This window comes from Serratia sp. CY83965, from assembly GCF_052166375.1.
In the GTDB taxonomy this organism is placed as follows: domain Bacteria; phylum Pseudomonadota; class Gammaproteobacteria; order Enterobacterales; family Enterobacteriaceae; genus Serratia; species Serratia marcescens.
Genome location: NZ_JBJNOV010000005.1, coordinates 1 through 56562, shown reverse-complemented (window position 1 = coordinate 56562; position 56562 = coordinate 1). Strand labels below are relative to the sequence as shown.

Here is a 56562-nt window from a genome sequence, read left to right as displayed (position 1 = left end):
TCGCCTGCTGCTTCATAAACACCACTTCCTGCGGGCTGGACAGGCTCACTTCCTGCGCGCGCAGCAGCTTGAGGATATTGAACAGCAGTTCGCTCTTGGTGGCGCCAACCATGCGCGGGCTCGGCACGTAGCCGGTCACGCTCAGGATAATGCCGTCCGGCCCCAGTTGACTGAAGCGCACGTAAGGCGCCGGCGTATCCAGAATGGTTTCGTACTCGTTATAGGCGCTGAGCAAGATATTGCGCACCTGCTCCGGATCGATGGAGGTCGGGAACGTCAACGCGATGGTCACCACGCCTTGCGCGTTGCCCATGGTGGCGTTGCGCACGTTCTGCGAGATCAGCTGCGAGTTCGGTACGATCATGGTGGAACGGTCGCTGAGCTGGATTTCGGTGGCGCGCACGTTGATGCGCCGCACGTCGCCTTCCACGCCGCCGATGCCGATCATATCCCCGACCTTCACCGGGCGCTCGGTCAGCAGGATCAGGCCGGAAATAAAGTTCTTCACGATCTCCTGTAAACCGAAACCGATGCCGACCGACAGAGCGCTGACGATCCACGCCAGGTTGCTCCACTGGATGCCCAGCGCCGCCAGGGTGATCAGAATCACCAGCACATAGCCGATATTGCTGAACAGCGTCACCAGCGAGGCGCGGATGCCGACGTCCGTGATGGTTTTCGGCAACAGCTCAGAGCCCAGCCAGCGCCGTACCGCGCGCAGAATGTAGATGCCGATCGCCAGGCAGATCACGGCGTTGAGCAGGTTGCCTGGCACGATGTTGAAACGCTGCAACCCTTCGCCGGTCAGGATGGAGACGATTTTCTCCATCAGCGAGCCCGGCGTGGTGCTGCCAAACGAACCGTTGAACAACGCGACAATCATCAATAGCAACAGCGAACATTTGGCCAGCGCGGTGGTGATGATCGACATCTGTTCCAGGTGGCGGTCCTTGAAGCTGAGCGTTTTCTTCAGCATCTTGCCGCTGACGGTCTGCGGCGAAAACAGCGCGGCGCACAGGTCAGTGGCGAACAGCACCATGAAGTAGAACGCCATCAGCACCAGCACCACCCAGATCAGCTGGTAGGTCAGGAAACGGGCGAAGGCAATGTAGCCGATGAGCAGGGAAAGCAGGATCACCACCGAACAGACCAGGGTGACGATGTGCACCAGCCCGCCGACCAGCGTGCGTTTTTCCAGGTGCGCGCCCTGCTGCTCCAGACGGCGACGAATGCGCTGGCCGCGCAGCGGCGCCGCCAGCAGCACCATGCCGATCAGCCCCGCCACCAGGCCATTGCCGAAGATGGTGGTGGCCAATGAGGCGCTGACGACGTTGTTGATCAGCTCCACGGTGCCGAACGCCAGCGCCAGACCGGCCAGCAGCGGCGAGAAGTAACGCAGCCCGGCGGCCACTTCATTGTCCAGCGAAGCCAGACGCCACGACGGACGATTCAGCGACAGCGCCGCACGCCCCAACCCGGCGATCAGCGCGCAGAAAATCCCCAGACGGTTAAAGCCTTCGGCGAAGTCTTCCAGCATCACCGGCAGCGGCTGCACGCGGATAAAGACGTAATACAGCAGGTTCAGCGCGATCGAGGTAGTGAATACCGTCACCGCCACGGTGATGATCGCCATAAAGCTGCGGCGCAGGCGCCCGTCCGGCAGGAAGCGAATGCTGACCCAGGCAAGAAAACGCTCGGACAAATAGCGCCCCCAGGACCAGACGATCACCGCCAGCGCCAGCAGCGCCAGCGTGCCGTAACGCCATTCATCCTGCCAACTGGCGTCCCAGGCCGCTTTCATCTCGGCATTGAACTGGTCCAGCCGCTGCACATCATCCGCTGACGGCTGCACCACCGGCGTCCAGAATTTGACGCCCAAAATGCTGCCGGTGTTCAGCGCCAGCTGGGTTTTGAACGCCACCCGGCGCAGATCGCTGATCTGCTGGCCCAGGTCGAAGGCGCTGGTCTTGATGGCCTGCGCGCGTTTTACCGCATCGTCCAACTGCTTCTTGCTGTTGTTCAGCGCATTGCGCTGCTGGGCGACGGCCGGGGTTTCCGGCAGCGCGCCCGCCGCCGGGGCCGGACCCAGCACGTCCAGCTGCGCCTGCAGTTTTTCCTGCAGCGGCTGCAGATCGGTAGCGAGTTTGTCCATGCTGGCGACCAGATCGTCCGTCGCCAACCGCAGCTTGCTGAGCTGGGTGTCGGTCGTCGCTTTGGAAACCAGCTGCTTCATGCTGTCCAACTGCTTTTGCGCGGCTTTCAGCTGCGTAGCGGGATCGGGCGCGCTTTCAGCGGCGGGATCGTCCTGAGTGGCGGCGACGGCGCCGAACGGCGTCAGCTGCAAACCCAACAGCAATAATAACAACAGGAGGAACGGGCGAGGCTTTAACATAAATTCAGTGCTCAGCATCATTATCTGATAGACAGACGAACAGGCGGCGGATGAACCGTCGCTTAACCATAAACGCTAATTATAATAGCTGCTTAATGTCGGCCGAAATACCGTAATTATTCCCATTGTGTGCCACGCGCCCGCGCTCTCCTTAGCTTGCTGATTATTCAGGCGCTTTTACTGGCGGCGCGGCGTAAAGCGCTCTATACTCCTGCCACCGATTAACCTGCAACCAATAAAAGGAGACTTACTATGCTGACGTGTGAATTGGTTTTTCACTCACACTTCTTTGGTAATCGTCGCCGCTCAAGCATTACCGGTATCGTGCTGCGATAACCCAGCTTGAGCGAAGCTTACTAAAATCCAGGATCTTCCCTCCGGCTTACTGGGTTGTCGTCAGCGATGTTTGACGATAGGCATTGCCATGCCTGTAACTCTTGAGTAAGCAATGAGCACATTACTGTCTGCACAATCTGTCGGTTACGACAACGCGTTCGGCGTCCTGCTGAGCGAGATATCCTTCAGCCTGAAAAAAGGCGACCGCATCGGTTTGATCGGCGATAACGGCTGCGGCAAAAGCACCCTGCTGCAAATCCTCAGCGGCGCCCTGCCTGCGCACACCGGAACAGTGACATTGTCACATCAATGTCTGATGGCGCGCATCGAACAGCACCTGCCGCCTGAACTGCACGCCTGCTCCCTGCTGGATGCCGTGCTGGCGCAGTTGCCTGCGGGCCAACACCTCAGCGAGCGCTGGCGCTGCGAAGCCTTACTGGCGGAGCTGGGATTTGAATCAGAGAGCTGGACATTGACCGCCGGCACCCTCAGCGGCGGCCAACATACGCGGCTGTTGTTGGCGCGTGCGCTGATCCGCCAGCCCGACCTGCTGCTGCTCGACGAACCCAGCAACCACCTGGACCTGCCCACACTGCTGTGGCTGGAACAGTTCTTGCGAAGCTGGAACGGCAGTTTCGTGCTGGTGTCACACGACCGCTATCTGCTCGATCAGGTGACCAACTGCACCTGGATCCTGCGCGACAAAACGCTGCAGTTCTTCCGGTTGCCCTGCTCTGCGGCGCGCACCGCGCTGGCGGAACAGGACGCCGCGGACGAACAGCGGCGCCACGCCGAGCAAAAAGAGATCGACCGGGTGGAAAAAAGCGCTAAACGGCTGGCGGTCTGGGGCAAGGTCTACGACAACGAAGATCTGGCGCGCAAGGCCAAGCAAATGGAAAAGCGCGTCGATCGGTTGAAGGAAGAACAGACCACCCTGACCGCCGGCAGCCCGTGGCGGCTGCGGCTGCAGGGAGAAGCGCTGGACGCCGATCGCCTGCTGGCGCTGCCGCACTGGGCGGTGCGCCCGGCGCCGGATGCGCCGGTGCTGTTCAACCTCGAACATCTGCGCGTGAAAAGCGGCGATCGCATCGCCATCGTTGGGCGCAACGGCTGCGGCAAATCGTCGCTGCTGCGTCTGCTGTGGCGCGAGTATCAGCAACAAACGCAGCGTCCGGCGCTGTTCCATCCGCGGGTGCGCATCGGCTATTACGATCAGAGCCTGCAGCAGCTGCGCGATGAAGACACGTTGAGCGAAGCGCTGGCGCAGTTCGCGCCGCTGACCGAGGAACAGCGGAAAATGGCGCTGATCGGCGCCGGGTTCCCTTACCTGCGCCACCATCAGCAGATCCGTTCGCTGAGCGGCGGCGAGCGTTCACGGTTGCTGTTTGTCGGCCTGACGCTGGCCAACCATTCGTTGCTGCTGCTGGACGAGCCCACCAACCACCTGGACATGGCCGGCAAAGAGGAGCTGGCGGAAACGTTGCGTCAGTTCCCCGGCGCCGTCATGCTGGTCACCCACGATCGGATGCTGATCGAACAGAGCTGCAACCGCTTTTGGCTGATCGACCAGCAAAAATTGGAGGAGTGGCACGATCTGGCGCCGGTGTATCAGCGCCTGGCGGGCGAAACGCCGACTCTGCCGACGGCGGGCAAGGCCGATGCAGATACCCCAACGCCGGACGAGCGATTGAAAGGCGAAGAAGCGCTGTTGACCGCCCTGTTTGCCCTCGAAAGCAAACTGGAGGCCGATCTGGCGCGCAAGCCGAAGCACCAGAAACCGGAGCTTCAGGCGCGCTGGCGCCGCGAGATTGCCGACATCACCGCCCGGTTGAATCTGGGCTAACCTTGACAGGCCGCCATCCGGCGGCCTGTTTTTTGACGGAGTGCGACATGGCATTTTCCCTTGAGCAAGCCTCGCTCGCGCAGCGGCCGCTGCTGGCGGCCATGCTGTCCGATTGCCTTCGCGAGCTGGGCGTCGATGGGGATTACCCCTATTTGCCGCTCTACTGGCGCGAGGCCGGCCGCTACCCCTATTTGATGTTGAGCGATCGGCAAACGGCCGGGTTCGCGTTGGTCAGGCGTCTCGATAGCGCCACCGTCGAAATGGCGGAGTTCTACATCAAGCCCGAATGGCGACGCAACGGGATGGGGCAACGGGCTGCCCGCGCCTTGTTCGCTCGGCATCCCGGCGGTTGGTCGCTGTCAGTCAGCCAGGATAATCCGCGCGGGCTGGCGTTTTGGTGGGCGGCGATACCAGCCGAGGCTCTACATATGCAACAAAGCACCAGGCTCACGTTCTCTTTCGTTATTCGGTAATGGCAGACGGCGAATATTGCCAGGCCAAAAGAAACGCGGTGATAGCCGCTTCGGTCATGTGTTGCAATTGTTCCGGCGTCGGCCACTGGTCGGATAGCAAAACCGCGGGCAACGGATACCCCATAACCGCGCCCAGAAATGCCATCGCCTGCGGCTGCGCATGGACAAATTGGATTTGCCCATGCTGCCGCGCCTGTTCCAATATCCTCACTAACGCCTGAAGCACCCGCCCGGCATTGCGTTCGCGCAACGTGGCGTACAACTCAGGTTTCTGCAACAGTAGTTGCACCAGCAACCGCTGAAAATGCACGTTCTCAACGCTGAAAAAATGCGCCTGAACCACCGAGGCGAAACGTGCCAACACCTGCGGTAAATCCACACTCTCCTGTGCCAGAATGCTGGCAATTGGCGGCTGCATCTTTTCGATAAGATGGTTGAACGTCTCCAACACCAAGGCATCCTTGCTCGGGAAATGGTTATATAAGGTTTGACGGGTGGTTCCCGCCTCGTTGGCTATCTCGTCCAAAGAGATGTCCAAGCCCTGCTGCAAAAACAGAACGCTGGCGGTTTCCAGTATCCGTGGCCTGGCCTTCATCGGCCTTCCCGGTTGACGGTTGATCATATTATCTCCCCTGCCCAGAGGCTCATTTTCGCGCTTTAAGTCGTGCCAACCCTTGTTTAGTCAGAACAAAAAACAGCGGTACGAACAATAATGTCAGCAGTGTGCCAGAAATCATGCCTCCTATCACAGCAATACCGATTTCGCGCCGGCTGGCGGCCCCGGCACCGACAGAAAGCGCCAGCGGGATTACACCAGCGACAAACGCCAATGAAGTCATCACGATGGGCCGCAGACGCAATCGCGCCCCTTCCAATGTCGCCTGCAACAAAGCGGATCCCGTTTTTAGCTGTGTTTCAACAAACTCGACGATCAGGATCGCGTTTTTCGCCGCCAGACCAATCGTCGTCAACATTCCCACCTGGAAGTAAATATCGTTTTCATACCCCGCAAGGCGTGCGGCAACAACGGCTCCGATAATCCCGAGGGGAATGATCAGCATCACAGACAACGGAATAGACCAACTCTCATACAGCGCGGCAAGACAGAGGAAAATGAACAACACCGAAGCTAGATACACCATCAGTGTTTGCCCGGCGGCCAATTGCTCCTGATATGAGAGCCCACTCCACTCAAGGCGGTAGCCGTCTATATCGCCGATGATACTCTGCATACGCGCCATCGCGGTGCCGGAGCTTTCTCCCTCGGCTGCCGTCCCCTGTAACTGCGTGGCCGACAGCCCGTTAAAGCGCTGAAGCATTTGTGGGCCTGAGAGCCAACGCGTAGTCGCGAAGCTGGCAAAGGACGCCATGCTGCCGCTTTCACCACGTACAAACCAACTATCGATATCATCCGGCGCCGAGCGCCAGGCCGCATCCCCCTGCATGTAGACCCGCTTCACGCGGCCGCGATCGATAAAATCGTTAATATAAGCACCTCCCCATGCGGCAGAAAGCGTGTTAGTGATGTCAGCCTGCTGCAGCCCTTGTGCGCTAGCTTTTTGCTGATCGATATCGACCTGCAATTGCGCTTTATCTTCGAGGCCGTTTATGCGCACCGCCGTTAACAACGGATCTTCGGTGGCGGCGGCGATCACCTGCCTCTGAGCAGCTTGCAGCGCGTCATGCCCGACGCCGTTTTGATCTTGTAACCACAATTCAAATCCACTGGACTGCCCCAACCCGCGCACCGCCGGCGGCGACAACACATTGATCTGCGCGTCACGATAGCTTTTGAAATGGCGATTGGCGCGGCTAATAATCGCCTGCGCGTTATTTTCATCACCGCTGCGTAGCGACCAATGTTTCAGTTCGGCAAACGCCATACCGACATTCTGACCACTGCCGGCGTTATTGCGCCCGACAACCATGAAGATTTCATTCAGGTTGTCCCGCTCGGCGGTCATGAAATAGTCGGCGATAGCGTCAGCAGTCTGTTGCGTTCTGGCCATCGGGGCACCTGGCGGCAGAGAAAACTGGACCATTACCGAGCCCTGATCCTCAACCGGAAGAAAACCGGTAGGCATACGCAGATATTGCCAGATCATGAAACTAACCAGCAGCAGCGCCAACAGGCAAAAACGCCCCTTGCGCGCCATCACATGGTTCAATCCCAGTCCATAACGCCGCTGCCCGTATTCCACCAGGCGGTTAAAGCCGCGAAAAAAACGGCTGCGCGGCCGGTGCACCGGCGGTTTCAGCAAACCGGCACACAGTGCCGGCGTCAAGGTCAACGCAACTAAAACCGACAGCACCATAGCCGCGACCAGCGTGATGGAAAACTGTCGGTAGATCATCCCGGTTGAACCGCCGAAAAATGCCATTGGAATAAATACCGCCGAAAGTACCAGCGCGATGCCGATCAGAGCGCCATTGATCTCCCGCATCGAAAGCAACGTCGCCTCGCGCGGTGGCAATTGCGCCTCCTCCATCACGCGCTCAACGTTTTCAACCACCACAATCGCGTCATCTACCAACAGGCCGATCGCGAGCACCATGGCGAACAGTGTCAAGGTGTTTACGCTGTAATCCAACAGCGCCAAAACACCGAAGGTGCCGAGCAACACTACGGGTACCGTAATGGCGGGGATCAACGTGGCGCGCCAATTTTGCAAAAACAGATACATCACCACAATCACTAGCGCGATCGCTTCCAACAGCGTTTGTACGACGCCTTCAATGGAAACCAGTACGAACGGCGTGCTGTCTCGTGGATAAGCCACCTGCAACCCCGGTGGAAACTGCGGGGCCCTGCGATTCACTTCGGCCCGTACCCGCTCTGCCACCTCCAGCGCATTGGCGCCGGAAGCCAACTGAATCGAAATACCCGCCGCCGGGTGACCATTGAGGCGCGTTTGGTTTTGATAGTTTTCCGCCCCGATTTCAACACGAGCAACATCGCGCAAATACACCGCCGAACCGTCGGTATTGGTACGCAGAATAATATCCTCAAACTGTTCCGGCGTTTCCAGCCGCGATTGTGCGGTCACGGTCGCGTTCAACGACTGGCCTTCCATCGTAGGCAAGGCTCCGATCTCACCGCTGGTGACCTGGGCATTTTGCGCTTCGATGGCGACCTGCACGTCAGACGGCATCAAACCATAGCCGCTCAGTTTGATCGGATTGAGCCAAATGCGCATAGCATATTGGGCACCAAACACCGTCGTCTCCCCGACGCCATCCACCCGGCTCAGCGGATCTTGCAGCGAACTGACCAGAAAATCATTGATATCAACGCTGTCCATACGGCCTTGCGTGTCGTACAGGGCAACCACCATTAGGCTATCACCCTGCGATTTAGTCACAGTGATGCCTTGCTGCTGCACTTCTTGCGGCAATCGCGACGTTGCTTGATTGACCGCATTTTGCACTTGAACCTGAGCAATGTCCGGATCGGTTTGTTGTTCGAAGCTAAGGCTGATGCGAGCCTGGCCCGCCGAACTGCTGGTTGATGAGAAATACAACAGGCCATCGATGCCTTTAATTTGTTGTTCGATAATCTGAGTCACGCTGTCCTCTACCGTTTTGGCCGAAGCACCGGGGTAATTGGCTGTCACCGTGACACCAGGTGGCGCGATGTCGGGATATTGCTCAATCGGCAATGTCCAGAGCGCCAGAGCACCCGCAGCCATAATGCAGATGGCCAGCACGGCCGCAAACACCGGTCGAAAGATGAAAAAATGCGCTAGCATGCCTGACCCCTCTGATTATCTTGCTGACGGATGCTTTGATGGTACGTTTAACAATTAAATTTACTTTACAGTAAAGTAAATAAATCAAATCAAGCCTGAAATCAAGCAGGAATAGACACCGTATTGTCATCTGACTATGGCACCCTGCACACTAAACTTTGTTTGGAATACTGCCTGCCATGACTTCACTTTCCCCACGGGACATCGAGGCGCGCTACCGCTTTGCACGCGAGATCGCCCGCGCCGCCGCCGATCTCGCCTTCAGCTTTTATCAACGGCGGCAAAGTCTGGCCGTCGAGTTTAAACAGGGCCTGCAGGACGTGGTCAGCGAAGCCGACCGCCGCGTCGAAGCGCTGATCCGCCGCATGATCAATCGCCGGTTTCCCCAGGACGGTTTTCTCGGCGAGGAAAGCGGCGGCACCGACGATAACGCCTCCTGCGTATGGGTCGTCGATCCGATCGACGGCACCGCCTGCTTCCTGAACGGGCTGCATACCTGGTGTATCGCGATAAGCGTGGTGATCGACGGTGAGCCGACGATCGGCGTGGTCTACGATCCCAACCACCGCGAGATGTTCCGCGCCTGTCGCGGCCAAGGCGCTTTCCTGAACGGGGAACCGATCGCCGTGCATGCCGGGCGCAGCGTCGCGGATGGCGTGATGGGCGTCGGGATTTCACCGCGCGCTTCGGCGGCGGAATTCAGCGGCTTTCTCTGTCGCCTGCTGCAGACGGGAGGGATGTTTGTGCGCAGCGGCTCCGGCGCGTTGATGACCGCCCAGGTGGCCGCCGGACGGCTGCTGGGCTATTACGAACCGCACATGAACGCCTGGGACAGCCTGCCTGGGCTGGTGCTGACGCGCGAAGCCGGCGGCGTGACGAATGACTTTATGCACCACAACGGGCTGCGACGCGGCAACCCGCTGCTGCTGGCCAACGCGGCGCTCTATCCGCAGTTGGCCGAGCTGATTCAAACGCCGGGCTTGATCGGCTCGACGTGCCCTATCGCGCGCGTAATGGCCGGATAAAGCGCGCGCAGCCGCCGTTCAATCAGATCGACCGCATCGTGCGCGGCGGCGATGGTCACCGCCGGCGAGACCCGGCAGTGGAAGTTAACGATGATGCCGCCGTCGGTCTTGCGCGCGCGGATGTTATGGACGTCTTGCACCATCTCTCCCTGCTCCAGCGCCGACTGCAGTATCCGCCGAATATCGGCCAACTCCGCCGCGTCGACATCCTCGCTGGCCAGCCAATGCGGCGTCTGCGGCTCCAGATGCGTCTCTATTTCAGTGTTTTCGCCGATCGCCTGGCGCAGGATCCCTTCTATTTCCGTGGCGATGTCATGCGCCTGCGCCACGCTGGCATGGGCCGGCACCGCCAAATCCATGCCGATCGCCATACGCGTCGGCAACTGCTGCAGGGTCACATTCTGCACCTGCGCGCCGTGGTTGGCGGCGATCGCCCGAATGCGCGTCGCCATGTCTTCGTCGCTGCGGGTCTGCGGCACCGCGATGACGGTGAATTCCGCCCTGGCGTACTGCTCCCGCAGCCGTTCGACGATCTCTCGCTTCAGCGCATCGATGCGCTCCAGCGGCAAGGTGCGGCACACCGCCACCGTGATCTCGACAAACAGCACCGCGCCGGCGTTGCGAATGCGCACGCTGTCGCAAGCCAGCACCGCCGGGAAGCTGTCCAGCGTGGCGCGAATGTCTTCGGTCGTTCCGGCCGGCGCAGCGTCCATCAGCGAGTCGAAAGAGCGCTTACCCAATTTAATCGCCGCGATGAAGATAAAACCGGCGACGATCAGCGCCGCAATGGCGTCCGCACGGCCAAAACCCAGCAGCACAAACACCATGCCCAGCAGCACCACGCCGGACGAAAGCATGTCGGAGAAGAAATGCAGCGCATCCGCTTCCAGCGCCGCGCTGTCGGTCGCTTTAGCGACGCGGTTGAGCGCCCGCACGCGGAAGAAATCGACGCAGATGGAGATCAGCAGCACCGCGATCACCACCGGCGCCGCGACGATCTTATGCGGTTGCCCGAGCAGGCTGCCGCCCGCCTCATAGACAATCCAACCGGCGGCAGCCAACAACAGCAACACCTCGAACAGCGCCGCCAGGTTTTCCACCTTGCCGTGGCCGAAGTGGTGATCGTCATCGGCGGGCTTATCGCTGATGCGCACCGCCAGCCAGGTAATGCTGGTGGCGATAAAATCGGTAAAAGAGTGGATCCCTTCGGATATCAGGCCAATACTGCCGGTGAAAATGCCGGCGACGAATTTGCCCGTAGCCAGCAACCCGCTGGCGATCATCGAGTTTCTGGCCACGGCCTGCTTTTCATTTTGCATGATGCTGCTCACATTCGGACGGTGATTTATTTTTTTACTTTAGAGGATAATTGCCAGACAAAGGCGATCAGCAGCATACTGCCAGAGAATGTCAGCATGAGGCTAGTAAGAAAATTGGATTTTCCGGTGGAATAAAAATAAATCTCATTAACGCCCACCGAGATCATTAAAATGGCGTAGAGCAATCCCAGAATAAGAATCGTCATTATTATCAACTCCCGTTTTAGGCTGCGCGTTCAGCGCGCCGCTAAATCCTCCCCATAATAAATAGCGATCGCGGGGAGGATGCATCTAGGCGGATCTTTAGCGTTCATCAATCATCCCATTTGGTGCTCATATAGGCCGCCAACAGGCCCAGCGAGCTGATCATTGCCAGGAATCCCATAAAAATAGTCATGTTTCCCATTATTTTGTCCTCAGGTTAAATGTTATCGATAAAAGCCCCTTGCGTTAAATATCGGGGTTGGTCGGCGTCCATGGTTTTTAACGTCCTCCTCAGGTTTGTCACATTCCCGCCCTTTACGGGCGGAGCGGTTTAAATACCCAAAACGTGCTGGGCGATTTTGAAATAAATAATCAGGCCGGTGCCATCGATAAAGGTGGCGATAAACGGCGCCGACACCACGGCAGGATCGATGCCGAGCCGTTTCAGCAGCATCGGAATGATCGATGAAACAATGGCGCTCCACACGGTGATCGCCACCAGCGACAGGCTGACGACCAGCGTCACCTCCATGCCGACGCCCATGATCCAGGCGCGCACCCAGGCCGCCAGGCCAATGGTGACGGCGATCAGCAGCGAGGTCGTGACCTCCTTGCGGATCACCGCGCCCAGATTGCGCAGGCTGACCTCGCCCAGCGCCATGGCGCGCACCAGCGTCGAGGTGATCTGGGTGCCGCTGTTGCCGCCGGTGCCGATCAGCAGCGGGATGAAGAACGCCAGCGCAATCGCCGCTTCGAGCTGATCTTCAAACGCTTTCAGCACGTTGCCGGTGTAAGCTTCGGCGACGAACAGCATCAGCAGCCACACCGAACGTTTGCGCCACAGCGCCCACGGGCTGGTCTCCAGATAAGGCTTGTCCAGCGGCAGGCTCGCGCCCTGGCGTTGTGCATCCTCGGTGTTTTCATCTTCGACCAGCCGGGCGATCTCACGCTCGCCCAGTACGCCGACCAGCGTGTTGTTGGCCACCACCGGCACCACGTCCAGCCCCCCTTTGCCCAGCAGATGCGCCACGTCGTTGCGGTCATCGTCGGGTGAAACCTGGAAATAGCTGTAATCCATCATCACGCCGACGGCTTTATCCTGTTCTTCGCACTGCAACAGTTTTTTCACCGACAGTGTGCCGCGCAGATGATAATCGTCCGCGGTAATAAAGACCCGGGTAGGAATTTCGTCCGTTTTGAGCTGTGAAAGTAAATATTCCCGGGCATGATTGACCGTCATCGTCGCGGGAACGGTAATAAAATCGGCGTTCATATAACCGGCGACCGAAGTTTCATCGAGAGTTTCAGTCGCGCTCAGCGCCGGAGAAGAAGAGTATTGATGTGACTTGATCATTTTGTCAGTCCCTATTTCTGTTGTGAACTTCAACAGCGAATCGCATAGGGGCGTAACCACAGAGGGAGTGCAGACTGCCTATCTCCGCGTCCAGGTTTTAGCACTATACAACGTATCCGAGCTGTTGCTCGGAAGTTACTTTGGGCTGAACCTTAATCCGATAAAGCCTGTCTTAACCTTGGGCATCTCTCGATGTCGTCAGATCAGTAACCTGTGTTTGTATAGGAGCCTCGCCAAACGAGATACTGCATATAAACTACCGGCGCAGTATAGGCGTTGATTTATCCGGCGGGAAGAAAAGATTGCCCGTCGTTTATGGAGTATTTAGGATAATGTTATTAAACGGACATTTATAAAGACGGCTGATATAAATCAGCCGTCTTTTATTTTTCAGTGTTCGAGAATGTAGACGTTTTTATCGTATAAGGCGCCCTGACGAGTAAAGTCGATCCCCTTCACGTAAGGTTTGATGAGCGTGGCGTTGGCTTCGTAGTATACCGGCGCTACCGGCGTATCGACGGCCAGCACCGCCTCGGCCTGCTGGAAATATTGCTGCACCTGCTGCGGTGTCGGCGCCGCCGTCGCCTGGTGCAAAATGCGATCGTACGCCGGGTTGCGGTATTTGGGGCTGTTCTCGCTGCTGTCGGAACGGAACACGTTCAGGAAGGTAGAAGGATCGTCGTAATCCGCCAGCCAGCGGGTAAAGGCCACGCCGTACTGCCCGCGGTTGATATTGTCCAGCGTGACTTTGCGCTCCTGGCTTTGCAAGGTGGCCTCTGCGCCAAGGTTCTTTTTCCACATGGCGGCGGCGGCGATGACGATCTTCTTGATGGTGGCGTCATTGCTGTACAACACGGTAAAGCGCAGCGGATGCTCGGCGTTGAAACCGGCCTCCGCCAGCAGTTGCTTCGCCTGGGCGTGGCGTTGTTCCGGCGTCAAACCGGACGCGGCGCCGGGCTGCAGGCGATAGCCGCCCGCGCCGGTCGGGGTAAAGGTCCAGGCCGGCTGCTGGCCGTATCCCAACACTTTGCCGGCGACGATCTCTTTATCCAGCGCCAGGTTCAGCGCCTGGCGCACCCGCACATCGTTAAACGGCGCCTGCTGATTATTGAAAGCGAAATAACTGGTGGAGAGCAGCGGATAAGTCACCAGCTGTTGCTCGCCGAGCGTTTTTTTCAGTTGCTGATACAGCTCCGGCGGCGTGGTATACCCCAGCTCAACCTCACCGGCGCGAAAACGCGCCACTTCCGGGAAGCCCTGGATCGGCAAGAAGGTTACCTTGTTGAGCACGGTATTGGCGTTATCCCAATACTGCGGGTTACGTTCCACCACCACCTTTTCGTTCACCACCCACTGGCTGAGGCGAAACGCCCCGTTGCCGACAAAGTGCGCCGGCTGCGTCCAGTTTTTGCCGTACTGCTCCACCACCTTGCGGTTAACCGGCAAAACCGGGAAATGCACCAGTTGCTTGAGCAGATAGGAATTGGGCTCCGACAGCGTCACCTGCAGAGTGTGCGCATCCAGCGCCTTGACGCCCAGCTCGCTCGGCGGTTTGCTGCCGGCGTTGATCGCCGCCGCATTCAGCAAGTAGGCCGAAGCCAGATAGCTGCCGTACGGCGAGGCGGTTTTCGGATCGGTGAGGCGCCGCCAGCTGTAAACGAAATCGTCGGCGGTCACCGGATCGCCGTTCGACCATTTGGCCTGCGGCCGCAGGTGGAAAGTCCAGACGTTGCCCTGATGCTCCCATTTCTGCGCCAGCGCCGGGATGGCTGCGCCGTCTTTTCCGACGCGCAGCAGACCTTCGAACAGATCGTTGAAGATATAGAACTCCACATTGCTCTCGGCCAGGTTCGGATCCAGCGTCGCCGGTTCATACCCGTTGGCCCGCACCAGCTCTTGCACCGCCGCCAGTTTAACGCCTGCCGGCACCTCGGCGGCATGGGTAGCCGTAGCGTTAAAAGCCAGGAGGATTAAACCAGCCAGTTTCTTGCCATTAAATGAATATTTCACGTCGATATCCCTGATTAGTGTTTTATCGCGTTTAATATGCAATGAGGCAGTGGAATAAATTAAATTATTAATCGCTATGAGTCATAACCAAAAGCGGTGTTGAATTTCTTTCATTATCAAAGAAGTACTGGCGACGGAACGATGAAGAACACGAGGATAAACGCGGAGACCGGCATTGCCGCCGGGAACGCCGTGAATCGGCGGTGACATAAATTCAGGCAATCAATATAGATTATTCCAGCCGAAGCTTAACATATCCTTAGGGCAATTCATTTTGTGAGCGATCGTCAAAAATAATTTAATACGAATCGTTTTCACTATCATTATTGATGTTCTTGGCTAAAATCGGCCTGCTTGCGCTTGCCAGGCGATATTCGTTTTCTTCATTCGAACGCTATAAAGGATAACTGCATGAAGCTGCGTATTTCATCTCTCGGCCCCGTCGCCCTGCTCGCCTCCTCGATGATGCTGGCCTTTGGCGCTCAGGCGGCCTCCGCCGACCAGGGCATCGTTATTTACAACGCCCAGCATGAAAATCTGGTGAAATCCTGGGTCGACGGGTTTACCAAAGACACCGGCATCAAAGTCACGCTGCGCAACGGCGGCGACAGCGAGCTGGGCAATCAGCTGGTGCAGGAAGGCAGCGCCTCGCCTGCCGACGTGTTCCTGACGGAAAACTCCCCGGCGATGGTGTTGGTGGATAACGCCAAGCTGTTCGCCCCGCTGGACGCCGCCACGCTGGCCCAGGTGGAACCACAATATCGCCCAAGCCACGGCCGCTGGATCGGCATCGCCGCCCGTTCTACCGTGTTTGTTTATAACCCGGCCAAACTGAGCGACGCGCAGTTGCCGAAGTCACTGCTGGATCTGGCCAAACCGGAATGGAAAGGCCGTTGGGCCGCTTCGCCATCGGGCGCCGATTTCCAGGCGATCGTCAGCGCGCTGCTGGAGCTGAAAGGCGAGAAAGCCACGCTGGCGTGGCTGAAAGCGATGAAAACCAACTTCACCGCCTATAAGGGCAACAGCACGGTAATGAAAGCGGTCAATGCCGGCCAGGTCGACAGCGGTGTGATCTATCACTACTACCCGTTCGTGGATGGCGCGAAAACCGGCGAAAACAGCAATAACATCAAGCTGTATTACTTCAAACATCAGGATCCTGGCGCGTTCGTCAGCATCTCCGGCGGCGGCGTGCTGGCTTCCAGCAAGCATCAGCAGCAGGCGCAGGCGTTCATCAAGTGGATCACCGGCAAACAGGGCCAGGAAATCCTGCGCACCAACAACGCCTTCGAATACGCCGTCGGCGTCGGCGCGGCCTCCAACCCGAAACTGGTGCCGCTGAAAGATCTGGACGCACCGAAAGTAGACGCTGCACAGCTGAACAGTAAAAAAGTTGTCGAACTGATGACCGAGGCCGGCCTGCTGTAAGGCCCGCCGGCAAACCGAGAGTTTTTGATCGTTATGTCAAACCTGAGTACCCACGCCGTGCAGACCGCGCGGCGTTATTCTGTTGTCCCCCGTCACCCGCGGCCAGGGGCGATCGTGGTGGTCAGCGCCGTGTTGCTGTCGCTGCTGGCGCTGTTGCCGCTGGGATTCGTTATCGGCGTGGCGTTTGAAACCGGCTGGCAAACGGTCAAAGCACTGGTTTTCCGCCCACGCGTGGCGGAACTGCTGTTGAATACTCTGTTGTTGGTGGTGTTGACGCTGCCGATCTGCGCCGTGCTGGGCGTGGCCCTGGCCTGGTTGACCGAACGCACCACGCTGCCGGGCCGCCGTCTCTGGGCGGTATTGGCGACCGCGCCGCTGGCGGTGCCGGCCTTCGTGCAAAGCTATGCCTGGATCAGCCTGGTGCCGTCGATGCACGGCCTGGGCGCCGGCGTTTTCATCTCGGTGCTCGCTTATTTCCCGTTTATCTACCTGCCGGCCGCCGCCGTGCTGCGCCGCCTGGATCCCGGTATCGAGGACGTCGCCACCTCACTCGGCTCGCGGCCGCCGGCGGTGTTTTTCCGCGTGGTATTGCCTCAATTGAAACTGGCGGTCTGGGGCGGCTCGCTGCTGATCGCGCTGCACCTGCTGGCGGAGTATGGCCTGTACGCCATGATCCGTTTTGATACCTTCACCACCGCGATCTTCGATCAGTTCCAGTCGACCTTCAACGGCCCGGCGGCCAACATGCTGGCCGGCGTGTTGGTGCTGTGCTGCCTGGGGCTGCTGTTGCTTGAGGCGATAAGCCGCGGCCGCGCGCGCTACGCCCGCGTCGGTTCCGGCAGCGCCCGCAGCCAAACGCCGCGCCGCCTTTCGCCGCCGCTCGCCGCGCTGGCGCTGCTGCTGCCGATCGCGCTGACCGCGCTGGCGTTGGGCGTGCCTTTCATCACCCTGGCCCGCTGGCTGTGGCTGGGTGGATTCGAGGTGTGGCGCAACGCCGAGCTGTGGCCCGCGCTGTGGCAAACGCTGTCGCTGTCCGCCGCTGGCGCGCTGCTGATCACGCTGTGCGCCATTCCGATGGCCTGGCTGTCGGTACGCTATCCGGCCCGACTGTATCGGGTGCTGGAAGGCTGCAACTATGTGACCAGTTCGCTGCCCGGCATCGTGGTGGCGCTGGCGCTGGTGACCATCACCATTCACAGCTTCAGGCCGATTTACCAGACCGAAATCACCCTGCTGCTGGCGTATCTGCTGATGTTTATGCCGCGGGCGCTAATCAATCTGCGCGCCGGTATCGCACAGGCGCCGGTGGAATTGGAAAACGTGGCGCGCAGCCTGGGCAAATCGCCGGCGCAGGCGTTGTGGAGCACCACGCTGCGGCTGGCGGCGCCGGGCGCCGCTGCGGGCGCGGCGCTGGTATTCCTGGCGATCGCCAATGAACTGACCGCCACGCTGCTGCTGGCGCCGAACGGCACCCGCACGCTGGCCACCGGCTTCTGGGCGCTGACCAGCGAGATAGACTACGTCGCCGCCGCGCCTTATGCGCTGATTATGGTGGCGCTGTCATTGCCGCTCACCTGGCTTCTTTATTCTCAATCTAAACGCACGGCGGGACTATGAGCACGCTCGAACTGCACGGTATCGGAAAATCTTACAACGCCATCAGAGTGCTGGAACACATCGACCTGCAGGTTGCCGCCGGCAGCCGCACGGCGATCGTCGGCCCTTCCGGTTCCGGCAAAACCACTCTGCTGCGCATCATCGCCGGCTTTGAAATCCCAGACGGCGGCCAGATCCTGCTGCAGGGACAAGCCATGGGCAACGGCGGCGGCTGGGTGCCTGCGCATCTGCGCGGCATCGGTTTCGTTCCGCAGGATGGCGCGCTGTTCCCGCATTTTACCGTCGCCGGCAACATCGGTTTTGGCCTCAAAGGCGGCAAGCGCGAGAAACAGCGGCGCATCGAGGCGCTGATGGAGATGGTGGCGCTGGATCGCCGTCTGGCGGCGCTGTGGCCGCACGAGTTGTCCGGCGGGCAGCAACAGCGGGTCGCGCTGGCGCGCGCCCTGTCGCAGCAACCCCGGCTGATGCTGCTGGATGAACCGTTCTCGGCGCTGGATACCGGCCTGCGCGCCGCCACCCGCAAAGCGGTGGCCGAACTGCTGACGGAGGCCAAGGTGGCGTCGATTCTGGTCACCCACGATCAGAGCGAGGCGCTGTCGTTCGCCGATCAGGTGGCGGTGATGCGCAGCGGCCGGCTGGCGCAGGTGGGCGCGCCGCAGGATCTCTATCTGCGGCCGGTTGATGAGCCGACCGCCAGCTTCCTTGGCGAAACGCTGGTGTTGACCGCCGAACTGGCGCACGGCTGGGCCGACTGCGCACTGGGGCGCATCGCCGTCGACGATCGCCAACGCAGCGGCCCGGCGCGCATCATGTTGCGCCCGGAGCAGATTCAAATCGGTTTGTCCGATCCGGCGCAGCGCGGCCAGGCGGTGATCACCGGCATCGATTTCGCCGGCTTCGTCTCCACCCTCAATCTGCAAATGGCCGCCGACGGCGCGCAGCTCGAGATCAAAACCGTCAGCCGCGAAGGCCTGCGGCCCGGGGCGCAGGTCAGTCTCAACGTGATGGGGCAAGCGCATATTTTCACCGGCTGAGAGTGTGGGGAGCGACCCTTGACGTTCCCCTCGCCACCGCGCATTATCAATGGCATGAATCGCATCGCGCACGCCCTCACCACCACCACCGCAACCGCCACGCAATGGCGGGCTGCACGGGTGCGCAACAGCTAACGACGTATCCCCAAGCCCCGCCAGCCATGGCCGGGGTTTTTTATTTCTCCGTGCCCGCCGGCAATTTCATTACGGAGAAGACCTATGCCAACTATCCCCGCACCGCGCAGCGCCCTGCTGGTTATCGACATGCAAGTCGGCCTGTTCGCCTCGCCGGACGATCCGCCGTTCGCCGCCGAAACCCTTCTGGCGAAGACCCATGCGTTGATACGCGCCGCACGCGTGGCGAATGCGCTCGTGGTGTTTATTCGCCACACCGGCCCGGCAGGTTCACCTATCGCCGTAAACAGTCCGCTGTGGCAAGTTCACCCCGATCTCGACACCGATGCGCAAGCCGACTGGTTCATCGATAAAACCCATCCCAGCTGTTTTTACCGGACTGGCCTGGCGGAGCGGCTTAAGCAAGCCGGCATCGGTCGGTTGGTGATTTCGGGAATGAAAACGCAATACTGCGTAGACACCGCGTGTCGGCGCGGCGCGGAGTTGGGATTTGACCTGGTGTTGGCCGCCGATGCCCATAGCTGTTCGGACACGGCGGCGCTCGGCGCCGACGCCATTATCCGTCACCATAACCAGACCCTGTCGGGGCCGTTCGTGACGCTGGCGCTGGCGGAAGAGGTGAAATTCTAAAACACGCGCGACTTGGCTGTCAGGCCGGGCCAACGCCCGGCCTTCTCAGCGGCAAATCTTGTCGCGGCGCGGCTTTTTCGGCGCCAGCAGATAATCCACCACGCTTTCGTCAACGCAGCTGTCGATACCGTTCAGCGCCAGCGTATGCCCGTCGCGTTCGCGGGTGATCAGCGGGCTTTTAAAGGCGGCGGCCATCGCTTGGGCATTGCGGTACGGCGTGGTCGGATCGTAGCGCTGCGCGACGAACAGCAGCGGCGGCAGCGCGGCGGACGCCACCGGGGTGTGCGGCCGATCTTTGCCGCGGTACGGCCACAGATCGCACATTTCCAGCGGATACTCGTGCAACGGCAGGTAGTGAGCGTACAAAGCGGCGGTATTGATCTCCTGCCGCTGCCTGCGCAACTGCTGCGGATCGGCCGTTGGGTTGGCGACGTCGGCGCAGGTGATGACGTTCAGGGCATCATCGGCGTCCGGCGAATAGCTTTCGTCGATCAGATCGGAAACCTGTTGCCCGGCGATGCCGGCATCGAGCTGACGCAGTACGGTGGCCAGTTCATGCCAGCGCTCCGGCCACAACAGCAGCGAACGCGTCACCGTCAGCACATCGTCGGCGGAGATTTCATAGCCTGCCGCAGTGACGAACGGCTGCTCGTGCAGCTTGCGCAGCAAAGCGTGATAACGCTGAAGCGCCTGATTGGCGCCGCCACCCAGCTGGCAGCTGTCGGTTTTGCCGCAGTAGGCGGCGAAGCGCAGGAAGCTTTGCTGAAACCCCCGTTCCTGGTTCAGCCGCTGGGTGAAATCGTCCTCCGCCAGATCCACCACCCCGTCCAGCACCAGCGCGCGCGTTTTCTTCGGAAAACGTTCGGCATACAGCGCCGCCACCTTGGTGCCGTAAGAGTACGCCACCGCCGTCAGCCCCGGGTCGCCCAGCGCGTGGCGGATTGCGTTCAGATCGTTGACCGCCTCGTCGGTGCCGATGTGTTGCAACACGTCCGCGCCGGTTTGTTTGATGCAGGCGGCAATCAGGGCGCGCGTCTGATTCTCCGCACCGGTCACGTCGTTGTCGTCCGGTTCAGGGAGTTCGTCACCTTCGGCCACCTGACAGGAGATTTTCGGCGTCGATTGGCCGACGCCGCGCGGATCGTAACCGATGATGTCGTAGGATTTACGCAATCTGGCGACGTGGGCGTCGTTGCCTAAATAGGGGTTGATGCCCGGCAGGCCCGGGCCGCCGCTGATCGTCACCACGCTGCCCTTTTTCGGCCCGGTGGCGGGCAGCAGGGTCAGCGCCAGGCGCACGGTCTGTTCACCCGCCGGCACCGTCTGGGCGGGCGGCGTGGCGTACGCCAGCGGCACCTCGAGATAGCCGCAGCGCAGCCCCGGCGGCGGCGCCTCATCGAACCAGCGCTGAAAGCCGCTGTTGAGACAAGATTGCCAACGAATGCCGTTCCCGGCCGCCGCCCCGTGGAGCGCAGGCTTGGCCTGAGCGGGCAACGCGGCGGCGGTCGCGGCGAGCAGCGCCAGAATACGCAGTACTGACATGGGGAGTCCTTTCAACTCAACGAATCGGTCAAAGGGTAAAGATTCTCGGTTAAACCGCTAGCCAATAGAACATAAAAAAACGCGCGGGTGAAGCCGACGCCGCGCGTATGGAAAGACTTTTCTTTGCTCAGATTGATCTTATAACGCACAGAATGCTGCAAAAAATGCCATTCACCTGCTAGGCTTAGGGTTCGTTAACCCACAAGGAACAGGAGAGCAGCATGTTTGGAAAAGCGGAAGACAAAGCCAATGAAGCCGCAGGCGCGGTACAAGAAGCGTTCGGCAAAGCCGTTGATTCTCCGGAGCATCAGGTGCGCGGCGCGGCGCGCAAATACGCCTCCCAGGCCAGCTATGCCGCCCGAGACGCGGCGGATAGCGTAAGAACCCAGGTGGAAGCCAACCCGCTGGCCGGCGTAGCCGTTGCGGCGGCGGTCGGCATCGTTTTCGGCTTCTTGCTGGGACGCAAATAAGCGGCGAACGCGCCGCTCGACAACAGGCCCGTTACGGGCCTTTTTTTCGCCCTTTCTTCGCCTGCGTGCAAACTTTCATCTATCACAGCCATCGCTTAAAAAAACCAACGCCTTCAACTACGATTAGTTTGTGACCAGAGCGAGGCTCTGCGATCCGGCGGATAACCCTATGAGGATTATCACCATTATCCATGCTGTTTAAGCCGCTCTCCTTCACGCGGCTAAGAAAGGTTGATTATGGCTCGCACCACCCCTATCGAACGTTACCGCAATATCGGCATCTCCGCGCATATCGATGCCGGCAAGACCACCACCACCGAGCGGATTCTGTTTTACACCGGGGTCAGCCACAAGCTGGGTGAAGTGCATGACGGCGCGGCGACCATGGACTGGATGGCGCAGGAACAGGAGCGCGGCATCACCATCACCTCGGCGGCAACCACCTGCTTCTGGAACGGCATGCAGCATAATTATCCGCAGCACCGCATCAATATCATCGACACCCCCGGGCACGTCGATTTCACCATTGAAGTGGAGCGCTCGATGCGCGTGCTGGACGGCGCCGTGATGGTCTATGACTCGGTGGGCGGCGTGCAGCCGCAGTCGGAAACCGTCTGGCGGCAGGCCAACAAGTACAAGGTGCCGCGGCTGGCGTTCGTCAACAAGATGGACCGCATCGGCGCGGACTTTTTCCGCGTACGCAAAATGATGATCGAGCGCCTCAAAGCCAATCCGGTGCCGATCGTTATTCCTATCGGCGCCGAAGACCACTTCAGCGGCGTGGTGGATCTGGTGCGGATGAAAGCCATTCTGTGGGACGAAGCCTCGCAGGGCATGAACTTCAGCTTCGAAGAGATCCCGGCAGAGCTGCGCGACTCGGCGCAGGAGTGGCGTGAAAATATGATTGAGGCCGCCGCCGAAGCCTCGGAAGAACTGATGGAGAAATACCTTAACCAGGTGCCGCTGAGCGAAGAGGAGATCGTTCACGGGCTGCGGGTGCGCACCGTCGCCGGCGAAATTCAGCCGATGCTGTGCGGGTCGGCGTTCCGCAACAAGGGGGTGCAGCGCATGCTGGACGCGGTGATCGAGCTGATGCCCTCGCCGCTCGACGTGCCGCCGATGGAAGGCCACGGCGAACACGATGAAATAATCACCCGCAAAGCCGACGATAATGAAAAATTCTCGGCGCTGGCGTTCAAGCTGATGACCGATCCGTTCGTCGGCCAACTCACCTTCGTGCGCGTCTACTCCGGGGTGCTGGCCAAAGGCAGCAGCGTTTACAACCCGATCAAGGGCAAAAAGGAACGCATCGGCCGCATCGTGCAAATGCATGCCAACGATCGTAAGGACATCGACGAGTTGCACGCCGGCGACATCGCCGCCTGCGTCGGCCTGAAGGACGTCACCACCGGCGATACGCTGTGCGACCCTGGCGCCATCATTACGCTGGAGCGCATGACCTTCCCCGAACCGGTGATCGCCCAGGCGATCGAGCCGAAGACCAAGGGCGACCAGGAGAAAATGGGCATCGCGCTGCAGCGCCTCTCTTCGGAAGATCCGTCGTTCCGCGTGCGCACCGATGAAGAATCCGGCCAAACCATCATCTACGGCATGGGCGAGCTGCATCTGGAGATCATCGTCGATCGCATGCGCCGCGAGTTCGGGGTGGAGACCACCACCGGCAAGCCGCAGGTGTCGTACCGCGAAACCATCCGCAAACGGGTGGCCGACGTGGAAGGCAAGTTCGTGCGCCAGTCCGGCGGTAAAGGGCAATACGGCCACGTGGTGCTGACCGTCGAGCCGAACGAACCCGGCAAAGGCTTCGAGTTCTTCGATGAAATCAAGGGCGGCGTCATTCCCGGCGAGTTTATTCCGGCGGTGAAAAAAGGCGTGGCCGAGGCGCTGAACAACGGCGTGCTGGCCGGTTATCAGGTGGTGGACGTCAAAGTGCACCTGACCTTCGGTTCTTACCATGACGTCGACTCGTCGGAACAGGCGTTCCGCATGGCGGCGATCTTCGGCTTCAAGGACGCCTGCCGTCTGGCGGATCCGGTGATCCTTGAGCCGATCATGTCGGTGGAAGTGGAAACGCCGGAGGATTACGCCGGCAACGTGATGGGCGACCTCTCCTCACGCCGCGGTCTGGTGCAGGGCATGGAAGAGATCCCGGGCGGCGGCGGCAAGGAGATTCGCGCCAAGGTGCCGCTGTCCGAGATGTTCGGTTACTCGACCACCCTGCGTTCGATGTCGCAGGGCCGCGCCACCTACACCATGGAATTCAGTCACTACGCCGAAGCACCGCGCAACGTGGCCGAAGAGATCATTCACCACAGCAAGCGTTAACCCTCACGCCCGCCGCCACGGCGGGCGTCATCTCGGTTTGTCTTCCAGCGCCACCACCACCGGCTGCGGCTTGATGCGCATGGCGTACACCACGCCGACGATCAGGCAAACGATGCCGGCCAGCGTCAGCAGCGGCGGCCAGGCCTGGCGCAGCAGAAAGGTATAGGCCAACCCCGCCAGAATTTCGAACACGATGAGCGGCCCCACCAACACCGTCGGCAGCCGCTGGCTGGCTTCGTTCCAGCACAGCGCCCCCAGCCAGGAGCAGAACACGCCAATAACCAGCATCAGCGGGATAAACACCTCAGGGCGCGGGCCGAACGGCAAGGCGAACGCCGGTTCGCTCAGCGCCAATTGGCCGCAGACCGCCAGATAGCCCAGCAGCGCCAGCGGCAGCGTCACCAGCCCTTGCGCCGTGGCCCAGGTGGCCGGCCGCTGCGTCGGATTCTCCCGCAGCCAGCGTGAATTGCGCAGCGGGAACCAGGTCCAGCACGCCACCGCCAACACGGCCAGCCCAAGACCGCTGAGATAGCGCCAGCCGTCGATCGGCACCGCATTGCCGCGCAGCTCGGCGACGTTCACGCACGCTAACCCGCAGACGATCAGCAGCAACGCCGGCGCCAGCTGGCCCCAGGCCAGGCGCCCGTCATGCCGGCCGTAAAACAGATTGGCGCAAATGGCGATCACCACCGGCAAGGTGCCGATGATCATGGTCGACACCGGTGCGCCAGTGCGCTGAATGGCGCTGGCCAGGCACAGGTAGTACAACAGATTGCCGATGGCCGTCAGCTTGAGTGCTTCCAGCCAATCCTGACGCCGCAGCTTGCGCAGACGGCGACGATCAAACCACGCCAGCGGCAAGGTAATCAGCCCAAAGGCCAGATAGCGCCCGGTGGACTGCAGCGCGGCGGGATAGTCCGGCACCAGCAGCGGGCCGACGAAAATCAGTCCCCACATCAGCCCGGCGGCCAGGGCAAAAACAACGCCAATGAACATAACGACTCCGACAAACGGCCGGCGCGGCCAACCCGCCCGACAAGACAGCGGCAGAGTAGCGAAAACGCGGGGAGGAATTATTGTAGCAGGTTGCTGTTTTAGCCCAATTTCACCTGTTTCTGGAAACGCACTGGCGTGACACCGTAACGATTGGCGAAGGCGCGCGTCAGGTGCGCCTGATCGGTCAGCCCCGCCGCCGCCGCCACCTGTGCGGCGGGCATGCCGCGCTCCAGCATGCGTTTGGCCTGCGACAGCCGGATCGCCATCAGCATCTGCTGCGGCGAGACGTGATATTCGGCCTTGAACTTGCGCAGGAAATGGTACGGGCTGAGCGACACCAGCTCGGCCAGTTGGTTGAGCGTTATAGCCTCGGCGAAGTTATCGTGCAGGTAGCTTTTCACCACCTCGAAACGGTGCGCCGCCTCGGCTTTATCCCGGCGCCCGGTGCGGATGTGCGGTTGCAGCAACGCCACCGCTTCCAACAGCAGGCCGTCGAGCGTAAGCGGATCGTCGGTTTGCCACAGCGCGGCGAGAATGGCGGACAGGCGCTGCGCCGCCCGCGGATCGTGGCGCACCGCATCGGTAAACCACTGGCTCCGATCGCCGGACAGCTGCTCCAGCGCCTCGGGCGCCAGATAGAGCATGCGGTAACACCAACCGCCCGGCGTTTCGGCTTCGCCGGTATGCAGCTCATCAGGATTCATCAGCACCAGCGCGCCCGGCGCCGCCAGGTGCTGCGCCCCGCGATAGCGAAAACGCTCCGCCCCGGCATCCACGGTGCCGATGGCGAAGGCGTCATGGGTATGCGGCTCGAAGGCATAGCGTTCGATATGCGCCTGATAGAGTTCGACGCCGGGCAGATGCGACAAATGCCGGAACTGCGCGCAATCCTTTTCGAACGGAAACTGTTGTGGTACCCCTTGCACCCGACCTCCTCATCCGTGCTGACAATCTGCTCAGCATAGCCAAAACATCGCCGATTGAGTAGCCGCTCTGGTCCTTTCGTGCCCCTCGCCTGGACGATCGCCGCCATTCGGCGTAGGGTTAAGATCCCTGTCCCATTCAGGCGCGCCGCATCGCGAAACTCAGCGGCCCCTGACCACTCCGCAAACAAGAGGCAACAATGTATCCGGATACTCAACTGTATATCGATGGACAATGGCGCAATGCGCTGGCCGGGAAAACCCTGCCTGTCACCAACCCCGCCAGCGACGAGGTAATCGGTCAGGTGGCGCACGCCGCCACAGAGGATCTCGATCTGGCGTTGGCCGCCACCGCGCGCGGGTTTAACGTCTGGCGCGACACCGCCGCGCACCAGCGCGCCAACCTGATGCGCAAAGCCGCTGCGCTGCTGCGCGAACGCGCCGACGCCATCGCCGCCATCATGACGCAGGAACAGGGTAAGCCGGTGGCGCAGGCCAAAATCGAGATTCTCAACGCCGCCGACGTTATCGACTGGTTCGCCGGTGAAGCCACCCGTACCTACGGGCAGATTATTCCGTCCCGCGCTCGCGACGTGCAGCAGCAAACCCTGAAACTGCCGGTCGGCCCGGTAGCCGCCTTCACGCCGTGGAACTTCCCGATCAACCAGATCGTGCGCAAGCTGTCCGCCGCGCTGGCGGCGGGCTGCTCCATCATCGTCAAAGGCCCGGAAGAAACGCCGGCCTCACCGGCAGAGCTGATCAAAGCCTTCGCCGACGCCGGTATCCCAGCCGGGGTGATCGCGCTGGTGTACGGCACCCCGGCGGAAATCTCGGAATACCTGATCCCGCATCCGACCATTCGCAAGATCTCCTTCACCGGCTCCACCCGCGTGGGCAAGCATCTGGCGGCGCTGGCCGGCCAGCATATGAAAAAGGCCACCATGGAGCTGGGCGGCCACGCGCCGGTGCTGATCTTCGACGACGCCGATCTTGACGCGGCGGCCAAAGAGCTGGCGCAGTCCAAGTTCCGCAACGCCGGCCAGGTCTGTATCGCCCCGACCCGCTTCCTGATCCAGCAAGGCGTTTACGAGGCCTTCGTGGAGAAATTTACCGCCGCCGTGCGTGAGCTCAAGCTCGGCAACGGGCTGGAAGACGGCGTGACGATGGGGCCGATGGTGCTGAGCCGCAGCGTCGACAATATCGAGGCGCTGGTGCAGGACGCTATCGCCCACGGGGCGAAGGCCAGCACGGGCGGCAAACGCGTGGCGGGCAAAGGCAACTTCTTCGAACCGACTGTGCTGCGTGATGTGCCGCTGAGCGCACGCGCCATGTCGGAAGAGCCGTTTGGCCCGGTCGCCCTGCTGCGCCCGTTCGCCACTTATGACGAGGCGATCGCCGAAGCCAACCGCCTGCCGTACGGCCTGGCCGCCTACGCCTACAGCCGCAACATCGCCACCGTCAATGCGCTGGGGCGCGACGTGGAGAGCGGCATGCTGAGCATCAACCACATCGGTTTCGGCCTGCCGGAAACGCCGTTTGGCGGCGTGAAAGACTCCGGTCACGGCACCGAAGGCGGCAGCGAAGCGATCGAGTCCTACCTGGAAACGCGCTTTGTCACCGTCGCCGGCCGATAAGCGCCCGGCGGATGGATAGCCAGAAGCCCCGCAATGCGGGGCTTTTTTTTTACTCGCGAGCCAGTTCGAACAGCCGCCGCGCCGCCGGGGTCAGCCCCAGCATGTGAATGCAGGCATGCACCATGCCCGGCAACCGTTCGCAGCGCACGGTCACCCCCGCCTCACGCAGCCGCTGTGCATATTGTTCGGCCTCATCGCGCAGCGGATCGTATTCGCAGCTCAGGATGGCGGCCGGCGGCAATCCGCGCAGCGTGGCGGCATGCAACGGTTCCGCGCCGGGATCGCGCCGCTGGCCCAGATACTGCTGCCAACAAAACACCATCGCGTCGCGCGTCAGAAAGTGCCCCTCGGCAAACTCGCGATAGCTCTTCGTCGCCATTTCGCGGCTGAGCGCCGGGTACAACAGCAGTTGACGTTCAATGTACGGGCCGCCGCGATCCCGCGCCAACAGTGCGACCGCCGCCACCAGATTGCCCCCGGCGCTATCACCGCCCACTGCCAGGCGCTTCGCGTCAATCCCCAACTGCGGCGCCCGTTGTGCCACCCAGCAGAGCGCCTGATAGACATCTTCCAGCGGCTGTGGAAACGGGTATTCCGGCGCCAGCCGATAGTCAACCGACAGGATCACCCGGCCGGTGGCATTAGCCAACGCCTGACAAGGCCGATCGTACAACGCCAGTGAGCCGAGGCACCAGCCGCCGCCGTGGGCGAACAGCATCGCCGGCTGCGCGGTCGTGCCGTTTTCCCCCGCCGGTAGATAGGCGCGCAGCGCCATCCGGTGTCCATCGGCGGCGACCACCGTATAGTCCCTGACGCCGCCGCTCGGTTCCGCCTCGCCCTGCAGCTGGCGTAAACCGGTTTCCGTGGCCGCGCGCATTGCCGCCAGCGAAGCGGGCGGTGGCACGGCGGCCGACGCCGTCAAAAAGGCGGCGATGCGTTCATCAAGCGGCACGCTGCTCTCCCGCCAGGAATGGCGTAATCAGTGCAATAAATTCCTCATGACACTCCTCGGTAATGAAATGCCCGCAGCCGGCGACCGTTTCGCCTCGCAGATCGTGCGCATTGCCCCGAAGCGTGGTCAGCGGCGCATCGCCGGTGGCGTGCTCCGCTCCCACCGTCAACACCGGCATCGTCAAGGGCGTAGCGGCGCGCAGCCGGTTCTGGCGAACGGTTTCCGGGATCGCCCGGTAATAGTCGAATCCGGCGCGCAATCCGCCCGGCGCCGAATAGGCGGCGATATACACCTGCGCCGCTACCCGATCGCGCCGATAGGACCAGCGGTTGAAGATATAGCCAAGATACTCCCGCTCGCGCCCCTGGGTCAGTGCCTCCGGCAAATCCGCCAGCTGGTTGAACATGAAATGCCACAGGAAGATATTCTCCTCCGGCGCGACGAAAATCGGCGGCGGCGGCGCCAGACCGGGGATCACCGCCTCCGTCAGCACCAGACGTTCCACCGCCTGCGGGAAGTCGCTCGCCATGGCGTAACCGACCCACATGCCGATGTCGTGGCCGACCAGTTGGTAACGTTCATGGCCCAGCTGCAACATCATCGCGTGCAGCGCCGCGCCGATGCTGCCGGTATCGTAACCGCCGACGGGCTTGTCAGAATCACCGATGCCCGGCGGGTCGACGGCGATCGCCTGAAAACCGGCCGCCGACAGCGCTTGCATCACATGGCGCCAGGTGTACCAGGTTTGCGGCCAGCCGGGGATCAGCAGCACCGGCCGCCCTTCACCGGCCACCACGCAGTGAATGCGCCGGCCGTTGACCTGGAGATAGACGTGTTCCGCCACGAGATCCGCTAACGGGATCTCGTTCTGTCGATATTGCATGGGGTGACTCCCTGAAAGGTTAAGGCTCAGCGAATGCCAAGCAAGGCATTGATCTGTTGTGGGTTGACCGGCGCGCCGGCGAAGTCGTCGAACACTTTGTCGGTGACGCGGATAATGCGATCGCGAATGAAGGCCGCGCCTTCGCGCGCGCCATCCTGCGGATTTTTCAGGCAACATTCCCACTCCAGCGTCGCCCAGCCCGAATAGCCGTACTGCGTCAGGCGCGAAAAGATGCCGCTGAAATCGACCTGGCCGTCGCCCAACGAGCGGAAACGGCCGGCACGATCGACCCAGGATTGATAGCCGCCGTAAATGCCCTGGCGACCGGTCGGATTGAACTCGGCGTCCTTGACGTGGAACATGCCGATAACATCCTTATAGATATCGATAAATTCCAGATAGTTAAGCTGCTGCAGCACCATATGGCTCGGATCGAACAGCACCCGGCAACGCGGGTGGTTGCCCACGCGCTCAAGAAACATTTCGAACGTCACGCCGTCGTGCAGATCCTCACTCGGGTGAATTTCATAACACAGGTTGATGCCCTGCTCCTCGCAGGCGTCGAGCACCGGCAGCCAGCGTTTGGCGAGTTCGTCGAACGCGGTATCGATCAATCCTTCCGGACGCTGTGGGAACGGGAACAGATAGGGCCAGGCCAGCGAACCGGAAAAGGTGCCCAGCTCGCTGAGCCCGAGCCGCGCCGACGCTTTCACCACCAACAACATTTGCTGCCGCGCCCACTCGCCGCGCGCCTGCGGATTGCCCTGCAGCGCCGGGGGCGCGAAACTGTCAAACAGCGCATCGTAAGCCGGGTGTACCGCCATCAGCTGGCCGAAGATATGGCTGGTCAATTCGCTGACTACCAACCCCTGCTCCGCCAACATGCCGGTCAGATCGTCACAGTAGGTTTGGCTTTCCGCGGCGGTGGCCACGTCGAATAAACGCCGATCCCAGGCCGGGATCTGCAAGGCGGTAAACCCGGTTTGCGCCGCCCACTCGGCGATGGCCGGCAGGCTGTTGAACGGCGCTGTCTCATCGCTGAACTGCGCGAGATGCAAGCTTGGACCTTTGAGGGTTTTCATCGTAAACTCCTATTGGTTGTCGATTGACAAACAATAGGAGCAAAGCGAATTGACCGCAAGCGAAATTTATAAAGACATTGGTATTCCCGTCGATTTAAGCGATCCTATGTCGCTGAATGACAGGTAAATTGGAGCAGCGAATGGCAGGCAGACCGCGCGAGTTCGATCGCGAACAGGCGCTCTTGAAGGCGCGAAACTTATTCTGGCGGCAAGGTTACGAAGGCACCTCGATGTCGGATCTGGTGGCGGAATTGGGCATTGCTTCCGCGCGCATCTACAAGGCGTTCGGCTCCAAAGAGCAGCTGTTCCGCGAGGCGATCGCCAGTTACGAAGCCGAGGAAGGCGGCTTCGCCGATCGCGCCTTCGCACAGGAAAGCGGCATTCGCCCGGCGATCCAACGTATGCTGGAAGATGCCGTGCGCCTCTACAGTCGGCCGGATCTGCCGCAGGGCTGCATGGTGGTCTCCGCCGCCGCCAGCGTCAGTGCGGAAAACGATGGGCTCAAAACCTGGCTGGCAGAGCATCGGTTGCAGCGTACGCAGCAGATCGTCGAACGGCTGCGGCAGGCGGTGCAAACCGGCGAATTGCCCGCCGACACCGACGCTGACAACCTGGGGGACTACTTCGCCGTCTTCCTGCACGGGCTGTCGATTCAGGCGCGTGACGGCGTCACTGAAACGCGACTATTGGATGCGGTAAAGGTGGCGCTGACGGTACTGGGCGACGCTTAATCTTCCGGCAGATCGACAATCACCAGCGTGCCTTCGCTGCCCGGCAATACGCGGTGCGGTACGCCGGCCGCGGCCTGATACAGCTGGCCGGCCCGCACCACCACCTCTTCCCCGGCCACCTGCAGCCGCAGGTGGCCGCTGATCACCAGCAACCCTTCGCTGTAATCATGCACTTCATCCGCAATGCTGCGCGCATCCATACGCAGCACTTTGATGTTGGCCGCACCGACGCGGCCCAGCACGGAGGAACGCCAAGCCTCGGGCAGTTCGGCCGCCTGCTGGTTTAAATCGAACAGCATCGTCATACCTTATCGCTACAGAGGAACCGGCACTCTACTGCAAAGCCGTCCCCTGCTGAAAGACGCGTTGGTTGTAGATTATGCCCCGGCGTTCTGAGCCGCCGCCTCACGGCGCAGCCACTGCCGCAGATTTTCGCCCTCCTGCGACAGCTCACTATCCAGCCGAGCGCACAGGTAATAATCGCGGCCGTCATCGATCGGCAGATCGAACATTTTGATCAACTCACCGCTCTCAAGGTACTGGGCGATTAACGGTTCACGCATCAACGCGCACCCTAACCCCGCCTGCACCGCCGCCAACGTCAACAATCCATCCTCGAACATCGGGCCGATACTGCGCAGCGGGCGCTTGACGCCGGCCTGCTGAAACCATTGCATCCAGGTATTGCGCTCCTCGTCGTGCAGCAGCGGCAGCGTCGCCAGCTGATCCGGCGTATCGAGCAGACCGTGCAGTTTACTGAATGCCCGGCTGCACACCGGCACCATTTTTCCGGACATCAGCTTCTCGCTGCGATAGCCGGTCCACTGCCCAACCCCGAAGCGGATCGACAGATCGGCGGCGTCGCTCAGGTAATTGCGGTGGTTGGCGTAGACCACATTGATGTCGATATCCGGGTTTTCGCGCAGAAAACCGCGCAGCCGCGGAATGAACCAGCCCATGCCGAACAGCGGGATCAGGCTGATGGTCACCTGCCGCGACGCGGATTGTTCACGCACGTGTTCGGTCGCCTACCGCAGCACGTTGAACGCCGAGCGAATCGAACGGTAGTACTCCCGCCCCTCGCTGCGCAGCACCAGGTTACGCCCCTGCCGTTCGGTCAACGGCATCTGCAAAAATGCCTCCAGCGTTTTGAGTTGATGACTGACCGCCGAAGGCGAAATCATCAGCTCGTTAGCCGCCGCGCTGATGCCACCCAGGCGCGCGATGGCTTCGAACGCCCGCACGGCGCGCAGCGGCGGATCGTTCGGCAGCATCGGCAATGGCTCATCGTACTGTTCTGTTTTTTTCATATATTGACTGTTTTTGGGAAATCGACACTGAAGGAATGGATTCAATATACATAAAAATCAATACATTAAAATCACTCGTTTTTTGTATAAGAAAGTATTTTTCCGTATTTTACAATTTTTTTAAATTCTCTACTGTGAGCCTCTGACTCATTATCTCCGGACTCTCCTTATGGATACGCTGGTACAGCAAACCGTCAACGGTTTGATGCTCGGCAGCATTTATGCGCTGATCGCGCTCGGCTACACCATGGTGTACGGCATCCTGCGCATCATCAACTTCGCGCACGGCGACGTGCTGATGGTCGGGGCGCTGAGCGCGCTGTCGGCGATCGGGGTGTTGCAGCACCACTTTCCCGCGTTACCGCCCTACGCCACGCTGCTGCTGGCGGCCCTGTTCGCCATGGCTATCTGCGCCATCATCTCGATGGCGATCGAGCGCCTGGCCTATCGCCGGCTGCGTAATGCGCCACGCCTGGCCCCGCTGATCAGCGGCATCGGCGTGTCACTGCTGCTGCAAACCCTGGCGATGCTGATCTGGTCACGCAATCCCCTGATGTTTCCGCAGCTGTTGCCGATGGCGCCCATCGCCCTGACCGCAGGCAGCGCCGAACATGCGCCGGCGGTGATCACCGGCACGGCGATCGTCACGCTGGCGGTGGCCGTGGCGGTGATGGCCGGCCTCTGGCTGCTGGTCGAACACAGCCGTTTCGGCCGCGCCATGCGCGCCACGGCGGAAAACCCGCAGGTCGCCGGCCTGATGGGCATCAGTCCTGACCGCATCATCGTTCTGACCTTCGCGCTCGGCGGCGCGTTGGCGGCGGTGGCCGGCATCATGATGGCCAGCAACTACGGCAACGCCGGTTTCTCGATGGGCTTTCTGCCGGGCATCAAGGCGTTTACCGCCGCCGTGCTCGGCGGCATCGGCAACCTGCGCGGCGCGATGCTTGGCGGTTTGCTGCTGGGTCTGTTCGAATCACTGGGCACCGGCTATCTCGGCGAGCTGACCGGCGGCGTGTTCGGCAGCAACTACCAGGACGTGTTCGCGTTTCTGGTGCTGATCGCCGTGCTGGTCTTCCGCCCCTCCGGGCTGTTGGGCGAACGCATCGCCACGCGCGCATAAGGACATCACGATGACCGTTTTGACTCCCCCCGTTCCTCTGGCCACGCCGCGTCGCGCCGGGCTGGGGCTGACGCTGTTCATTCTCGCCCTGCTGCTGGCGCCCTGGGTGGCGGGCGCCGCCGGCGGCAACTACTGGGTGCGGGTCGTCGACTTCGCCCTGCTGTATCTGATGCTGGCGCTCGGGCTGAACATCGTGGTGGGCATGACCGGGTTGCTGGACATGGGCTTTATCGCCTTTTACGCGGTCGGCGCCTATCTCGCCGCGCTGCTGTCGTCACCGCATCTGACGCAGCAGTTCCCGCTGCTGCTGCAGTGGTTCCCCGACGGGCTGCATCTGCCGATGCTGTGGCTGATCCCGCTGGCGGCGCTGTTGGCGGCGGTATGCGGCATCCTGCTCGGCGCGCCGACGCTGCGGCTGCGCGGCGACTATCTGGCGATCGTCACGTTGGGATTCGGCGAAATCGTGCGCATTCTGATGCGCAATCTGGATCGCCCGGTCAATCTCACCAACGGCCCCAAAGGCATTTCCGGCATTGACCCGGTCAGCCTGTTCGGCCTGAGGTTTTCCGGCATGCACGAGTGGTTCGGCGTGCGTTTTTCCGGCCTGTACCTCTATTACTATCTGTTCGCCGCGCTGCTGCTGGCGATCCTGTTCATCAGCCTGCGGCTGCAAAACTCGCGCATCGGTCGTGCGTGGACAGCGATCCGCGAAGATGAGGACGCCGCGCGGGCGATGGGCATCAACACCCGCAACTTCAAGCTGCTGGCCTTCGCCATCGGCGCCACCTTCGGCGGCGTGGCCGGCGCGTTGTTCGCCGCGTTTCAGGGCTTCGTGTCGCCGGAATCGTTCACCCTGCAGGAATCGATCGCCGTACTGGCGATGGTGGTGCTCGGCGGCATGGGGCACATCCCCGGCGTGATCCTGGGCGCGCTGCTGCTGGCCGCCCTGCCGGAGCTGCTGCGCAGCAGCATGGGGCCGCTGCAGCAGGCGCTGTTCGGCCAGGTGCTGATCGATCCGGAAATCATCCGCCAACTGTTTTACGGCCTGGCGCTGATCCTGGTGATGCTGTATCGCCCGGCGGGCCTGTGGCCGGCTCGCCATGCCGGGAGGACCGCCGCATGACGCCGCTGCTTGCTTTAAATCACGTCAGCAAACGTTTCGGCGGCCTGACGGCGGTGGATGACGTCAGCATGAGCATCCGCCAGGGGGAAATCTACGGCCTGATCGGGCCGAACGGCGCCGGCAAAACCACCTGCTTCAACCTGATCACCGGCCTGTATCGCGCCGATGAAGGCGAGTTCCGCCTGTTGGGCCAGCGCTATAAACCCCAGGCGATCGACAAAGTGGCGCAGGCCGGCATTGCCCGCACCTTCCAGAACCTGCGGTTGTTCAACGAAATGAGCGTGCTGGAAAATGTGATGGTCGGCTGCCACGTGCGCACCCGCAACGGCCTGTGGGCGGCGATCGCTCGCCACCGGCGCGCCAAGGCAGAGGAACAGGCGGTGCGCGATAAATCCCATGCGCTGCTGGAGTACGTCGGCATCAGCCAATTCGCCCATTACCGCGCCGGCGATCTCGCCTATGGCCACCAACGCCGCCTGGAGATTGCCCGCGCGCTGGCGACCGAACCCCGGTTGCTGGCGCTGGACGAGCCGGCGGCCGGCATGAACGCCGGTGAAAAAGTAGCGCTGCGCGAGCTGCTGCTGCGCATCCGTGACAGCGGCAAAACGCTGCTGCTGATCGAACACGACGTCAAGCTGGTGATGGGCCTGTGCGATCGCCTGACGGTGCTGGACTACGGCAAAGCGATCGCCGAAGGCGAACCGGCGCAGGTGCGGCGCGAACCGGCGGTCATTCAGGCCTATCTGGGAGGCGGCGCGCATGTCTGAAGCCCTGCTGAGCGTTAAACGTCTCAAAGTGTCTTACGGCGGCATTCATGCGGTCAAAGGCATCGATTTCACGGTGAACGCCGGCGAACAGGTGACGCTGATCGGCGCCAATGGCGCGGGCAAGACCTCCAGCCTGCGAGCGCTGACCGGCCTGCAGCCGTTCGAAGGCGACATCCTGTTCGACGGTTGCTCGATTCGCGGCGCGCCGCCGCACCGGTTGCTGCAACGGGGGCTGGTGATGGTGCCGGAGGGACGCGGCATTTTCACCCGTTTGACGGTGCGGGAAAACCTGCAGCTCGGCGCCTATGCGCGGCGTGACAAATCGGCGGTGCGGCAAGATTTCGAACGGGTGTGCGCTACCTTCCCGCGGCTGAGCGAGCGCCTGCACCAACCGGCCGGGCTGCTTTCGGGCGGTGAACAGCAGATGGTGGCGATGGGCCGCGCGCTGCTCAGCCGCCCGCGGCTGCTGATATTGGACGAACCCTCGATGGGGCTGGCGCCGATTGTGGTGGAAGCCATTTTCACGGTCATCAAGCAGTTAGCCCATGACGGCGTCACGCTGCTATTGGTCGAGCAGAACGCGCGCCTGGCGCTAGAGTCCACCGATCGCGCCTACGTGTTGGACAGCGGCAGCCTGAGCCACAGCGGCCGTTCCGCCGAGATGCTGGACGATGAAAAAATCAAACAGATCTATTTGGGTGAATAACCGTTGTTTCTTTTAACCGCACCAGGAGTATGACATGCAACAGAGCATTCGCATCAAACCGTTGGCGCTGGCCGCCATGACAATGATTCTTAGCCTCCCGGCGCTGGCGGCCGACACCGTGCTGATCGGCCTGGCCGGGCCGCTGACCGGCCCTTCCGCGCGCATCGGCAAAGATCTCGAAAACGGCGCGCAACTGGCGATCGCCGACGCTAACGCGCAGAAACCGACGCTGAACGGCAAACCGGTCACCTTCAAACTGGTGTCAGAGGACGACCAGTCCGACCCGCGCACCGCCGTGGCCGTGGCGCAGCGTTTGGTCGACGAAGGCGTCGCCGGCGTGGTCGGCCACTGGAACACCGGCACCAGCATCCCGGCGGCGCGCATCTATCACGATGCCGGCATCGCCCAGGTGGCGCCGGTCGCCACCGGTCACGGCTATACGCAACAGGGTTTTGACACCAGCTTTCGCGTGATGGGCCACGACGACGACGGCGGCAACTATGCCGGGCAATATGCGGTGAAAACGCTGAAAGCCCAGCGCATCGCGGTGATCGACGATCGCACCGCTTTCGGCCAGGGGCTGGCGGACGAGTTCATCAAATCGCTGCAGGCCCAGGGCGTGCAGCCGGTCGCCCGCGAGTATGTGGATGACAAGACCGTCGATTTCAGCGCCGTACTGACCACCGTGCGCAGCAAAAACGCCGATCTGATCTTCTTCGGCGGCGTAGATTCCCAGGCGGCGCCGCTGGCGCGCAAACTGAAGCAGCTGGGCATGAACGCGCAGCTGATGGGCGCCGGCGGCTTTGTCAGCCAAACCTTCCTGACGCTGGCGCAGCAAGAAGGCGAAGGCGTCGTCGCGTTGGAGCCGGGGCTGCCGCTGGAACAGATGCCGGGCGGCAAGGCGTTTGAGCAAGCCTACCGCGATCGTTACCACACCCACATCGAACTGCATGCGCCCTTCGCCTACGACGCCACCCGGGTGCTGATCGCCGCCATCGAACAGGCCGGCTCGGCCAACCCGGCCGATTATCTGCCGAAACTGCGCGCCATACATTATCAGGGCGTGACCGGCGCCATTGCCTTCGATGCGCAGGGCAACCTGCAACAGCCGAGCTTCACCCTGTACCGGGTAGTCGACGGCAAATGGCAGCCGCAAACCGTGTTGGGCGGCGCCAAACCACAATAAATCAAGAGGAGCAAGGCGATGAACTGTGCAAATAATGAATTGGGCATTTTGGCCCGCAGAAAGATCGAGGCGGAAATCATCAAACCGATCTACCAGATTCTGGTGCGTGAAATCGGCAAGACGCGCGCTCAGGCAGTGATCGGCGAAGCCATCGAGAATGCCGCCATCGCGGCGGGCAAACAGTTCGCCGCTCAGGAACCGAACGGCGCGGATCTGCGCAGCTTCGCCGCCTTGCAGTACCTGTGGGAAAAAGACGATGCGTTGCGCGTCGAGGTGATCAATCAGGACGAACAGCACTTCGACTATAACGTCACCCGCTGCCGCTACGCCGAGATGTATCATGAGATGGGGCTGGGAGACATCGGCCACCTGCTCTCCTGCGCTCGCGACAGCCAGTTTATCGTCGGCTATGCGCCTGACGTTGAACTGCAGCGCACCCAGACCATCATGTCCGGCGCTCCCTGCTGCGATTTCCGTTACGCCGCCAAAACGCCGGGAGAAAAGCCATGACGCATCGGGTCAACGGCGAGCGCCTGTGGCAAAGCCTGCAGGCGATGGCGCAGTTCGGCGCCATCGCTGACAACGGCGTCACCCGCCTGGCGCTCAGCGAAGAGGATCGTCAGGCGCGCGACCAGCTGCGTCTGTGGGCGCTGGAGGCCGGTTGCAGCGTGCGCGTCGATCGGATGGGCAACATGTTCCTGCGCCGTGAAGGCGCGCGGCCCGAGCTGGCGCCGGTTGTCACCGGTTCTCACGGCGACTCGCAACCCCGCGGCGGCCGTTTCGACGGCATCTACGGCGTGCTGGCCGGATTGGAGGTTATTCGCAGCCTTAACGATCGGCAGATCGTCACCGAACGCGCGATTGAAGTGATCAACTGGACCAACGAAGAAGGCGCACGCTTTGCGCCGGCGATGATCGCCTCCGGCGTGTTCGCCGGGGTATTCGACCTGGAATACGGTCTGACGCGCCGCGACGAGCACGGCGTCAGCCTCGGCGAGGCGCTGGAGCGCATCGGCTACGCCGGTGAGTATCCGGTGGGCGGCACGCCGATCCATGCCGCCTTCGAGTTGCACATCGAACAGGGGCCGATTCTGGAAGCGGAGCATCTCGACATCGGCGTGGTGACCGCCGCACAAGGGCAGCGCTGGTATGAACTGGAGGTCGTCGGCTTCAGTGCCCATGCCGGCACCACGCCGATGGACCGCCGCCGCGACGCCCTGCTGGGCTTTGCGGCGCTGGTCACGGCGGTCAACCGCATCGGTTGGGATTTCGCGCCCGACGCGCGCGCCACGGTGGGCATGGCGCAAATTACCCCCAATTCACGCAACGTGGTGCCGGGGCGCGTCTTTTTCAGCGTCGAATTCCGCCATCCAGAGGAGTCAATTCTGGAGCAGATGGAGCAGCGCCTGCTGGCGGCGGTGAACGCCGTCAACGGCGGCGGCCTGACCGCTCGCGCCGAGCGCATCTTCCAGTATCCCCCGATCGCTTTTGATCGGGTCTGCATCGACAGCGTACGTCAAGCCGCGCAAGCGTTGGGCTATCGCCATCGCGACATGATTTCCGGCGCCGGCCACGATGCCTGTTACCTTAACCGCGTCGCCCCGACCGCCATGATTTTCATTCCCTGCGTGGACGGCATCAGCCACAACGAGCGGGAAGATATCACCCCCGCCTGGGCCGCCGCCGGCGCTGACGTATTGCTGAACGCGCTGCTGGCGCACGCCGGCGCCTGATCGTCGCCCCGGTTTCTCGCCGGGGCAAAAAAATATTCAACAAAACGGTTGAATATTAGCCCGCCTGTTCTATATTCAACCATATGGTTGAATTATCTTCCTCACAGCTGGACGCCATTTTTCATGCGCTGGCCGACCCGACCCGCCGTTCGATGTTACGCGCGCTGGCCGGCGGTGAGCGCAGCATTGGCGAACTGGCCGCGCCGTTGCAGATGTCGTTCGCCGGCGCCTCCAAGCACGTGAAAGCACTGGAACATGCGGGCCTGGTGCAACGCACCGTGCAAGGAAGAAACCATATCTGCCGGCTCGAACCCGAGCCTATGGCGCAGGCCATGCACTGGCTGCAAACCTATGAACATTTCTGGACTGAACGGCTGGATGCGCTCGAACAGGCGCTGCTGCAGCCCGAACAGCTTCCTCCCAAGGAGTGAACCATGAATGATTACGGCATGATTATCGAACCCGGCACGCTGCGCATCCAGCGGCTGCTGCCCGGCCCCATCGAGCGGGTGTGGGCTTACCTGACCGAATCCGACAAGCGCGCCACCTGGCTGGCGGCTGGCGCCATGAAGTTGGAAAACGGCGCGCCGCTGGAGCTGGAGTTTCGCAACTCCGATCTGGCGGGCGAGCACGAGCAACCGCCGGCCAAGTACAAACAGCACGGCGGCTGCGTCAGCAACCGCGGCCACATCACCTGCCTGTTCCCGCCGCGCCTGCTGAGCTTTACCTGGGCCGAACAGGATCAGGGGCGCCCTTCCGAAGTGACCTTCGAGTTGACGGAACAGGGAAACGCGGTGCTGCTGACGGTCACCCACCGGCGCCTGGCCAACCGCGACGAGATGCTCAGCGTCGCCGGCGGCTGGCACACCCATCTGGATATCCTGCTGGATCGTCTGCACGATCGGGCGCCGCAGCCGTTCTGGAGCACCCATGCCCGGCTGGAAGAAGAGTACCGCGCCCGCCTGTAATTACGACTCGTCCCGGCGCCTGAACGCCAGATAACCGGCGATCAGCGTAAAACTGCCGACCAGCAACACCAGCAGGATAAAACCGTGGTGATTGCTGGCCAGCGGTATCCCCCCGACGTTCATGCCGAAGAAACCGGCGACGATGTTGATCGGCAACGCCAGCACGGTGATCACCGTCAGGGTGTAGAGCGTGCGGTTATTCTGCTCCATCAGCTTGGCGCCCAGCTCTTCCTGCAATAGCCGGATGCGTTCGGTCAGGCTGGCGAGATCGTTCAACACCACGGTGAACTCTTCGGTAAACTGCCGCAGATCTTGCACCACCTCGCGGCTCAGCCAGGCCGGCGGCCGGTTCAACAGCCGAAACAGCGCGGCCGGTTCCGGCGCCAACAGGCGCTGAAAGCGCAATAACATGCGGCGCATGCGCCCCAGCTCGGCGCGGTTGCGTTTGACGCGGCGGGTCAACAGGCGATCCTCGATGGCATCAACATACTGGTTAGCCTGCCGCACCACCTGTTCCAGCACGTCCTCCTGCTCTTCCAGCAGGTGCGCCAGCAGCTCGGTAGACGACGCCAGCTCCAACGCCGTCAGGCGGCCAAGCAGCCGTTCAATCAATCGCACCGGTTTGTGACGCACGGTGACCACCAGCCCACGGCAGCAATAGAGCCACAGCGTCGCCGTTTCCGGGTTGCTGTCCTCAGGGTGAAAAATCACGTCGTTGAGCACCGCGAACAGATCGTCGCCCTGGCGCTCGATGCGCGTCGTGTGGGAACCATGCCGAATTTCATGGAAGAAAAAATCGGAAATGGCGAAATGGTTTTTCAGCCACTTCTCCGCCGCCGCGTGGTTGAGATTGAGGTGCAGCCAGACAAAGCCGTCGCCGGACGGCAAAGCCTGGTAAGCCTGGCAGACCTGTTGCGAGTTCAGGCGCGCCGGCGGCTCACCGGAACGAAACACATGGCCGTAGATCAGCCCGGTCACTTCATCATCGAAATCAAGCTTGTGCATCTTTTCCGCTAACCGTTGCACCATAACGCCTTATCCTGCCTGTTGCCGTTAACCCAAGACCGTCCCCGCTGTTATAACAATCTTTATTTATCGGCGTTAATGATTTTCGCCGTTCCCGATGATTAATATTTTCGTCATAAAAAGGCCACATTCATTCAGAATACTTTTCAGGCGACAGCTACCGCATTCAATCCTCTCAGGAAGGTCATTATGAGCGATAACAGCGCCGTTCAAACGGGTGTGCCGGCCGCATCCAGCCTGCCCAAGCTGCATCAAAAGAACAGTCGACTCACTGTTCTTTTTTTTGTGTTCTTATTAATTCTGGGGATCGCGTTCGCCGGAGTGAACTTATTTAACGACGTCAGCGACGCCGGCGCCGTCTATACCAGTTACATTCCGTTTTTATTATTGGGGCTGGCGCTGCTGATCGCGCTGGGCTTTGAATTCGTCAACGGCTTCCACGACACCGCCAATGCGGTCGCGACGGTGATTTACACCCACTCGCTGTCGCCGATGGTCGCCGTGGTGTGGTCCGGTTTCTTCAACTTTCTCGGCGTATTGCTCTCCAGCGGCGTGGTGGCCTTCGGCATCATTTCGCTGCTGCCGGTTGAGCTGATCCTGCAGGCCGGCACCGGCAACGGTTTCGCCATGGTGTACGCCCTGCTGTTCTCCGCCATCATCTGGAACCTCGGCACCTGGTGGCTCGGGCTGCCCGCCTCGTCGTCGCATACGCTGATCGGCTCGATTATCGGCGTCGGCGTGGCCAACGCTCTGATCCACGGCCGCACCGGCACCAGCGGCGTGGACTGGGGCCAGGCGATCAAGGTGGGCTACGCGCTGCTGCTGTCGCCGGTGATCGGCTTCGTGTTCGCCGGCCTGCTGCTGCTGGCGCTGAAGCTGTTCGTCAAGAACCGCCAGCTGTACAGCGCGCCTAAGGACAATAGCCCGCCGCCGCTGTGGATCCGCGGATTGCTGATCCTCACCTGCACCGGCGTTTCCTTTGCCCACGGCTCCAACGACGGGCAGAAAGGCATGGGCCTTATCATGCTGATCCTGGTGGGCACCATGCCGATCGCCTACGCCCTGAACCGTTCGATGCCGCCGGAGCAGATCCCCCGGGTGGCGGCGCTGGCGGAAGTGACCAAAAACGAGCTGCTGCGCCAGTTCCCGGCCGGCGGCCAAACGCCGCCGCGCGAGGTGCTGACCGGCTATGTGCGCACCAGCGAACTGACGCCGGAGGTGGTGCCGGCGCTGGCGCAGCTGGCCGGCGCGATCGGCGATCAAATCCGTCAGTACGGCTCGGTCGACAAGATCCCGGCGCAAGCGGTGTCGAACACCCGCAATGACATGTACCTGGCGTCCGAGACCATCAAGCACCTGAAGGCAGAGCGTCAGTTGCAGATCAATCCCGATGCGCAGCGCAACCTCGACGCGTTGAAAGGCGAACTCGACAACGCCACCCGCTTCATTCCCTTTTGGGTGAAAGTGGTGGTGGCGATTGCGCTGGGGCTCGGCACCATGGTTGGCTGGCGCCGCATCGTGGTGACGGTGGGCGAAAAGATCGGTAAATCGCACCTGACCTACGCCCAGGGCGCCAGCGCCGAACTGGTGGCGATGACCACCATCGGCGCGGCCGACGCCTTCGGTTTGCCGGTTTCGACCACGCACGTACTTTCGTCCGGCATCGCCGGCACCATGGCCGCCAACCGCTCCGGCCTGCAGATGGCCACCCTGCGCAATCTGCTGATGGCCTGGGTGCTGACGCTGCCGGCCTCGGTACTGCTGTCGGCGGTGCTGTACTGGATCTTCAACCATTTCTAACACCGGGCTGACACGGAGAAAATCTGATGACCATGCATGAATTCAACCGCGATGACGGTTTCAACCAGCGCCTGCTGCAAGAATTTTACGACAGCTACGATGAAGAGCTGGAAATGGAGCTGGACGACCTGCGCTTCGACGCGGCAGAAGTCGACAGCGACGCGAAGAAAGCCTGGCGCAAACAATACTTCCGCGAACTGCTGCGCCTGCAGGGCGAACTGGTGAAGCTGCAGGATTGGGTGATGCGCACCGGCCACCGGCTGGTGATCCTCTTCGAAGGCCGCGACGCCGCCGGCAAGGGCGGCGTGATCAAACGCATCACCCAGCGTCTCAACCCGCGCACCTGTCGCGTGGCGGCGCTGCCGGCGCCGAACGACCGCGAACGCACCCAGTGGTATTTTCAGCGCTATATCGCGCATCTGCCCGCCGCCGGCGAAATGGTGCTGTTCGACCGCAGCTGGTATAACCGCGCCGGCGTGGAACGCGTGATGGGCTTTTGCAACGACGAAGAGTACGAGGAGTTTTTCCGCAGCGTGCCGGAATTCGAAAAAATGCTGACGCGCAGCGGCATCCAAATCGTCAAATACTGGTTTTCGATCACCGATGAGGAGCAGGAGCTGCGTTTCCTCAGCCGCATTCACGATCCGCTCAAGCAGTGGAAGCTCAGCCCGATGGATCTGGAAAGCCGCCGCCGCTGGGAAGACTACACCGAGGCCAAAGAAATCATGTTAGCGCGCACTAACATTGCCGAGGCGCCCTGGTGGGTGGTTCAGGGCGTCGACAAGAAAAAGGCCCGCTTGAACTGCATCACCCACCTGCTGCAACAAGTGCCTTATGAGGAAGCCGAAGGCAACGTCATCACGCTGCCGCAGCGCAAACGCAGCCCGGAGTACCACCGTAACCCGGTGCCGGACAACATGGTGGTGCCGGAAATCTACTGACCGTAGCGCAGAGAGGCGGTTGCCGCAGCTCTGCGCAAATGCAACGCTTTGATTTCTCTCACGCTAAGGGGCCAAACCCCATGTTAAAGTGGCTGCTTTCCATTTTGACAGGAGTCTTCCATGCGCCAACGCATCATTGTCTGCCCGCTGATTGAAAACGATAACGCCTTCCTGCTGTGCAAAATGGCGGCGCACAAGGGCGTGTTTCCCGGCCAGTGGGCGCTGTCCGGCGGCGGCGTCGAGCCGGGTGAACAAATAGAACAGGCGCTGCGGCGCGAAGTGCGCGAAGAGTTGGGCGCCGCGCTGATCCTCGACAACATCACGCCCTGGACCTTCCGCGATGACGTGCGCATCAAAACTTACGCCGACGGCAGCCAGGAGCAAATCTACATGATTTACCTGATTTTCGACTGCCATGCCGCCAACCGCGACGTGACGATCAACGACGAGTTCGACGACTACGCCTGGGTGCCGCGCGAGCGTCTCGCGGACTACGATTTGAACGAGGCCACCCGCTTCACCCTGCGACAAAAGGGATTGTTGTAACAGTTTGAGCGATTATCGCCCTATTTCCTTCACATTTGCCGGGCAGACTCTTTTGATGTTTTTTAATCACTTAGGGTCACTATTGCCGCCGTTATGCTTTTATCTCACGCTTTTCTCCGTCTGCCTGTCCGGCGCTTCGGCGCCGCCCTCCTGTTCAGCCTGCTGTTCGTTTTGGCGCCCGCACATGCGGCTGCGCCGCCGCTGGTGCTGAATGCAAAATCGGTGCTGGTCGTCAATCAACGCACCGGAAAGACCCTCTATCAGAAGCAGCCGAACCGCGTGCTGCCGATCGCCTCGCTCACCAAGCTGATGACCGCCATGGTCGCCCTGGACAGCAAACGTCCGATGGCCAGCAAGCTCAAAGTCACCGCCGCCGATCGCGATCTGCTGAAGAAAACCCATTCGCGCCTGACCATCGGCTCGGTGCTCAGCCGCCGCGACATGCTGCACATCGCCCTGATGTCTTCGGAGAACCGCGCCGCCGCCGCGCTGAGCCGCAATTATCCCGGCGGACGCAAGGCCTTCGTGGCGAAAATGAATCAGAAAGCGCGCGCCATCGGCATGAAACGCGCCCGCTTCTACGATCCGACCGGGCTGACGCCGCGCAACGTGGCGACCGCCAACGATCTGCTGAAGATGGTCAATCACGCCTATCGCTATCAGTCAATTCGCCGCTTCAGCACCGACAAGCAGCAGATCGTGCGCCCCGGCCGCGGCCAGTTGGTCTACCGCAGCTCCAACGGCCTGATCAACAACCCCGCCTGGAAGATCCAGCTGCAGAAAACCGGCTTTACCGACGAGGCCGGTCACTGCCTGGTGATGCGCACCACCATCAAGGGGCAGCCGGTGGTGATGATCCTGCTCGGCGCACAGCCACGTTACGGCCACTACCGTGACGCCATTCGTCTGAAGGCCTGGCTCGAGGGGTAACACCGCGGCGCTTTACCGTTCTGCGCATATACAAATCCGTTTTGGATCAATGGAATATCCTATCGCCAATCAGTATTAAGGCGCACGCCGCCCACATGGTATTTGTCTGGCATATCTGATGAGGAAAGGAGCGGGAAAATGGCTTATGCCTTGAGCATATTGGAAAAGAGTCCGATCGCCGAAGGGGAAAGCGCCGCGCAGGCGCTGGCGCGCACGCTGCATCTGGCGCAACAGGCGGAACGCTGGGGATATCGGCGTTTCTGGTTAGCGGAACACCACAATACGCCGCAGCTCGCCTGCCCGTCGCCGGAGGTGTTGATCGGTTATCTGCTCGGCCAAACGTCGCGCATTCGCATCGGCTCCGGCGGCGTGATGCTGCAGCACTACAGCGCCTACAAGGTGGCCGAAAACTTCAACCTGCTGGCGGCGCTGGCGCCGGGGCGCGTCGATCTCGGGGTGGGCAAAGCGCCCGGCGGGCTGCCGCTCGCCACCCAGGCGCTGCAGGCCGCCCATGACCGGCAAAACAAACCGGCCTTCCCGCAGCAGCTGTCGCAGTTGACCGCTTACCTGAACGACGACGCCGAACCGGGCCTGAGCGCCACGCCGTTGCCGCCGCACGCCGCCCAGCGCTTTTTGCTCGGCGCCAGTAAAGAGAGCGCGACGCTGGCGGCTGAATCCGGCTGGGCCTTCGTGTTCGCCGCGCATCTGAACGGCAATCCGCAAGACATTAGAGAAGCGCTGGAGCACTACACCGCACACAGCGGCGGCCGCAAGGGGCTGCTGGCGGTGGCGGCGATCGTGGCGCAGAGCCCGGAACAGGCCGCGACGCTGGCGGCGGATATTCAGCAATACCGCGTGCACGTCGCCGGTGAGCAGAGCGTGACCGTCGGCAGCCTGGCCCAGGCCGAGAGTTTCGTGCAACAGGCCGGCGCCACCGACTACCGCATCGAGCCGCGAGAAAGCCATGTTCTGCTCGGCACCGCGCCGCAGGTGCATCAGCAACTGGCGCAGCTGCAGCAGCAGTACGGCGTGGACGAGTTCATCATCGACACGCCGATCGCCGAACCGGCCGCCCGGTTAGCTTCGCTGCAGTTACTGGCGGAGGAGAGTTTGACGCCGGCCTAGTTGATCGCCGCCCCGGCCCGCATGGCGTCGGTCAGATCCTGCGCCAGCGGCGCCAACTGCGCCGGCGTGACGTTAGCCAGGCTGACGCGGAGCGCCGGGCCGCCCTTCAGGCGGAAAGGTTCACCGCCCTGCACCAACCACCCCCGCTGCGCCATCAGCTGCGCGGCGGCGGTTTCCGACCGCACCGGCAACCACAGATGCAGCCCTTCACCCACCGCTAGCGCCATGTGATTCAAGGCATTGAGCCGCTGCACCAGTTCATCCCTTCTGGCCTGATATGCCTGTTGCGCCCGCTGCAGTTGCCCTTCCTGCAAGGTCTGTCTCCACAGCCTGGCGGCGATCTGCTGCAAGATATGGCTGACCCAGCGTTCGCTGATGTACTGATCGGCGCGCATCGCCTGCAGCAACGTCGGGTCACCGCAGGCCAGCGCGATGCGCAGATCCGGGCTGAGAAACTTGCTCAGCGACAGCACATACAGGCCGCGATCGCCGTCGAACGGCAGATGCAGCGGCTGCTGCGACAACGGCCCCCAGAAATCGTCGACGATCGCCAGACACTGCGGATTGTCGCGCAGAAAACGCCGCCACTGCTGCGCGCGTTGCGCAGAGAGCGAGACGCCGGTCGGATTGTGGGCGCGCGGCGTCAGGATCACCGCGCCGGCCGCCCCGCTTTCCGGCAATCGACAACCCTGTTCATCTACCGCCAGCGGCAGCGGCCGCAGACGCAGGTGGCGCAACAGCGTCAATAGCGGCGGCCAGCAGGGATCTTCCACCCACACCGCCGCGCCCGGCTGCACATGGCAGCGCAGCGCCTTTTCCATCGCATCCAGCGCGCCGGAGAACACCGCCGGCTCCCCCAGCGCGACGCCCTGGCGGCCGAGCCACTCGCGCCCCAGACCGGTCAATACCGGCAGATCGCCGCTGATGTCATAACCATTTTGCTGCGGGAACGCCTCCGCCGCGCCAAGCGCCAACGCCGGCAACAATGCGGCATCCAGATTGCCGCTGGCCAGATCGCACATCCCCGCCGGCACCTGACGCGGCGTATAGGCCGCACTCACCGCCGCCAGCGGCGGCTCCAGCACCACCGTTCCCGCCCGCCCGCGCGTCGCCACCAGACCGGCATCGCGCAATCGGGCGTAAGCGCTGGCGACGGTATTCGGATTGACCTCCAGCTCCGCCGCCAGTTGGCGTACCGGCGGCAACAGCTCGCCCGGCCGCAGCGCGCCGTCTTTGATGCGTGCGGCGATCTGCTCGGCAATCTGGACAGCGCCGCCGCCTTTTGCATACAATGAAGTCATACATAAATCCTTTTGTACTAGTTCAAATAAGATTACCCGTTTCCGCGGCCAAAAGTAAGGGGTTCCATGGATAAACATTACGTGCTCGACATTCAGTATGCAGGAAAAGCCTTTGCCCGCCTGCAGATGTTCACCCCCTGGGCAGCCGATCAGCTGGAACAGGCGTGCGCGCTGTTCCCGGCCGCGCAGGGTTATCAGGTGCAGCTCAGCCAGGTCAGCGAACGCCGCATCGTCTACCAGAGCGGCGCACAAGGCATCACGGTGCTGGGCGAGTCGCTGGCGCTGACGCCGTTCACCCACGCTAGCGAGGTTAAACAATGAAAAAAGCCGTCGCCATTCGACACGTCAATTTTGAAAACCTGGGTATCCTCGGTTCCCTGCTCTCGCTGCGTGGCTATCAGATCGATTATTACGATGCCGGCCGCGATGATATTCGTGCTATCAATAATGAAGAGACCGATCTGTTGGTGGTGCTCGGCGGGCCGATCAGCGCCGCCCAGCACTTTTCCGGTGAGCAGCGCTACGATTTTCTCGACCATGAATTGGCGTTGGTCAAACAGCGCCTGGCGCAGCGGCGACCGACCCTCGGGGTGTGTCTCGGCGCGCAGGTGATCGCCCAAGCGCTGGGCGCCGACGTGATCTCGCTCGGCGTCAAAGAGATCGGCTTCGCCCCGCTGACCACGCTCGCGGCACAAGACGACTCGGTGCTGGCGCCGCTGGCCGATACGCCGGTGCTGCATTGGCACGGCGATATGTTCATGATCCCGGACGGCGCCCGCTGCCTGGCCGGCACGGCGATTTGCCCGCATCAGGCTTTCGACTATCAGGGGTTCGCGCTCGGCCTGCAGTTCCATCTGGAGGCGGATCACCGCGATATCGAACGCTGGCTGATTGGCCATGCCTGCGAGCTGGAACTGGCCGACATCGCGCCCCAGAGCCTGCGCGAACAGGCGGCGCGCCACGGCGCGCAGCTGGAACAGCGCGCGCGGCAGGTGTTCGCCCGCTGGCTGGATAATAACGAACCAAGGATGTAACTCATGCAACAGGCTTCACCCTTGCGGTCACCGTCCATCGACGTGATCAGCATTCAATCTCAGGTGGTCTACGGCAGCGTCGGCAACGGCATCGCCTACCGCACTCTGCTGAAAAAGGGGCTGGAAGCGCTGCAGGTGCCCAGCGTGCTGTTCGGCTGCCCGCCCTATTACGGCAAGCCGCACGGCGGCGTCATCTCCGGCGAGTGGTTCGGCGGTTTTCTCGACGATCTGATCGCCCGCGGCGTGATGAAACGCACCCGGGCGGTGATCGTCGGTTACCTGGGCGACGTGATGCAGTGCCATATTCTGGCCAACTGGCTGCAGCGGGTGCGCGCCCTCAATCCGCAGATAAGGATCTATATCGATCCGGTGATGGGCGATTACGGCGAAGGGATCTACGTGGATGAGCGCATCGTCAACTGCTATCGCTCGCCGTTCCTGCGGCTGGCCAACGGCCTGACGCCGAACGGTTTCGAACTGGAGCAGCTGTGCGGCCGCGCTCTGAGCAGCCGAGAGCAGACGCAACGCGCCGCGCAGGTGCTGTTGAACGACACCACCGAATGGGTGCTGGTCACCAGCGCGCCGGGCGTCGCGCAGCGCGAAGACGAGGTGGGATTGATGCTGGTCACCCGGCAAGAAACGCAGTGCTTTACCCATCCGAAGGTTAAATCGGCGGTCAAAGGCACCGGCGATCTGTTCACCGCACTGCTGGTGAGCCATCTGCTGCGCGGCGCCGCGCTCGACGCGGCCGTGGTCGCCGCCGGGGGCGAAGTGTGCGACGTGCTGGCCGAAGCGGCGCATTTCGGTTGGGAAGAGATCGGCAGCCTGCGGGCGTTAAAGCCGTAAGGCCGGTGGAGAGTCAGGGGCAGCGTGCCGCCCCTGATACCTATCAGCGTTTTTTCTTTTTGTTGAAATCCAGCTCGAAGGCGAACACCGCGCTCTGAATTTTACGTTCCATCGCCAGCCCCAGCTTGAGGAAACGGCACGACAGGCGCGAGAAGTGCACCACCTGATCGTTATCGTCGGTTTCCTGATCATCGTTGACCACCACCAGCTCCATGTTGACCTTGAAGCTGCCGTAGCTGCCCAGATCCAACTCCGCTTTCTTGAACTGCAGGCCTGGCTGGAAGAAATCCGGCAGCGGGCCGTCGAAGCGCAAACCGACGCCGCCGGCGGACAGATCGTGGATCCGCAGCTCGTACGGCGTGCCGTCCGGGTATTCGCCGGTACAGAAGAATTGGCGCCAGTGCGGCGTGGTGATGCGGAACTGACGGCGGCGCTGGATGTAAACCAACTCCTGCGGCAGCCGGGTCGAGCAGGCCTGGACGCCCTGATGTTCGGTCAATTCCGCCTGGCCGACGGAAAACTCGATTTTGGCGTCGTGGCTTTCAATCACGATGGTGCAGGCGCCGTCGATGGCGTTTTCCGCTTCCTCACCGCTAAACACGATATTGTCCGGCCCGACGCTCAATAACAGACTTTGAAACCGGTGCTGCTGATTTTCTACGCGCAGCGGCGTGCGTTGTTTGCAAATTTCACGCAGAATCGCCAGAACTTCAAAACGCTCCCGTTTGATAAACAGTCCGTTATCGCTGTGCTCCACACGTCTCTCCTGACTTTTTTTCTAATGACGTATTACGTATTCCTTACGGTTATCATCTCTGGGAATATTCCTAAAGTCAAATTTGCCAGCGCTGCCAGGCCTGCGGCAGCAGGCGTGCGAAACGTTTCGCCCACGCCTGCTGCCCGCGTTCATCGGCGATCAGATCCTGGCGGATTTCGATGCCGACATAAGGCAAACCGCGCCGTTCCGCATGCACCGGCAACGTGTAGTCGGTGGCGTCAGTCATTGCATAGGGCTCGTTGATCCCCACCTGCAAATCCCCCTCTTCGCGCAGCAGTTCGGCCAGCAGCAGCGCAAATTCCGGGTAGCGATTAAACAGCAGCCCCACCTGCCAGGGGCGCGATTCCCCTTTGAACACCGGCGTGAAGCTGTGCATGGCGATCACCGCCGTCGGCAGTTCGCGCAGCTGACGTTGCCCCAAATGATCGTCGATGGCGTGGTGATACGGCAAAAACACCTCACGCTCGCGCGCCAGCGCGTGCTCGGCGTCGATACCGATATTGCCGGGTATCGGCGTCAGTTCGGACAAATGCGGGATCGAGCTGGCGATGCCGGGCGCCCGATTGCAGTCGATCACCAGCCGTGAGTAACGCTGGTGGATCAGGGTGGCGTCCAGTTGGCGGCTCAGATAGCGCGACACGCTCAGCGCGCCGATATCCCAGCCGATGTGGCGTTCAATCTCCCCCGGCGGCAAACCGAGATCGCCAAGAGATTGCGGTATCGCCTTGCCGGCGTGATCGCACAGCAGCAAAAAGGGCGCTTTGCCGCGCGGGATTTCAACGGCAGCTGCGGGCGGTTCATCGGCGGACAATAGCGGCGGGATAAACGAATGGGGCATGACAGGCTCCGGCGGTGGAAAGCAAAACGTTTATCGTAGCGCTATCCCGTCGCCGGCCCCAAGGTCGTGCTTAGATCAAAAAGGCATGAGTCAGACTATAGTCATGCCGTCTCGGCCGGCTGCGGCTGGTGCACCGCGATATAACGCTGATACCGCGACGGCTTGAGCCGCGTGGTATCCACCAGCACCAGTCCGTCGATACAGTTGTTGAACGCCGGATCGGTGCCGAAATCGATAAACTGTACCCCGCCCGGCTCGCACAGCTCGGTGTACTGCTTGTACAGCGTTGGGATCGAGCAGCCGATATTGCTGAGCAGGCTCTTCAGCCGCACCAGATCTTCCTGATAGTTGTCCCCGGCGAACTGCGCCAGCACCTGCGGCAGCGACGCCGGATAAGGCCGCCGCGACTGCCCGAACGCGTGATCCGGCGAGAAATAGAGCCGATAGAAGGCGATCAGCAAGTCACGTGCTGCCAGCGGCATGCCGCCGGAGATCGACACCGGGCCGAACAGATAGCGGTACTGCGGGTATTTCGACAGATAGGCGCCGATGCCCAGCCACAAATAGTCCAGCCCGCGCTTGCCCCAATAGGCCGGCTGAATAAAGCTGCGCCCCAGCTCAATGCCCTGCGCCAGGATCGGTTCCATATCGCGGTCATAATGGAACAGGCTGTTGCTGTAGATGCTTTCCAGCCCTTTGCGCGCGATTTGTTCGGCGGTAGGGATAAAGCGATAGGCGCCGACGATCTCCAACTCCTCCTCATCCCACAGCACCAGGTGGTAGTAATCGTCGTCGTAACTGTCCAGATCGCGGCGGCGGCCGGATCCTTCCCCCACCGCGCGGAAGGCGATCTCGCGCAGGCGCCCCAGCTCGCGCAGGATTGGCGTACGCGCTTCGTCATGGCGACGATAGAGATAGATGGTTTTACCGTCCGGCGTTACCCCCAACCGTTCGCAGTTCGCCAGCGCCTTTTTCAGCTCAAGACGATCTTCCGGCAGCGCGATTGGCGACTCGCTGGCGAACAGCCCCGGCTTGCCCTGGCCCAGGCGATAGACGTGGCGGCGAAAACGCTCCGCCAGATCCTTGGCGCTGGTGTGGCCGTCGTGCCAGTTGGCGAACGGCACGCGGCCGCCCACGCGGATCTTGATGCGCCCGCCCCGCTGCTGGAACATTTCGCGCACCAGCAGCAACGTCGACAGCGGCCGGTAGACCAGTGAGGTAAAGTAGAACAGGTTGCTGTTGCGTGCGCTGATGTGGATCGGCACGATCGGCGCGCGCGCTTTGGCGGCCAGGCGCAGAAAACCGGTATGCCAGTGGCCGTCGCGGATGCCTTTCGGGCTCATGCGCGACACTTCGCCGGCCGGGAACAGGATTAGCGCGCCCTGATTGTCCAGTTGTTGCTGCATGCCTTCAATCTGTTTGCGGCTGGTTTTATAAGCGACGTTATCCACCGGCACGAACAGGTTGCGCAGCGGCTCGATGTAGGTCAGCAGCTGGCTGGCCACCACTTTCACATCCGGACGTACCGCCGCGACGGCACGCAGCAGCACCAGGCCGTCGAGCGACCCGATCGGGTGATTGGCCACGAGCACCACCGGCCCCTGGCTCGGGATATTTTCCAGATCGCCGTCCACCAGTTCGCAGCTGAGGTTGAAGTAGTCCACCACCTGCTCGATCAGATCGAGCCCTTTCAGGTGGGGATAGTCGGCGGCGAACTGTTTGAATTCTTTTTCGAAGAGAAGGGTTCTTAGCAGGCTGCGCTGCCAGGCAGGGGTATTGCGGTGTGGAAATGCATCTTGCAACAGAGAATCCAGGCTGAACATCGCGTTATCTCCTGACGTAGTCGCTGCAAACTTAAGCCAGAGCCGTGACTCTGACGTGTCAGTTACATGACAATAAAATGAATCCATCGACTATCAGGTATAGCAAAGTAATGGCGATTTGGGAGTGAAAGACGCATTTTCGCCCCCATTTGACCTCACATCGGGGCCAGCAACGCTTCGATGCGGCGGTTTACCGCTTCTCGCAGGCGCAACAGCGGCTCGGCCTGGTGCGGATAACGCTTGAAGGTGATGCGCATGCCCAGTTCGCGTTCGATCAGCGCCTCCACCGTCGCCCTGTCGGTCAAACGCTCCAACAGCTGCAGCGCGCGCATATCCTGCAGCCCCTGGTGCAGCACCCGCAGACGCAGCGACTCCACCGGCTGCAGGTCATCGCCCGGATAGACCACGAACGGATCGCCGGAGGGAAACGCATGGCCGCTGTCGGTCACGGCATAAGGATTGATACGTTCGAGCGAATGGGCGCTGTTATAGAAGTTGAATCCCCAATGCAGGAAGCCGGCGATGCGGTACAGATAGAGCTGCACGCCCAATATGCGGTTGCGCGCCGAAGGCTGGGCGAAGAACCGGTTGGCGACCTCGGTCTTCTGCACGCAGCAGTAATAGGCCCACAGGCCAGGCACCCGGTGTTCGATAAAGGGCTCAATATGATCGGTGGCGGCGACCGGGATTTCCACCAGGCCTCGCTGATAGAAAGCGAAATCCGACAGCGCATCGAAAGTGCGAAAGCCATCCAGTAGCGGCAGCAGCGCGGCGCTGGCGCGCCGGTAGGCCGCCAGGTTGTCCAGCGTCGGCTCATCGGAAACATGGAACCACACCTGTCGTTCCAACCCCCGCTCGCGGAACCAGGCGGTCAATTCGGGCAGCAGCGCCTGCAGGAAACGCTGATACGGTTCGCCCTGCGCATCGGTGTGCCAGCCGAACAGCGGTCGCGCCTCGCCCTGCTCCTCCACCACGATCTTCGGCGCATGCGCCGCGCCCCATTGGGTAAACAACGGCGCGATTTCGAAGTGCTCGATGCCCTCTTCCTGCGCCAACGCCACCCACTGCGCCAGGCGGCTGAAATCGAAGCGATACCCCTGCGCGGAACGCGACACCCTCACCAACTGCACCGTGGTGCGTTCACCGCCGACGGCGGTATCCAGCGGCGGCGTAAACAGCGGCGTCAGCAGCATATTGACCCCGCTATGCACCGCGCAGCGCACAAAGTTGCGCACCGCGCGCCAATAATCCGGGCTGAACACCGCCAGACGGTAGTAATCCGCCAGGCAGTCGGTGTGCAGCCACTCGGTGTGCAACAGCGTTTGCGGCGGCAACGCCGCCGGCACCAGATGCAGCGTCAGCGTGGCCTCGGCCAGCGCCTCGCCGCTCTGGGCATCCCGCAGCCGCAGGGTCAACGGAAAGTCGCCGGCCAGTTGCGCGTCGGCCGGCGGCGTCAGGGTCAACCACAGGCTGCCATAATAGCGGCAGGCGGCAAAAAAACGCCGTTGCGGCAGCGGTATCAGCGGATCGGGAAATAAGCCCGGCTCAGTCGTCAGGTAATTCTCATCGGTCTCGCGATAACAGGGAAAACCGCTCGGCACCGATTGCACCTGGCGCACGCTGATATACTCCGCCAGCGGCCCATCGAGTTGATAACACAGCTCATGGCGAGTCTCGTTGCCCGGGGTTTGCAAACAGTACACCGCCTGCCAGGACAGCACCTCGTTATTTAACCCGCTCAACCGATTTTCCACGGCAATGGGCGGCATATTTTGGCGATGAAATACTTTCTCCAGGCAATGCGTAAATACCAGAGACAGGCGCATGATATTCCGCCCTCTTTATTATGGATGAATAAGTGTTGTGAGATTCAGGCTAGCGTCTTTTATCGACACAAACAATAGCCGGCAATAAAAAACGTTTGCGCGCCCCCCCTGGACAGCCTCAGCAAGATTTTTTTGTTTATTTGCATCACAAAAATGAAAGAAGCTGAAGCTTGCACAATAAAAATATTTTTAATCCCCATTATGGTGCAAGGGTTATCAGTTATTCCTATGCCTGCGAAGGCCGCTAAATGCCGCGCCACCGGGGAAAAAACCCGCATAAAGGTTAATGAAATGTGAACAAGAGCGCCTTTCGCTTGACCGTGAAAGCCTTTCGATTTTAACAACAACGAAACATTGACGCCCCATTTTTGGGCGTTTGGGGGTGTATTGACACATTGAAAGTTAAGGGATAGAAAGAATTTACGTTGCGAAAAACGCTATTCGTCGCTCACCGAGGGGAAAGCAATGTCACCGATAAAAAATACCGGCCGCTTGCTGGCGCATTCTATTCTTGCCAGCGCATTATTATTACCCACGCTGCTCCATGCCGCAGATAAAATAACTTTGCGCTATGCCGTTTGGGACAGAAATCAATTACCCGCCGAACAGGAGATTGCCAAGCGCTTTGAACAGGCCAATCCGGATATAAAAATAGAAATAGAATTAACCCCCTCGGCGCAATATTTCGTTAAATTAGATTCCGCCGCCGCCGGCGGCGTAGCGCCAGATATATTCTGGATCAATATGCCTTATTTTGTGCAGTATGCTAAAAACGGCATTATGGAGCCGCTGGCGCCCTATATTAAGGACAGCGGCCTTAAGCTGGACGACGTGGTCGCCAGCTCGGTGAAAGCCTATCAGTATGACGGTCAGCAGATGGCCATCCCGCGCGACGTCGATTCCATCGCCGTGTGGTACAACAAAAAGCTGTTCGATCAGGCCGGCGTCAGCTACCCCACCAACGAATGGAGCTGGGACGATCTGAAGAGCAAGGCCGCCGCGCTGAAAAACGGGCTGAAAGGCGCCGCCTTCCCGCTGGTGATGGATCTCAGCATCGACGGTCAGGACAGTTACATGAACCTGCTGTTCCAAAACGGCAACCACATCGTGCCGAAAGACGGCCAGCCCACCGACATCGCCAACGACAGATCCCTCTGGGTCTACCAACAGCTGCAGGGCATGATGAAAGACGGCCTGATGCCAAGCGCCCAGCAAATGAGCGAAGTCAAAACCGAGAATATCTTCCAGTCCAACCGCGCCGCGATGGTCTATGCCGGCTCCTGGCTGGCGGCGCCGTTCGCCAATAACCCGCTGATCAACGACCACATCGGCGTGGTGATGATGCCCAAAATTGAACGCCAGTCCGGCGTGGCGCACAGTCTGGCCTTCGCCATGTCGGCGAAAAGCGCCCACAAGCAGGCCGCCTGGAAATATATCGCCTTCATGAGCAGCGAAGCCTCGCAGGCGGAGCTGGCCAAGGTGGTGATCCCGGCCAACAAGACGGCGGCCAAGGTCTGGGCGCAGCAGATCCAAAAGGTTGACGTCACGCCTTATATCCAGACCCTTGAAGTGACCCAGGCTTACCCCACCGCCGGCACCAATACGCCGAAGTGGCAAAACATGTGGATCGCCAGCCTGAAAAAGATCTTTATGGGCGCGGACGCTAAGCAGGAAATGGACAAATCGGTCAAGAAGATCGCGCGCGTCATGGAGCAGTAATCCCCCCCCCC

At 61.2% G+C, this 56562-nt stretch carries 50 protein-coding genes, 1 pseudogene and 1 riboswitch (1 of these 52 only partly in view); of the genes and pseudogenes, 29 read left to right on the top strand and 22 right to left on the bottom strand.

What is annotated here, in order from left to right; genetic code table 11:
- Positions 1–2392, bottom strand: the 5' portion of a protein-coding gene (locus ACJ8PL_RS14470; RefSeq protein ID WP_049299428.1) for a DUF3772 domain-containing protein. 38 nt of this gene lie to the left of the window's left edge; only the first 2392 of its 2430 coding nucleotides appear in the window; it begins with the start codon at positions 2390–2392; the stop codon falls past the left edge of the window.
- A 448-nt stretch (positions 2393–2840) separates the two neighbouring features.
- Here ACJ8PL_RS14470 and ACJ8PL_RS14465 point away from each other — a divergent pair, with 448 nt between their 5' ends.
- Both ACJ8PL_RS14465 and ACJ8PL_RS14460 read left to right on the top strand, forming a co-directional pair.
- Positions 2841–4571 (top strand): ABC-F family ATP-binding cassette domain-containing protein, encoded by a 1731-nt coding sequence (locus ACJ8PL_RS14465; protein WP_274984916.1) that lies wholly within the window; start codon positions 2841–2843, stop codon positions 4569–4571.
- A gap of 47 nt (positions 4572–4618) precedes the next feature.
- Positions 4619–5044 (top strand): GNAT family N-acetyltransferase, encoded by a 426-nt coding sequence (locus ACJ8PL_RS14460; RefSeq protein WP_442531236.1) that lies wholly within the window; start codon positions 4619–4621, stop codon positions 5042–5044.
- Here the strand turns inward: ACJ8PL_RS14460 and ACJ8PL_RS14455 are convergent.
- Together ACJ8PL_RS14455 and ACJ8PL_RS14450 are read right to left on the bottom strand one after the other, a co-directional pair.
- Positions 5034–5666: a TetR/AcrR family transcriptional regulator gene (locus tag ACJ8PL_RS14455; protein WP_028127437.1), complete on the bottom strand. Its 633-nt coding sequence runs from the start codon at positions 5664–5666 to the stop codon at positions 5034–5036. The two genes, ACJ8PL_RS14460 and ACJ8PL_RS14455, sit on opposite strands and share 11 nt — an antisense overlap.
- Before the next feature lie 22 nt (positions 5667–5688).
- Complete coding sequence (locus ACJ8PL_RS14450; RefSeq protein WP_442531235.1) at positions 5689–8793, bottom strand: efflux RND transporter permease subunit; 3105 nt, start codon at positions 8791–8793, stop codon at positions 5689–5691.
- A 179-nt stretch (positions 8794–8972) separates the two neighbouring features.
- On the opposite strand from ACJ8PL_RS14450, the gene ACJ8PL_RS14445 reads away from it, so the two are divergent.
- Positions 8973–9818, top strand: coding sequence for an inositol monophosphatase family protein (locus ACJ8PL_RS14445; protein ID WP_239441879.1), 846 nt, complete (start codon positions 8973–8975; stop codon positions 9816–9818).
- On the opposite strand, the gene ACJ8PL_RS14440 is transcribed toward ACJ8PL_RS14445, so the two are convergent.
- The 5 genes from ACJ8PL_RS14440 to ACJ8PL_RS14420 all read right to left on the bottom strand — a co-directional run bounded on the left by ACJ8PL_RS14440 (position 9761) and on the right by ACJ8PL_RS14420 (position 14705).
- Positions 9761–11137 carry a cation diffusion facilitator family transporter gene (locus tag ACJ8PL_RS14440; protein WP_079452096.1) on the bottom strand — a complete coding sequence of 459 codons (1377 nt, stop codon included), beginning with the start codon at positions 11135–11137 and terminating at the stop codon, positions 9761–9763. The two genes, ACJ8PL_RS14445 and ACJ8PL_RS14440, sit on opposite strands and share 58 nt — an antisense overlap.
- A gap of 26 nt (positions 11138–11163) precedes the next feature.
- The gene (locus ACJ8PL_RS14435; protein ID WP_004938106.1) at positions 11164–11343 is read right to left on the bottom strand and encodes a hypothetical protein; all 180 of its coding nucleotides are present in this window, start codon (positions 11341–11343) and stop codon (positions 11164–11166) included.
- A gap of 107 nt (positions 11344–11450) precedes the next feature.
- Positions 11451–11543: a protein MgtS gene (mgtS, locus tag ACJ8PL_RS14430; RefSeq protein WP_004938109.1), complete on the bottom strand. Its 93-nt coding sequence runs from the start codon at positions 11541–11543 to the stop codon at positions 11451–11453.
- 129 nt (positions 11544–11672) lie between these two features.
- Positions 11673–12695: a magnesium transporter gene (locus ACJ8PL_RS14425; protein ID WP_016927641.1), complete on the bottom strand. Its 1023-nt coding sequence runs from the start codon at positions 12693–12695 to the stop codon at positions 11673–11675.
- Between the two features lie 75 nt (positions 12696–12770).
- Positions 12771–12944: riboswitch (M-box (ykoK) riboswitch) on the bottom strand.
- Between the two features lie 141 nt (positions 12945–13085).
- Entirely contained in the window at positions 13086–14705 is a 1620-nt protein-coding gene (locus ACJ8PL_RS14420) for an ABC transporter substrate-binding protein (RefSeq protein ID WP_442531234.1), read from the bottom strand.
- A gap of 411 nt (positions 14706–15116) precedes the next feature.
- On the opposite strand from ACJ8PL_RS14420, the gene ACJ8PL_RS14415 reads away from it, so the two are divergent.
- The 4 genes from ACJ8PL_RS14415 (at position 15117) to ACJ8PL_RS14400 (ending at position 19549) form a co-directional block, all read left to right on the top strand.
- Entirely contained in the window at positions 15117–16133 is a 1017-nt protein-coding gene (locus tag ACJ8PL_RS14415; RefSeq protein ID WP_016927639.1) for an iron ABC transporter substrate-binding protein, read from the top strand.
- A gap of 33 nt (positions 16134–16166) precedes the next feature.
- Positions 16167–17750, top strand: coding sequence for an ABC transporter permease (locus ACJ8PL_RS14410; protein WP_079449750.1), 1584 nt, complete (start codon positions 16167–16169; stop codon positions 17748–17750).
- Positions 17747–18784, top strand: coding sequence for an ABC transporter ATP-binding protein (locus ACJ8PL_RS14405; RefSeq protein WP_079452095.1), 1038 nt, complete (start codon positions 17747–17749; stop codon positions 18782–18784). The genes ACJ8PL_RS14410 and ACJ8PL_RS14405 overlap by 4 nt, the downstream gene beginning before the upstream one ends.
- 219 nt (positions 18785–19003) lie before the next feature.
- On the top strand, positions 19004–19549 hold the full coding sequence (locus tag ACJ8PL_RS14400) for a cysteine hydrolase family protein (RefSeq protein WP_033650334.1): 546 nt from the start codon (positions 19004–19006) through the stop codon (positions 19547–19549).
- A 45-nt stretch (positions 19550–19594) separates the two neighbouring features.
- On the opposite strand, the gene ACJ8PL_RS14395 is transcribed toward ACJ8PL_RS14400, so the two are convergent.
- On the bottom strand, positions 19595–21091 hold the full coding sequence (locus ACJ8PL_RS14395) for an alpha/beta hydrolase (RefSeq protein ID WP_016927635.1): 1497 nt from the start codon (positions 21089–21091) through the stop codon (positions 19595–19597).
- A gap of 221 nt (positions 21092–21312) precedes the next feature.
- Between ACJ8PL_RS14395 and ACJ8PL_RS14390 the strand changes: the two genes are divergently transcribed.
- Together ACJ8PL_RS14390 and fusA are read left to right on the top strand one after the other, a co-directional pair.
- A complete protein-coding gene (locus ACJ8PL_RS14390; protein ID WP_016927634.1) occupies positions 21313–21561 on the top strand; it encodes a CsbD family protein in 249 nt (82 codons plus the stop codon).
- Between the two features lie 237 nt (positions 21562–21798).
- Positions 21799–23904: an elongation factor G gene (gene fusA, locus ACJ8PL_RS14385; protein WP_016927633.1), complete on the top strand. Its 2106-nt coding sequence runs from the start codon at positions 21799–21801 to the stop codon at positions 23902–23904.
- A gap of 27 nt (positions 23905–23931) precedes the next feature.
- On the opposite strand, the gene ACJ8PL_RS14380 is transcribed toward fusA, so the two are convergent.
- Both ACJ8PL_RS14380 and ACJ8PL_RS14375 read right to left on the bottom strand, forming a co-directional pair.
- Positions 23932–24900: a DMT family transporter gene (locus ACJ8PL_RS14380; protein WP_079449753.1), complete on the bottom strand. Its 969-nt coding sequence runs from the start codon at positions 24898–24900 to the stop codon at positions 23932–23934.
- 98 nt (positions 24901–24998) lie between these two features.
- A complete protein-coding gene (locus ACJ8PL_RS14375; RefSeq protein WP_397609145.1) occupies positions 24999–25826 on the bottom strand; it encodes an AraC family transcriptional regulator in 828 nt (275 codons plus the stop codon).
- 197 nt (positions 25827–26023) lie between these two features.
- Here ACJ8PL_RS14375 and ACJ8PL_RS14370 point away from each other — a divergent pair, with 197 nt between their 5' ends.
- On the top strand, positions 26024–27457 hold the full coding sequence (locus ACJ8PL_RS14370) for an NAD-dependent succinate-semialdehyde dehydrogenase (protein WP_016927630.1): 1434 nt from the start codon (positions 26024–26026) through the stop codon (positions 27455–27457).
- Positions 27458–27506: 49 nt separating this feature from the next.
- Here the strand turns inward: ACJ8PL_RS14370 and ACJ8PL_RS14365 are convergent, their stop codons facing one another.
- From ACJ8PL_RS14365 to ACJ8PL_RS14355, 3 genes are read right to left on the bottom strand one after another with little or no spacing between them, the layout of a single operon-like run.
- Complete coding sequence (locus tag ACJ8PL_RS14365) at positions 27507–28409, bottom strand: alpha/beta hydrolase (protein WP_016927629.1); 903 nt, start codon at positions 28407–28409, stop codon at positions 27507–27509.
- Positions 28399–29292 (bottom strand): alpha/beta fold hydrolase, encoded by an 894-nt coding sequence (locus ACJ8PL_RS14360; protein ID WP_116403597.1) that lies wholly within the window; start codon positions 29290–29292, stop codon positions 28399–28401. Before ACJ8PL_RS14360 ends, ACJ8PL_RS14365 begins: the two co-directional genes overlap by 11 nt.
- 26 nt (positions 29293–29318) lie before the next feature.
- Positions 29319–30374, bottom strand: a complete 1056-nt coding sequence (locus tag ACJ8PL_RS14355; RefSeq protein ID WP_116403596.1) for a sugar phosphate isomerase/epimerase family protein — start codon at positions 30372–30374, stop codon at positions 29319–29321.
- Between the two features lie 140 nt (positions 30375–30514).
- Between ACJ8PL_RS14355 and ACJ8PL_RS14350 the strand changes: the two genes are divergently transcribed.
- Complete coding sequence (locus ACJ8PL_RS14350) at positions 30515–31105, top strand: TetR/AcrR family transcriptional regulator (protein ID WP_097101965.1); 591 nt, start codon at positions 30515–30517, stop codon at positions 31103–31105.
- Here the strand turns inward: ACJ8PL_RS14350 and ACJ8PL_RS14345 are convergent.
- Complete coding sequence (locus tag ACJ8PL_RS14345) at positions 31102–31404, bottom strand: cupin domain-containing protein (protein ID WP_028127440.1); 303 nt, start codon at positions 31402–31404, stop codon at positions 31102–31104. The genes ACJ8PL_RS14350 and ACJ8PL_RS14345 overlap by 4 nt on opposite strands.
- Before the next feature lie 78 nt (positions 31405–31482).
- Positions 31483–32415: pseudogene (locus ACJ8PL_RS14340) on the bottom strand (LysR substrate-binding domain-containing protein).
- Positions 32416–32584: 169 nt separating this feature from the next.
- Between ACJ8PL_RS14340 and ACJ8PL_RS14335 the strand changes: the two are divergent.
- The 9 genes from ACJ8PL_RS14335 (at position 32585) to ACJ8PL_RS14295 (ending at position 40018) form a co-directional block, all read left to right on the top strand.
- The gene (locus ACJ8PL_RS14335; RefSeq protein ID WP_079452090.1) at positions 32585–33535 is read left to right on the top strand and encodes a branched-chain amino acid ABC transporter permease; all 951 of its coding nucleotides are present in this window, start codon (positions 32585–32587) and stop codon (positions 33533–33535) included.
- Between the two features lie 10 nt (positions 33536–33545).
- Positions 33546–34658, top strand: coding sequence for a branched-chain amino acid ABC transporter permease (locus ACJ8PL_RS14330; protein ID WP_049299342.1), 1113 nt, complete (start codon positions 33546–33548; stop codon positions 34656–34658).
- Positions 34655–35425 (top strand): ABC transporter ATP-binding protein, encoded by a 771-nt coding sequence (locus ACJ8PL_RS14325; RefSeq protein ID WP_016927621.1) that lies wholly within the window; start codon positions 34655–34657, stop codon positions 35423–35425. The genes ACJ8PL_RS14330 and ACJ8PL_RS14325 overlap by 4 nt, the downstream gene beginning before the upstream one ends.
- Positions 35418–36131: an ABC transporter ATP-binding protein gene (locus tag ACJ8PL_RS14320; RefSeq protein WP_442531233.1), complete on the top strand. Its 714-nt coding sequence runs from the start codon at positions 35418–35420 to the stop codon at positions 36129–36131. Before ACJ8PL_RS14325 ends, ACJ8PL_RS14320 begins: the two co-directional genes overlap by 8 nt.
- Positions 36132–36207: 76 nt before the next feature.
- Positions 36208–37317: a branched-chain amino acid ABC transporter substrate-binding protein gene (locus tag ACJ8PL_RS14315; RefSeq protein WP_370531000.1), complete on the top strand. Its 1110-nt coding sequence runs from the start codon at positions 36208–36210 to the stop codon at positions 37315–37317.
- An 18-nt stretch (positions 37318–37335) separates the two neighbouring features.
- A complete protein-coding gene (locus tag ACJ8PL_RS14310) occupies positions 37336–37827 on the top strand; it encodes an L-2-amino-thiazoline-4-carboxylic acid hydrolase (RefSeq protein ID WP_442531232.1) in 492 nt (163 codons plus the stop codon).
- A complete protein-coding gene (locus tag ACJ8PL_RS14305) occupies positions 37824–39050 on the top strand; it encodes a Zn-dependent hydrolase (RefSeq protein WP_442531231.1) in 1227 nt (408 codons plus the stop codon). Before ACJ8PL_RS14310 ends, ACJ8PL_RS14305 begins: the two co-directional genes overlap by 4 nt.
- A gap of 83 nt (positions 39051–39133) precedes the next feature.
- Complete coding sequence (locus tag ACJ8PL_RS14300; RefSeq protein ID WP_004938187.1) at positions 39134–39481, top strand: ArsR/SmtB family transcription factor; 348 nt, start codon at positions 39134–39136, stop codon at positions 39479–39481.
- Positions 39482–39484: 3 nt separating this feature from the next.
- Positions 39485–40018 (top strand): SRPBCC family protein, encoded by a 534-nt coding sequence (locus ACJ8PL_RS14295; protein ID WP_016927616.1) that lies wholly within the window; start codon positions 39485–39487, stop codon positions 40016–40018.
- Here the strand turns inward: ACJ8PL_RS14295 and ACJ8PL_RS14290 are convergent, their stop codons facing one another.
- A complete protein-coding gene (locus tag ACJ8PL_RS14290; protein WP_016927615.1) occupies positions 40019–41047 on the bottom strand; it encodes a transporter in 1029 nt (342 codons plus the stop codon).
- Positions 41048–41233: 186 nt separating this feature from the next.
- On the opposite strand from ACJ8PL_RS14290, the gene ACJ8PL_RS14285 reads away from it, so the two are divergent.
- From ACJ8PL_RS14285 to ACJ8PL_RS14265, 5 genes are all read left to right on the top strand, one after another.
- Entirely contained in the window at positions 41234–42844 is a 1611-nt protein-coding gene (locus tag ACJ8PL_RS14285; RefSeq protein WP_016927614.1) for an inorganic phosphate transporter, read from the top strand.
- A gap of 26 nt (positions 42845–42870) precedes the next feature.
- Positions 42871–43785 (top strand): polyphosphate kinase 2, encoded by a 915-nt coding sequence (gene ppk2 / locus ACJ8PL_RS14280; protein ID WP_016927613.1) that lies wholly within the window; start codon positions 42871–42873, stop codon positions 43783–43785.
- A 120-nt stretch (positions 43786–43905) separates the two neighbouring features.
- Positions 43906–44331, top strand: coding sequence for a nucleoside triphosphatase NudI (gene nudI, locus ACJ8PL_RS14275; protein ID WP_046898268.1), 426 nt, complete (start codon positions 43906–43908; stop codon positions 44329–44331).
- 93 nt (positions 44332–44424) lie between these two features.
- Positions 44425–45261 carry a D-alanyl-D-alanine endopeptidase gene (gene pbpG, locus ACJ8PL_RS14270; RefSeq protein ID WP_016927611.1) on the top strand — a complete coding sequence of 279 codons (837 nt, stop codon included), beginning with the start codon at positions 44425–44427 and terminating at the stop codon, positions 45259–45261.
- Between the two features lie 138 nt (positions 45262–45399).
- Complete coding sequence (locus ACJ8PL_RS14265) at positions 45400–46386, top strand: LLM class flavin-dependent oxidoreductase (RefSeq protein WP_016927610.1); 987 nt, start codon at positions 45400–45402, stop codon at positions 46384–46386.
- On the opposite strand, the gene ACJ8PL_RS14260 is transcribed toward ACJ8PL_RS14265, so the two are convergent.
- Positions 46383–47687, bottom strand: coding sequence for an aminotransferase class I/II-fold pyridoxal phosphate-dependent enzyme (locus tag ACJ8PL_RS14260; protein ID WP_117286769.1), 1305 nt, complete (start codon positions 47685–47687; stop codon positions 46383–46385). The two genes, ACJ8PL_RS14265 and ACJ8PL_RS14260, sit on opposite strands and share 4 nt — an antisense overlap.
- 66 nt (positions 47688–47753) lie before the next feature.
- On the opposite strand from ACJ8PL_RS14260, the gene ACJ8PL_RS14255 reads away from it, so the two are divergent.
- From ACJ8PL_RS14255 to ACJ8PL_RS14245, 3 genes are read left to right on the top strand one after another with little or no spacing between them, the layout of a single operon-like run.
- Positions 47754–48008, top strand: coding sequence for a hypothetical protein (locus ACJ8PL_RS14255; RefSeq protein WP_016927608.1), 255 nt, complete (start codon positions 47754–47756; stop codon positions 48006–48008).
- A complete protein-coding gene (locus tag ACJ8PL_RS14250) occupies positions 48005–48721 on the top strand; it encodes a glutamine amidotransferase (protein ID WP_016927607.1) in 717 nt (238 codons plus the stop codon). The genes ACJ8PL_RS14255 and ACJ8PL_RS14250 overlap by 4 nt, the downstream gene beginning before the upstream one ends.
- A gap of 3 nt (positions 48722–48724) precedes the next feature.
- On the top strand, positions 48725–49567 hold the full coding sequence (locus ACJ8PL_RS14245) for a PfkB family carbohydrate kinase (protein WP_442531230.1): 843 nt from the start codon (positions 48725–48727) through the stop codon (positions 49565–49567).
- Positions 49568–49610: 43 nt separating this feature from the next.
- On the opposite strand, the gene ACJ8PL_RS14240 is transcribed toward ACJ8PL_RS14245, so the two are convergent.
- The 4 genes from ACJ8PL_RS14240 to ACJ8PL_RS14225 form a co-directional block, all read right to left on the bottom strand.
- Entirely contained in the window at positions 49611–50324 is a 714-nt protein-coding gene (locus tag ACJ8PL_RS14240) for a flagellar brake protein (protein ID WP_004938226.1), read from the bottom strand.
- A gap of 76 nt (positions 50325–50400) precedes the next feature.
- Complete coding sequence (locus tag ACJ8PL_RS14235) at positions 50401–51183, bottom strand: N-formylglutamate amidohydrolase (protein WP_049299357.1); 783 nt, start codon at positions 51181–51183, stop codon at positions 50401–50403.
- Between the two features lie 101 nt (positions 51184–51284).
- Positions 51285–53006, bottom strand: coding sequence for an ornithine lipid synthase OlsF (gene olsF / locus ACJ8PL_RS14230; RefSeq protein ID WP_442531229.1), 1722 nt, complete (start codon positions 53004–53006; stop codon positions 51285–51287).
- 155 nt (positions 53007–53161) lie between these two features.
- On the bottom strand, positions 53162–54832 hold the full coding sequence (locus ACJ8PL_RS14225) for a DUF4091 domain-containing protein (RefSeq protein WP_442531228.1): 1671 nt from the start codon (positions 54830–54832) through the stop codon (positions 53162–53164).
- A 465-nt stretch (positions 54833–55297) separates the two neighbouring features.
- On the opposite strand from ACJ8PL_RS14225, the gene ACJ8PL_RS14220 reads away from it, so the two are divergent.
- Positions 55298–56551: an ABC transporter substrate-binding protein gene (locus ACJ8PL_RS14220; protein WP_117286768.1), complete on the top strand. Its 1254-nt coding sequence runs from the start codon at positions 55298–55300 to the stop codon at positions 56549–56551.
- Positions 56552–56562 lie beyond the last annotated feature (11 nt).

What these genes read in the sequence shown, in the direction of transcription:
- ACJ8PL_RS14465 (WP_274984916.1), top strand. Translation starts at nt 2,841, where the DNA reads ATGAGCACATTACTGTCTGCACAATCTGTCGGTTACGACAACGCGTTC.
- ACJ8PL_RS14460 (WP_442531236.1), top strand. Translation starts at nt 4,619, where the DNA reads ATGGCATTTTCCCTTGAGCAAGCCTCGCTCGCGCAGCGGCCGCTGCTG.
- ACJ8PL_RS14455 (WP_028127437.1), bottom strand. Translation starts at nt 5,666, where the DNA reads ATGATCAACCGTCAACCGGGAAGGCCGATGAAGGCCAGGCCACGGATA.
- ACJ8PL_RS14450 (WP_442531235.1), bottom strand. Translation starts at nt 8,793, where the DNA reads ATGCTAGCGCATTTTTTCATCTTTCGACCGGTGTTTGCGGCCGTGCTG.
- ACJ8PL_RS14445 (WP_239441879.1), top strand. Translation starts at nt 8,973, where the DNA reads ATGACTTCACTTTCCCCACGGGACATCGAGGCGCGCTACCGCTTTGCA.
- ACJ8PL_RS14440 (WP_079452096.1), bottom strand. Translation starts at nt 11,137, where the DNA reads ATGCAAAATGAAAAGCAGGCCGTGGCCAGAAACTCGATGATCGCCAGC.
- ACJ8PL_RS14435 (WP_004938106.1), bottom strand. Translation starts at nt 11,343, where the DNA reads ATGACGATTCTTATTCTGGGATTGCTCTACGCCATTTTAATGATCTCG.
- mgtS (WP_004938109.1), bottom strand. Translation starts at nt 11,543, where the DNA reads ATGGGAAACATGACTATTTTTATGGGATTCCTGGCAATGATCAGCTCG.
- ACJ8PL_RS14425 (WP_016927641.1), bottom strand. Translation starts at nt 12,695, where the DNA reads ATGATCAAGTCACATCAATACTCTTCTTCTCCGGCGCTGAGCGCGACT.
- ACJ8PL_RS14415 (WP_016927639.1), top strand. Translation starts at nt 15,117, where the DNA reads ATGAAGCTGCGTATTTCATCTCTCGGCCCCGTCGCCCTGCTCGCCTCC.
- ACJ8PL_RS14410 (WP_079449750.1), top strand. Translation starts at nt 16,167, where the DNA reads ATGTCAAACCTGAGTACCCACGCCGTGCAGACCGCGCGGCGTTATTCT.
- ACJ8PL_RS14405 (WP_079452095.1), top strand. Translation starts at nt 17,747, where the DNA reads ATGAGCACGCTCGAACTGCACGGTATCGGAAAATCTTACAACGCCATC.
- ACJ8PL_RS14400 (WP_033650334.1), top strand. Translation starts at nt 19,004, where the DNA reads ATGCCAACTATCCCCGCACCGCGCAGCGCCCTGCTGGTTATCGACATG.
- ACJ8PL_RS14395 (WP_016927635.1), bottom strand. Translation starts at nt 21,091, where the DNA reads ATGTCAGTACTGCGTATTCTGGCGCTGCTCGCCGCGACCGCCGCCGCG.
- ACJ8PL_RS14390 (WP_016927634.1), top strand. Translation starts at nt 21,313, where the DNA reads ATGTTTGGAAAAGCGGAAGACAAAGCCAATGAAGCCGCAGGCGCGGTA.
- fusA (WP_016927633.1), top strand. Translation starts at nt 21,799, where the DNA reads ATGGCTCGCACCACCCCTATCGAACGTTACCGCAATATCGGCATCTCC.
- ACJ8PL_RS14380 (WP_079449753.1), bottom strand. Translation starts at nt 24,900, where the DNA reads ATGTTCATTGGCGTTGTTTTTGCCCTGGCCGCCGGGCTGATGTGGGGA.
- ACJ8PL_RS14370 (WP_016927630.1), top strand. Translation starts at nt 26,024, where the DNA reads ATGTATCCGGATACTCAACTGTATATCGATGGACAATGGCGCAATGCG.
- ACJ8PL_RS14360 (WP_116403597.1), bottom strand. Translation starts at nt 29,292, where the DNA reads ATGCAATATCGACAGAACGAGATCCCGTTAGCGGATCTCGTGGCGGAA.
- ACJ8PL_RS14355 (WP_116403596.1), bottom strand. Translation starts at nt 30,374, where the DNA reads ATGAAAACCCTCAAAGGTCCAAGCTTGCATCTCGCGCAGTTCAGCGAT.
- ACJ8PL_RS14350 (WP_097101965.1), top strand. Translation starts at nt 30,515, where the DNA reads ATGGCAGGCAGACCGCGCGAGTTCGATCGCGAACAGGCGCTCTTGAAG.
- ACJ8PL_RS14345 (WP_028127440.1), bottom strand. Translation starts at nt 31,404, where the DNA reads ATGCTGTTCGATTTAAACCAGCAGGCGGCCGAACTGCCCGAGGCTTGG.
- ACJ8PL_RS14335 (WP_079452090.1), top strand. Translation starts at nt 32,585, where the DNA reads ATGGATACGCTGGTACAGCAAACCGTCAACGGTTTGATGCTCGGCAGC.
- ACJ8PL_RS14330 (WP_049299342.1), top strand. Translation starts at nt 33,546, where the DNA reads ATGACCGTTTTGACTCCCCCCGTTCCTCTGGCCACGCCGCGTCGCGCC.
- ACJ8PL_RS14325 (WP_016927621.1), top strand. Translation starts at nt 34,655, where the DNA reads ATGACGCCGCTGCTTGCTTTAAATCACGTCAGCAAACGTTTCGGCGGC.
- ACJ8PL_RS14320 (WP_442531233.1), top strand. Translation starts at nt 35,418, where the DNA reads ATGTCTGAAGCCCTGCTGAGCGTTAAACGTCTCAAAGTGTCTTACGGC.
- ACJ8PL_RS14315 (WP_370531000.1), top strand. Translation starts at nt 36,208, where the DNA reads ATGACAATGATTCTTAGCCTCCCGGCGCTGGCGGCCGACACCGTGCTG.
- ACJ8PL_RS14310 (WP_442531232.1), top strand. Translation starts at nt 37,336, where the DNA reads ATGAACTGTGCAAATAATGAATTGGGCATTTTGGCCCGCAGAAAGATC.
- ACJ8PL_RS14305 (WP_442531231.1), top strand. Translation starts at nt 37,824, where the DNA reads ATGACGCATCGGGTCAACGGCGAGCGCCTGTGGCAAAGCCTGCAGGCG.
- ACJ8PL_RS14300 (WP_004938187.1), top strand. Translation starts at nt 39,134, where the DNA reads ATGGTTGAATTATCTTCCTCACAGCTGGACGCCATTTTTCATGCGCTG.
- ACJ8PL_RS14295 (WP_016927616.1), top strand. Translation starts at nt 39,485, where the DNA reads ATGAATGATTACGGCATGATTATCGAACCCGGCACGCTGCGCATCCAG.
- ACJ8PL_RS14290 (WP_016927615.1), bottom strand. Translation starts at nt 41,047, where the DNA reads ATGGTGCAACGGTTAGCGGAAAAGATGCACAAGCTTGATTTCGATGAT.
- ACJ8PL_RS14285 (WP_016927614.1), top strand. Translation starts at nt 41,234, where the DNA reads ATGAGCGATAACAGCGCCGTTCAAACGGGTGTGCCGGCCGCATCCAGC.
- ppk2 (WP_016927613.1), top strand. Translation starts at nt 42,871, where the DNA reads ATGACCATGCATGAATTCAACCGCGATGACGGTTTCAACCAGCGCCTG.
- nudI (WP_046898268.1), top strand. Translation starts at nt 43,906, where the DNA reads ATGCGCCAACGCATCATTGTCTGCCCGCTGATTGAAAACGATAACGCC.
- pbpG (WP_016927611.1), top strand. Translation starts at nt 44,425, where the DNA reads ATGCTTTTATCTCACGCTTTTCTCCGTCTGCCTGTCCGGCGCTTCGGC.
- ACJ8PL_RS14265 (WP_016927610.1), top strand. Translation starts at nt 45,400, where the DNA reads ATGGCTTATGCCTTGAGCATATTGGAAAAGAGTCCGATCGCCGAAGGG.
- ACJ8PL_RS14260 (WP_117286769.1), bottom strand. Translation starts at nt 47,687, where the DNA reads ATGACTTCATTGTATGCAAAAGGCGGCGGCGCTGTCCAGATTGCCGAG.
- ACJ8PL_RS14255 (WP_016927608.1), top strand. Translation starts at nt 47,754, where the DNA reads ATGGATAAACATTACGTGCTCGACATTCAGTATGCAGGAAAAGCCTTT.
- ACJ8PL_RS14250 (WP_016927607.1), top strand. Translation starts at nt 48,005, where the DNA reads ATGAAAAAAGCCGTCGCCATTCGACACGTCAATTTTGAAAACCTGGGT.
- ACJ8PL_RS14245 (WP_442531230.1), top strand. Translation starts at nt 48,725, where the DNA reads ATGCAACAGGCTTCACCCTTGCGGTCACCGTCCATCGACGTGATCAGC.
- ACJ8PL_RS14235 (WP_049299357.1), bottom strand. Translation starts at nt 51,183, where the DNA reads ATGCCCCATTCGTTTATCCCGCCGCTATTGTCCGCCGATGAACCGCCC.
- olsF (WP_442531229.1), bottom strand. Translation starts at nt 53,006, where the DNA reads ATGTTCAGCCTGGATTCTCTGTTGCAAGATGCATTTCCACACCGCAAT.
- ACJ8PL_RS14225 (WP_442531228.1), bottom strand. Translation starts at nt 54,832, where the DNA reads ATGCGCCTGTCTCTGGTATTTACGCATTGCCTGGAGAAAGTATTTCAT.
- ACJ8PL_RS14220 (WP_117286768.1), top strand. Translation starts at nt 55,298, where the DNA reads ATGTCACCGATAAAAAATACCGGCCGCTTGCTGGCGCATTCTATTCTT.